The organism is Curtobacterium sp. YC1 (genome assembly GCF_016267665.1).
Lineage (GTDB): Bacteria > Actinomycetota > Actinomycetes > Actinomycetales > Microbacteriaceae > Curtobacterium.
The window spans coordinates 1-54,512 of record NZ_CP066342.1; the positions used below are offsets into that span (position 1 = coordinate 1).

A 54,512-nucleotide genomic window follows, 5' to 3' on the forward strand; every position below is an offset into this window, starting at 1 on the left:
GTTCTCGGGCCTGGTGATGTCACAGCTGAGCTGGCGGTGGCTGTTCATCATCATCTTGCCCCTGTCGGTCCTCGGCCTCCTCATCGGGGCGATCAAGATGCCGAACCTCACCACACCTCGACGCGTCAGCTTCGACGCCCTGTCGCTCGCGCTCTCCGTGGTCGGGTTCGGTGCCCTGGTCTACGGCCTGGCCAGTGCTGGCGAGGGCGGCGGGCACAACTCGGCAGCGACCTGGGTCGCGCTCCCGCTGGGTGTGCTCGGCATTGCCGCCTTCGTGTGGCGCCAGCTCCGGCTCCAACGCCGTGGGGCCGCCGTTCTCGACATGCGGATCTTCACTCACGCCTCCTTCGCCCGGCCCGTCATCGTGTTCGTGTTCCTCGTCATGGGCGCCTTCAGCCTTGTCACCGTCCTCCCCCTCATGCTCCAGCAATCCCTCGGGCTCGGCTCGCTCGAGACAGGGCTGCTCATGGTGCCCGGCGGCGCGACCATCGGCATCGTCTCCGTCCTGGTCGGGCGGTACTACGACCGCCTCGGCGCCCGCGGCCTCGCGATCCCCGGGATCGCCGTCCTCACGGCGGGGTGGTGGTTCATGACGACCTTCACGGAGGACACCTCCGTGTGGGTGATCCTGGCCACCTTCGTCATCATCTCCGCCGGACAGGCTTTCGCCTGGGTCGCGATCTTCACCATGTCGCTCGGCTCGCTCCCGAGCCACCTCACCGGACACGGCAGCGCCGCGCTCAACACCATCCAACAGCTCGGCGGTGCTGCCGGCCTCGCCGCACTCATCGGAGTCCTCAGCGCGACCGCCGGCGGCACCGACCCCGCCGACATCGCCGTCGGCGCCCGCGCCGCGTTCACCGTTGGCGCCGTCCTAGCCGTCATCGCCCTCGTGCTCGCCCTGTTCCTCCCCCGGCACAAAGAAGTCACTGAATGAACAGAAGCGCAGCGACGTGATCGCCACACCGGCGTAACCCGGAACTCCATGAAGCCAGCTCCGGCACGAACGACCCGGTACCCCGGCGCTGATTACGACCTCGGCCGAAACTTCGGTCTGAAACCACTCTCTCGAAACTCCGGTTTCGATACGGGACACCTTCGAGGTGGCCACTGCGGCATCAGCGCCAAGCGCTCCCGCAAACAATCGTTTCTGGCTGAACACGCACCCTAGAAAGGGCGCCCCTTACTGAGACGATCGCCGAACCAACCTATGTGAGACGCGCGGGGCGTACGACTGACCGGCAGGTACCTCATGCCCTGTGAGGGATCGTCTACTGCAACGACCCGAAGCGGTAAGTTCGCCGCATGGACGTAGCGAGCGCAAAGGTGCTCGGGTCGATCGCCCTCTTCTTCGGGGTCGTCTTCATCTCGACGTCGATCGTGCGTCTCACGCGTTCCGACGTCGACCTGCTGCTGGTGCTGCTCAATACCGCGCTGGGAGTCCTGTGGTTCGGAGCTGGGATCTGGTTGTGGCGTTTCGGACTCCGCAAGTCAAAGGACGACCGGTAGCGGATGGCTTGCCGGACGGCTCCGGTGCTTCGATGGGCGTTAGAAGGCGGGACGGGACTCGTACACCGACATGAGCATGGCCGCGGTGAGGCGAGCTGAGCGGGCTGGCTGCGCGGAGCGCTGCACGGCGGACTCGACCCGGGCGCCCTCGATCAGCAGCGACAAGCCCTGCGCGACGTGCGTGGGCATGCCACCTCGCTCGCAGACGAGCGTGAGGTGGCGTTCGACATCGAGGAAGTGCTCGCGGGCCAAGGCTGCGACGTCGGGGTCTTGCCGGCCGAGTTCGGCGTGGCCGTTGATGAACGCGCAGCCGCGCCAGCCTTCGTCCTCGAAGCACTCCTCGAGGTATCCGAAGATCCCGAGAACCTCGTCACGTGGGTCGTCCGACACGGTGGTGATGTGGTCGAGCGCGCGTCGCCATGCCCCGTGCCACCGCTGCAGAACCGCGACGACCAGCGCCTGCTTCGTCGGGTAGGCATCCAGCAGCTCGGCGAGGGGCAGCCCTGCGCGTTCGGCGACCTGCTCGAGGGTAACCGGGATGACGCCATGCTCGGTGAAGAGCGCGTCCGCGGCGCCGGACGCGGCGCGTTGCGCGGTCGTCTCGCGGCTGCTGGGGGTGAGGGTGAGAAGCGTCATAGACCTGGTGGTGTCGGTGTTGAGGCTACCGGTCGGGGTGGTGACCGGGGTGCCGGGTGAGCGCTGCCAGGGTCAGGCGGCGACGAAGAAGTCCGCGTAGGACGGTTCTGCGGTGTTCAGGCTGTTGTTGGTGTAGCGGTGCCCGAGGCGTTCGGTGACGAGCTGGTCGATCTCGTTCGGGGCGGTCATGCCGCGGCGGTGCCACTCGGTCGGGTTGAGGCGGAGCTCGGCGAGGATGTGGCGGTTACTCATGGATGCGGTCCTGTTCGGCGAGGAGCGTGGTCATGTCGATCGGCTGGGTCATCACGTCGTCGTACGTGAGCGTTGCGGCACTCATGCGGAGAGGGTAAGGACGATCGCGGCGGACGCGGCGACGGTGACGGAAAGGATCCCAGTGCTGACCGCGGCGACCTGGAGCATGTGCTGCCGACGGGCATCACGGACCTCGCTGAACGGGCTGCGGTGCGAGGACAGGGCGCGGCGCAGAAACACGGCGTCGTGTGCGGTGCGGGGTGCGACCTGGAAGTCCGTGGCGGTGATCGTGGTCATGGTGTCGTCCTCGTCTGCTGGCGCCGGAGCGGCGCCAGGCGATGATCCGACCGTAGAAGGCGCACGCACCGGGCTGCGAGCCGGACTGGCGGTTGTGTCGATTCCCGGATGTGGAAGCGTCGGCTGCGTGTCATCGGGCGGACAAGCGGGCTACGAGCGTCACTGGAAACGGTGCGGAGCGGCGGAGAAACGACGCCGCGCACTGATCGTGACGTTCCGTGGATACTGACCCGAATACAGGCAGGTGGTCGGGCATGCTGCTGCCGATCCCATGAACGACTCCCGGCCGACCCGAGTGCAGGAAGAAACGCAGAGCACCGACCTCGATGTCGCTCGCGACTTCCTCGCTGAGGCGTACGCAGGACAGCAGTGGAGCGCCGACCAGACCCGGCAGCCATTCTCGTTCCGCTACACGGCCGTCGGCGACGAGGCGATGACGCTCCGAACGATCCGGTTCGATGGGCACCTCGACGGTGTCATGACGCCGTCCGACGACTTCGTGGTCCAATGGACGAACAAGGGCCGCGGCACCATCACCACCGACAGCGCCGCGATCGAGATGGCGCACGGCCGGCCGCAACTCTGGCCCCAGGAAGGTGCCGCGTTCTCGTACGACGACTACGACCAACGCCTCGTGCAGATCGACCGAACCGCGCTCGAAACCGTCGCCGGTGAACGAGGCATCGAAGCCGGGAACCTGCAGCTGGACCACACGATTCGTCCCGACGACCGGGCACTGCAGGTGTGGCGCAGCAGCGTGCAGCTGATCTCCCACACCGTCATGGACCGACACTCCTCTCCACTGCTGCAGGCCGAAATGGGCAGGCTCGGCGCCCTCGCGCTGCTGGAGCTGTACCCGGTGGCGTCCGCAGCGCTGCCGGACGAGCTGCTGCTGCCCAAGAACAGCCATATCCGCCTCGCGGTCGAGTACATCCACGAACACGCACACCTGCCGATCACCAGCGACGACGTCGCCCAGGTCGCGAACCTCAGCCTGCGGGCGCTGCAGCACGCGTTCCGACGGCTATTCGCGGTCAGCCCGAACGCCTACATCCGGCGAGTGCGGCTCGACCGGGTCCGCGACGCCCTTCTCGCCGGAGACCCGGCCACCACCAACATCGGCGACGTCGCGAAGCACTGGGGCTTCGCGCACGCCGGCCGATTTTCCGCCGCCTACGCCGAACAGCACGGGGAATACCCGCGCGACACCCTCCGCCGCGCCTGACAGAACGACGCACGATGAACGACCACACCCCGAACGACGAAACCAACACGGAAGCGGAAACGATCGTCCGTTCCCGACTCGTCACCCGCACCCGCGATACCGCGGTCGCGCGGCATGCGATCCTGCACACCTTCCACGTCCGCGGCCTCGACGTCACCGGCAGCGCCGACTTCTCCTTCGAGGAGACCCTCACCGGCACCCCGCTCCTGACGTTGGAGTCCACGAGCTCCACCGGCACGATCCGCGGCGAGATCGACTCGACATCCGCGGTGATCATCGTGTGGCTGAAGGCAGGCCGCGCGGTCGTCGCCGGTCAGCAGCTTCCCATCGGCCGGCCGGTGCTCTACGACGGCCAGCAGCAGGTGCAGTGGGACCGGTTCCAGAAGGACGTCATGCGCATCGACCAGGGAATCGTCGAGACCGTCGCCGCCGAACGCGGCGGGTGGGAGCCCGGACCGTTGGAGTTCAAACCGAACCACGTCCCCGACGGCGCGCCCCTCGCCGCATGGTGGCTGATGGTCCGCACCATCGCGTCCGAGATCCTCAGCACCACCGGGGAGGTCTCCCTCGACCGGGAACGAAACCTCGCTGCGATGGCCGCCGAGGGACTGCTCACGGCGATCCCGCACTGGCCCGTCGGACGTCGATCCGAGCAGCCTCCCGAGTCGAACGTCGGCAAAGCCGAAGCGTTCATGCTCGACAGCATCGCCACCCCGATCACGGTGGACGACATCGCCGCAGCCGCCGGGATGAGCGTCCGCGGCCTGCAGAGCGCCTTCCAACGTGCGCACCAGACGAGTCCGTTGGGCTACCTCCGTGCCGTCCGCCTCCTGATGGCACGGCAACAACTCGAATCCGGCGCAGCAACCTCCGTCTCCGACGTCGCCCGCGCCGTCGGCATCGTCCACCTCGGCCGATTCGCCGGCGCCTACCGCGAAGCGTTCGGAGAACTGCCCGGCGAGACGCTGCGTGCCGCGAATGACACGAACTCCTGACCGGTTGTGGTGCGAGGGCGTCCGGTGCTCCGTCGGGTACTGAACGGACGCCCTCGCGCTACGACGCCGTCGGGTTCGACACGAACGGTCAGCCAGCCCGAGAACAGGGATTCGGGCTCTCGCGGCTAGGGTCCGCGGAGCAGCCCGGCCAACATTACGCAGCACAACGCGCGACCTCACAGGACGAAAATCTACGGACCACCCCGTGTTGCATCGTGTCCGATAGCCGGTCGGTGACCGGCCGCTCGTTAGGTCCCGGCTTTGATAGCGGGCGGCCGCAGGGCGACCTTCTGGCCGCATCCCCTGCACTCCATGACCACGCGGCCCTGACCGTCGCGCAGGTCCAGTTGCTTGAACGGTCGGCGCTCAACACAGGTCGGGCAGTTGCCCCAAGATGCGTAGTCGCCGGCCACGTTCCCGAGCGTAGGTACGAGCAGCGTTCGGCGCACGGTTGGTTCTTCACCGCCACCGGCTGTCTCGATAGCCGATCGGCTATCGGACCGTGGGCGGCACCACTTGCGGGACGCAGGATCAGGCGGTGAGGGCGATCTGGGTCGCGCGGGCGATGACGTCGAGCGGGTCAGCGGCGCCGGTGACAAAGATCGTTATCACCGTCGACCAGTGGACGCCGCCGAGTACCGCTACTGCTCCTGCGGTCGATCCGTTCACGAGAACGGTCCCCGCGGTGGTCCATCCATCCGGCACCGATGCGCGGAAGGATCTGGCAATCTCACGGCCGGCTTCTGAGAGGAGCACTTCTCGGTACGTGCTGTTCGCGCGCTCGTCGAGGAGATCACCCAGGAGCGCAGCGTTGATATCGCTGCAGGCCTGCCGGGCAGTCGTCGTGCGCGTGGTTGTCACGCGGTCGTTCAGAGCAGCGAGAGCAGCGGCAACGCTGCTGTCACCACCGAGTCGGCGGATCTGTGCGTCGACACCAGAGCGATCCTGCGCGACCGGCGGCACCGTCCCACTCGGGTCATTGCGGGTAGCGATCGCGGGAAGGATCGCTGCGAGAAGAGCGTCCGCGGGCATCTCGCTTTCGCTCTCGTAGGTCGAGACTGCGCCAGTCGCGCCACTCATCACGCAGGTGCTGACGGTTGCCTGCTCGGCCTGCTCCAACGCCGCCAACGCGCTCTCCATGGTCGTCGTCGGTCGGGCGCTCGACGACGGCGCTGCAAGGACCGGTGCTTCGTCAGTTGACGCAGCTGCACTCGGTTCTGCCGTCTTGCTCGGTGCAACCGCGACGGTGGTCGACGCCTGGGCGCAACCGCTCAAGATCAGGCCCGACACCGCGACGGCAAGCACCTGACTAATCACACGACGCAGGGACCCACGCGTGCAGACAGTCATTTGAGTCACCGTATCGTTGGCGGCTTCTCGATGGGCAGGACCTCTCCGTCATCGAGGAGCGCGTCCCGCCGGGTGGTCAGGAGGAGTGGCATGCCCACGTCAACGCTCGCCAGTTCTTCTACGTCCTGCACGGGACCGCGGTGATGCGGACCGATCACGGCGACGTGAAGCTCGAGGCTGGAACAGGCATGGAAGTTGCCCCTGGTGTTGGGCACCAGTTCACGAACCCCGGTTCCGAGGACGTCCGATTCCTCGTGGTCAGCACGCTCAACTCGCGTGGAGACCGCGCCTGACCCAGCCTACGGTCGCGTTTCGGTAGCCGATCGCGTTGGTGCTGGCGGCTGAGGAGGGACGCGAGCCAGTTCCCGCGGTGTGGTTCAGGACGGATGAAGGAGCGTCCGGGCTGATTCCGGTTTCCGAGCGCACTCCCATGACCTCGATGACGAGCAGCCGTCCCGATTCATCGGGACAGTGACCGCCTTGGGTCCAGACGCCGCTCCGCCGACTTGAGTGCTGTCCGCTAACCGATCGACTACGGGTCAGTTGTACGCGGTGAGCTCGATACCGTGAGCGGCCCCTTCGGTCGGCAGGAGGCCGCCGAGGAGCATGCAGTGTTTTCGGCAGTTGGTCGATGCTGGAGGCGATTGCGGGCTGTTTCAGGAGGCGGTCTTGGCCGGTTGGGTCACCGGTATCTGGGTGCTGCGGTCGACGACGCCCGCGGCGACCACCGAGATGGGTGCCCGGGTCGAGCGGGCGTGCTGACGAAGGAGCCGGAACGCGGCGTCCATGTCGAGCTGGTGGGTGTGCGCGAGTACGCCCTTCGCTTGCTCGATCACCACGCGACTGTTGAGCGCTCGTTGGAGCTGGTCTCGGATGACCGCGCTGTCCCGGATCGCACGCTCCTGGAGGACACTGATCGTGGCCACGTCGGAGAGGGCTTGCGCTGCGACAGCGTCTTCCTCGTTGAGGGCACCTTCGTGGTCGCGGAACAAGTTCAGGGACCCGATCGTCTCCCCTCGGAGGCGGAGCGGGATGGCGTGCACGGACAGGTAGTCCGTCGCGGCGACTTCCGCCGCGAATTCGGGCCACCGGTTGCGCATCTCTGCCATGTCGACGACGGACACCACCTGTCCGGAGCTGACCGCCTCCACACAGGGACCCTCGGCGGCGCGGATCTGCATCAGCCCGACGAGCCGGCTTTCCTCACTGGTGGACACGATCACCTCGAGGTGCTCCGCGTCGGGGCCGAGGATGATGCCGGACGCGGACGCGTCGAACAGCTCGGTCGCCTGATCGACCAGGTTCTGCAGCAGGTCGATGACGTCGTAGTCGGCGACCATGGAGTCCGCGAGTGTCACGAACGTCTGAACGAGGAGCGTTTCTCGTGTGGTGGACATGGTTCCTCAGTTCCCTTGATCGGTGCTGCTGGTGAAATCGAGTGTTCGGGCGATGACGTCGGCAGCGACGTCCCGGACGGGTCGATTGGTAGCGAATGCGTGGCCTTGGAGCACGACAAGAGCGTCATCTGCGGAGATGCCCATCTGCGCCAAGACCATGCCCGTCGCCTGGTACACCTCTCGTCGCGAGTAGGCACCCTCCCAGGGGGAATCATCCTCTCCGACGTGCTCGGCCGCGATGGTTGATCGGCGCACCACCTGTCGCGCCAGGATCATGGACAGCGCCGTCACCTCACGAACCTGCTGATTCGACAGAGCACGCACAGTGTCGGAGTACAAGGCGAGCGCTCCGACGTCGAGGCCAGCAGCGACGAGGGGGAATGCGAACACGGCCGCCACGCCTTCATCGCGGAGGGCCTGCCACGCCAAGGGCCACGACGCATTCGAACCCTGGGCCAGGTCAGGTGCAAGAACCGGCTCGTGGTCCGCGATCGCTTGCCAAGAAGGCCCCTCGCCGAGGTCCATCTGCATCTCACAGAGCCGAACGACCTCTGGTCCGGATGCGGACACCGTTTCGGAGCCGAACGGTCTCCCCAGAGTCGACACCGCAGCGCCCGAGACACCCAACATGCCGAGGAACGGACCCGTCAGGTCTGCGTCTGGAGCTGTTGCGTGCGACAGCGCCCAACAAGCGCCCGTGAACGTCGTGAACGAACTCATCAAGCCTCCAGACCAGCTTCCATCCAGCAACGATCGTTGCGGAGTGCTGGGTCTGGGCACCTACCGTTCGCTCAGCCTACGACAACCCGGTCCGTCAACCGGAACAGAGCCCTCCAGTGTCCGATAGCCGGTCGGCTACCGAGACGGTTCGCGCTCGATGTCGGGCCCGCGGAACCTCTGGCAACAGTGCGTCTCAGATAGGTCGTCCGAAATAGGTTCCGGTGACGGTGCCCTATGCGAGACTCCAAGCATGGAAACCGGATGGACACTCGGCTACGCCCGCGTCTCGACCGACGGCCAGGACCTCACCGCGCAAACCGACGCCCTGGTGGCGCTCGGCGTACCGGCGGAACGCGTGTTCACCGACAAGGGCATGACGGGAACGAAGCGCGATCGCCCGGGCCTGAAATCAGCGCTGGCGGCCTGCCGTCCAGGAGACACACTCGTCGTGACAAAGCTTGACCGGCTCGCACGATCGCTGAGGGACGCGACCGACATCGCCGACGAGCTGACCCGACGTGGCGTCCGCCTGAACCTCGGCGGGTCGGTGTACGACCCGACCGACCCCGTGGGCCGGCTGTTGTTCAACGTGCTCGGCATGGTCGCTGAGTTCGAATCTGACCTGATCCGGGCCCGGACCCGAGAGGGCATGGCCACCGCGAAGGTCCGCGGCAAGCTCAAGGGTCGAAAGCCGAAGCTCTCCCCCGCGCAGGAACGTCACCTCGTCGCGCTGCACCGCGCCGGCGACCACTCGATCGCTGAGCTCGTCGAGTTGTTCGGCATCGGCCGGGCAACTGTGTACCGAGCGCTCGACCGGCACCCGGTCGCCGAGGCTCCCGACCTCACGCTCCCCCGCGTCGAGGCTTAATCGATGAGCGCAGTTACGCCAGCGGCCTACTGTGCCCGGCTACTCAAACGCACTCGAGAAGACGTCGCCGCGGCCATTGTCGAAGCCGTGGAGCGTCGCGACGAAGGCGAGGACTCGTCCGGCCGTGGCCGGCTCATCCACTGGGTCGCCGGCATCGACGACCCAGATACCGCGGGATTCTTCCGGCTCATGGCCGACGAGTCGCTGGAAGACGCCACACGTCTCCTGACCGCGATCGACGAGCACGCGCATGCGATGCAGCTCGTCATGGAAGCCGGCGTGGCGTCGACGTCGCTCGTGACACTCCAGCGCGCGCTAATCGAGGCCGTTCTGACGCTTTGCTACGTCCATGATGCCGACGCCGCCCCGGCGCGCACCATGCTCCGAATCCTCGCCCGGCAGCTCGATGCCTTCGAAGGGTCAGAACGCAACTCCGCGGCATTCCCACGTTCGATCATCGGTCACCGTGCCGCCGAGATTCACGAGGGCGTCGAAGGCTTCCGCGCCATGCTCGTGAGGTACGGCGTCGAGCTCACGCCGCTCCACAAGGGGTCCACACCGTCGCTCGCTTACGACGGCCACCGCGAGAACGTCATGTTCAACGCCACCGACGCCGCCAAGCGCTACCTCAAAGCCGACGCGCACCACTGGAACATGGGAAGCGGCGGCACTCACTCAAAGGCGTGGTTCCTACCGAGCGTGTTGGACGGACTCACGGACGAGAAGCTGTCGAGCGAAGTGGAGCGGTTCGGCGCGCCAACGTTCGCGGTGCTCGCGTCGGCACGGGTACTGCTGGTGGCGGTCGCCGCGCACAGCGGGGTGTCCACAACACCTGCGCGCGAAGCGGTGTTCATGCGGGAGAAAGCGTTGATGGCCTTTGTGCAAGGCGACGACCTCAGCCCCCTATCCCTGACCGAGTTCGAGTCGCGACCGGCTGACTGGAAGCCGGATACACAAGACCTCTCGGCATTCCAGCGGCGACGGCCGGGTTGAAGGACGAACGCAACTCCGACAGCCGCAGTGCAGCGAAATCCAACAGCTCATAGGCGACCGAGGCGCCGCCACACTCTAGCTTTGAAGTTAGAAGTTAGAAGTTTGAGGCTTCAAACTCACTTGGGCAGCGCGTCGTCGTTGATACCCAGCGAAGCGCGCAGCTCGGCCTCGGTGGTGCCCTGCAGTCGCTCGCCGTTCACGATCAGAAGATCGATGGCGACGCGGATCAACGTGTTGTCGGTCAGCCGCTCCCCTGCTCGCCCGCGGAGCGCATTGAGCTCCTTGCGCTTGGCCTCAATCCAGTCGAGTTGATCGCGGCGCTGGCGCGTGGGCTTCGGCTCGAACGTGAGCCACTTTGGCACGTCCGAATCGGGCGTCGAGGACGCCGTCGTCGACTGCGCCGCTGGCTTCGTGGGCGCCTTCGTATCCGGCACCGGAACGGTCTCTACCTGCTTGCCGATGATGCCGGCGAGGTTCGCACGCGCCATGACTACTTCCCTTCGTTGGCCCAAATCGTGGTCAGCTCGAGGGCGGCTGACATGAAGTCATCGACGGCGAGGCTGGTGTTACGTGTCGACGCGTAGTTGCTGACGACCTCGCCGGTGCCCTGAGCGTCGGAGTGCGCGATGTACTCACGGATCCATGTGTTGAGGTGCGGGATCCCAGCGGAGTCGAGCGCCTTCAGCGTCTCGTCCTTCCGCGAGTAGGACGCCTCGTTGCGACCAACACGGCTGATGACGGCTCGGTAGGGAATGCTCCGCGGTTCTACGAGCGACTTGATCGTACGGAGCAGCGGGCGGATGCTCGCTGGCTGCGGTTCAAGCGGCAGGACTGCGAAGTCGGTTGAGTCGAGGACGATACCGATTCGTTCGGCCGCTGACGGCTCAAGATTGCCAGGCGTGTCCACGAAGATCGTGTCCCAGCTGTCCGCGGCTCGGAGCTGACGGAGTACCTCAGGGTCGTTCTCATCCGTGAAGTCAAAGGGCAGCGAGATCCCCTGCTCATCGGCGGTCTCGGCCCAGTCGGTGAGCGTGCGCTGCGAGGGGTCGAGATCGACGACAAGCACTCGAGAGTGCTTGGCCGCGACGGCCGCGAGGTTCATGACGACGGTGCTCTTCCCGACGCCGCCCTTCTGGTTGAGCACGGTGACGATACGCATCTGGTCCTCCAACTCGCAGTTGCAAGTTCGTAGTTGAGAGTTCTGAACTCCGAGCAACAAGTTAGCAGTTCAAACCTGGTAACTACCAACTCGTAGTTCGAAATTTTGAAGTACGCCTAGCATAGGTTAATACCTGTAAGTTTTCAACTACGAAGTAGTAGTTAGCAACTTGCAACTACTCCTAAGCGGCTAGCTCAAGATCACGAAGCTCCTGCAACGCCCCACCACGCACGAACCTCATCGCAGCTTGATGGTCGGCACGGCCGTCGCTCGAGCACGGGTACGCCGGATACGCCTCGGGACCGCCGTGGTCGTCGACGAATCGGAACATGACGACCTGGGTGGTGGGGGTACGGTCGCGGCCGCGTCGGCCGGCTTTGCGGATGAGGTGGTTCTGCCACCACGCCCAAAGGTCCCGTTCATCGGCGTACTGCTGTTCTCGGCGCCGGAGGATCCCGTCGACGCCGAGCTGCTTGGCCACGTGGGTTCGGAAGTCCTGGAGTCGTCGGCGCCAGCCGGTGGGTGTGGCGATCGCGAGTGTCCAGCGGCGCATGCGTGTGAGGGCTGCTCGTGCGCGACCACGGGGGAGTCCTGCCCGGTCAGCGACGACCTCGGGTGCGTGCTCGTCGGTGGTCAGGCTCTCGTAGACACGGCGAGCAGTGGGCCCCAACCCTGCGCGGGTGAAGACGTCGTGCCGTCCGGCATCGAGTCGGTCTTCCAGAGCTTCCAGAACGGTGACTCTCACGTCGAAGAGCTCGGCCGGGGGGCGGGCGGTCACATCGTGAAGTGGCCCGACGTGTACGGAAGGTGTGGAGAACCGGTCTGTTAGTCGCCAGACGGCGGCGTTGGGGCCGTCGGCCTGGCGCCGGCGGGTGATCCATCCGGCAGCGTGGAGGCGGCGGAGTGAGCGGTCGACGGTGCTCGAGGGGATCCCGGTGGCGATCGCCACGGACCGGAGTGCAGCGCCGACGTCGCGAGAGCCGGAGCGCAAGGAGACCCAGGCGAGGTAGGTCAGGACGGTGCTGTCGTGCAGGTCCGCCTCAGTGCGGGTCCAGCGGCCGGGGGAGGCGGTGAACGCCTGCAGCATGGCCTCGACGACGTCGACGATGCCGGTCAGCTGGATGAGGTCGCGTTGTTGACGTTCCTCGGGCGCGTACCGGTACAACACGGCCCGCTCCTGCGCCTTCGCCCACTGCCGCTCGAGGCGCGCGGCAGCCTCGGCCGCGGTACGGGGCTCCCGGCCGCCTGCAGGGCGGTTCCGGGTCCGGTAGTGCTCCATTCCGGGTGCGGTCTTCGCGGCGTGCTGAACGTCGGCGAGGGTCCACCCGGACACCGCGGCCGCGAGCAGGCACAGGTAGCCGGTGCGGGACGGGTCGCGGCCGCCAGCGACCGTGGCCATGTGCGCCTCGCCCCACGCAGGCAGGGACCGGTGCACCCGGTGGTGGGCGTCGACGGGACCGGTGGGGGAGGAGTCCGCGGGATCCACGGCCGGGCGGAGCGCACGGAACGCAGCCGTGACCCGGAGCAGGTCGCTGGCGGTGACGGTCGGGGTGCGGAGCACGTCGACGTCGTCGGCGCCGGCCATCACCTCGGACGCGCCACCTCGTGCGTGCGGGGTCAGCGGTGGACGGACGGCGCCCGTGCGGTCGTTGCAGAGCAGCCCGTGGTCAAGAGACGGCAGGACAGCGCGTGCGGCGCCGGCGAGCTGCACCATCGTGGCCTTGTCGACGCCTGCAAGGGGCACCCAGACGTGGAACCCGCCTGTGGGGCTCGAGCGGCACACCACGTGCGGCACCTGCGCGTCGCGGAGGATCCGCACCAGCACGCCGAGATCCTCAGCCGCCTGGTCGAAGTCCTCCGGAGTCTTCGCGTCAAGGTCGAACGCGGCGAACCAGAACCGGCCGTCAAGGTCGGTGAGATCGATCGTCCACGGCGTCGACGGGGAAGTGTGCCCTGCAGTCGGGAACTTCGACGGGTAGCTGTTCGACCGAATCGTCCCGTCCGCCTCCGCGATCATGCGGTTCACGTACCGACGAGGCGCGATCGAGCGCGTGAGATCCCAGGCGCTATCCGGTGAGGACACGCGGGCAGATTGATCTGTACCGGGCGCAGCAACGTGCGTTATGATGGCGACACCTCCTCCTCTCGGGGTGGCGGTACGACGAAGGCTCCCGGCTCCAACCGGGCTTCTTCTATCGGAAGCTCACGACCTGATCTGTTTGGCGACGTAGCAGGCAGTGAGAAACATGACTTGGGGCCTAGCCCCGAACCCCCGCCTCTGGCGGGGGTTTTGTCGTTAAGCGGCTGGGATCGGCAACTCCACTCGGTTAAGCCGACGGGGGTCCTCGACGAGCGGCATCGCGCCGTTTTCGGCGACGAGCGAGCGCGCTAGCGCGTCAAGGTAGTAGGCGACTGAGACGCCGCTCTCTTCAGCGGCGTCCTTGAACGCCTGGCGGGTCTCAGGAAGCACACGGCCCTGCAGAAGGACCGTAGGGGCGTTCTGCGCTCGACTAGCGCGTCGTCCAAAGTCGCTCATAGTCACACCTTGGCGGGAACATGCATGCGCGCGGTCGCCTGAGACGGCGTGTCGCGAGACTGCATGGATGTTCCTTCTCCTTGCGGGGTAGACGACTTGAGCGACTGGCGAGCACGACTCCATGGTGCTGAATGTTGCAGCCTGTCCGAAGCGCTAAGTACCACCAAGGTACCCTATTTGTGCACCGTAGATGCCGTGGATAGAGCCGCGTTCTGGGAGAGGAAGCGGGCGATCGAGCCGTGGAACAGCTGAGGCTCGCGGTTAAGTTCCATGCCGTGCGGGCAGGGCGCGATCTCCATGAGGGTGGCTGCCGCGCCAGGCGTGGCCGCGAATCGCCTGGAGACCTCGAGGGGGACGTCGCGGTCGCCGGAGCTGTGGATGAGGAGGATCGGCAGCTCATCTGGTGGTGTGGGACGCATCCAGCGCATGGGGATGGCTTTTCGGAGGCCGGCGAAGCGGGCGAGACCCGGGATCGTGAGCGTGAGGGCGCCCAGCGATCCGAGGAACCCCGGGAAGCCTGCCTTGGATGCGCCGGCGCGCAGGGCCGCGAACCAGTCGAGGGCTGGGCAGACCAGGATCATGGCGTCGATTCGGTTGCGGAGGGTGGAGCGCGCGGCCGCGTGGAGAGCGATTGTCGCGCCCATCGACCATCCGACGAGCACGAGACGCTCGGCTCCGTGGTCTACGGCGTAACACATCGCCGCGTCCAAGTCGTGCCACTCGTCTGTGCCGAACGTCGCGGGCAGGCCGCGGCCGTCTTCGACGTCGCCGCGGTATCCGATGACGAGGGAGCTCATGCCTGCAGAGAGGGTGTCGGGTACAGCGCGGAGGATGGCTTGCCGGCCCGAGTGGATCCCGTGCACGTGGATGGCCCAGGTGGTGGCGCCGTCGACGGGGAAGTACCACGCCTTCCGGGTGTCGCCGTCGGTGGTGATCGCAACCTCCTCAAAGGAGGACGACACGGCTGCTGGTGTGTCGAGGAGGTATCCGCTCCAGACGAGCGTGTCCTTCACTGCCGGGACGATCGCGGGGTCGCCCAGGATGGTCCGGCGGACGTGACGGCCGTCGTCGTCGAGCACGTCGCCGACGAGGATGCTGTGCTGGCCGTCGTGGAAGTACACGCGGTACTCACCAGGGCAGCGTGTCTGCTCATCCGAGGGGACGGTGATGCTGGCGGAGTCGACGGCGACGACGGCGACGGTTCGCTTCGGGCGTGGGTGAATCGCCTTCTTCGCGACCACAACGCCCGCGGCGGTCGCGGCCGCGATGGCCGTCAGGGTGGCTGCCCCTGCTACTACACCGATAGCGCCCATGCGGTGACTCCCTTCGCGAGCCGTTCGTCAACGCGTTGTAAGTAGCGCTGCTCTTGTTCTGTGACCTCGAGGCGGCCGGCGACGATCTTGTCGCGGAGCTCGATGTACCGCTGCGCGGCCACAACTTCAGCGCTGCCTCGGAGGCGCAACGACAGCCTGCCGTCGCTCTGGTCGCGGGCGGACATGACGAGCAGGCGGAGCGAGATCAACCGCCACCCGAGGACAGTGATGAGCCGGCGCAGGGTCCGCCATCCGTGTGCGACACCAATGGCGACGATGCCGGGGTAGAAGAGGCTGTTGAACACGACGAGCATCGCCCGCGAGAAGGGGGTTTGCTGTCCGTCAATGAACACTCTGGTGACGTCGACGAGCTCGGCGATGATCGCGAGCACCACGAGCGCAAAGCCGATGATGAACAGGATGTTCACACCGCGGGGCTGGGGCAGAAGCACGCCGATGGAGTCAGCGGCGAACCAGCCCATCGCGACCATGTAGATGACGATGTGGACCCACGCTGCCGGGTATTGCAGGTGCTCGTGGATGTAGGTCGTCGGTTCCCCCTTGTGATCGGGGATCGCGCTGAAGGTGACCGTCTCCGCGATGAGCACGGCGATCAGGATGGGCAGGCGCGATCGGGATTCCGAGCCAGCGTGAGCGCGTGTGGCGTCCCGCAGGAACCAGAACGCTGCAGTTGCCGCGAGTACCTGAATCAGATCGATCGCGTTGACGTCACCCAAGAGCGCATCGATGTGCTCGACGGGCCAGACGACGCCCACCGTGGCAATCCCGACGACGGCCAGCGCTGCAGCGAGGAACGCCGGACGTCGCGCTGCGTTACCGATCGCATTGACGCGGAGGAGCAGGAGTCCAACGGCAGCCCAGAACGCAGCTGGGATCACGCGAAGGCTTCCTCGCTTGCAGACAGCGTGGACTTCTGGAGGCGTTCGAGCAGCAGCATCGCTCCACGCTCCGCCACGAGCTCCTCGACGTCGACAGCGCCCGCGTCATCGAACGAGGTCCGCACGGGAACGCGTGCGCGCGCCGCGGTGATCTCCGCGGTCACGCCGGCATAGCCCCGCTCCATCACTTCGACGGGCACGTGGCACCCTCCGTGTCCGGCGGCAATATGCATGAACTCATGCAGGATTACGAACAGCTGGTAGAGGCGGGGATCGTCCGGGTGGAAGTACACCCGTCCGGCGTCCGCAGTGTCGAGGTACAAGCCCGTCACGCTCGCGGGGTGGTCACGCGGAGGGAGTGAGTTCAGCGGGTCGATGATGAGCGGCTTACCGAGCCAGGTGGCCACGGCCGTTCGCAGCGTCTCAAAGGTGAGCGGGTCAGCGGGCAGGGACAGCCTGGCGATGGCGTCCTCAGCAAGCTGGGTGGTGAGTCGTTGCGTTCGGATCTTCTTCATTCAGTACCTCCCCGCTCGTTCGGCGCCGCGGCGCGGATCGCTTCGGCAATCGCCAGGAGCTCGGCCGGCGATGCTGCGTTGACCGAGCGCGCGGCGATCCCCACACCAGTCTCTGCCAAGGCAATCTCCACTTCCAGCCGCGCGTCGACGAGATCGACGACACCGGGGAGTGCGACCCGCAGCAGGTATTCCGAGGGCACATCGAAGAAGTCCGCGATCGCCCGGAGGTCGTCACTGGTCACGTCGGTGGGCTCGCCGGCGAGGAGATGTTCCCAGTCGGCGCCAGCCAGGAGCCGTCCGCGCTTCGCCAGCGCAGCGCGCACCGCACGGTCAACCGGGGGAGCAGGGGTGCGAGCGACGTGGAGGGCGACAAGCTTCCGCAGCCGGTAGCCGAGCAGTGCGGGCTCCAGGCGCTCGTCCCGGGGAGCGTGCAGCCGCTCCATCTCGGTGATGGCCGGCTCCAAGAGCTCGCCCACTGAGACGCCGAGCGCTTCCGCGATCGTCTGCACGTCGTTCGTGTTGAACGAGGTCTCGCCGCGGGTGCGCTTGTAGTAGTAGCCGCGGCTGAATCCAGCCTGCGCGATCAGAGCTGGCGTCGTGATCCCGCGCTGGATCCGCAGGTCATCGACCGCATCGACGAACGCCCTCGAGAACTCGTTCGGTTCGCCGCTGCCCTGTCTGCCCACGCGATGACCCTATTGGCGTACTGAGGGAACTCTAGAAGCCTCAAAAAGAGCACGCAGCAACACGCACGGCTCTAAATAGGGCATACTGAGACGGAAGTTCTACCCCCGGAGGAGGGGCGGGCCGACGAGATGGGGCAGCAAGCGCCGAGAGGGGATCGCGATGGTTCAGCACACGGGCTCCCGACGGCGAAAGCAGTTTGCTGCTCCGAACGTGGCCGCGGACTGTCTTCGTGCTTCGTGGGGGCAGGGATGACGCGCGAGCGCCTGACGGGTCCCCAGCTCCAGCAAGTGACGGAGGCGACTCGTGCGTACCGCCGGGCACGGGCGATCCGGGATGAGGCGATCGCCGAGGCAGCGGTGATCCACGGCGGGGATGACACGGCGTTCTACGCCGGACTGAGCCCGACGCGGGTCCGACAGATCGTTCGGGAGCTACGTCGACAGGGATGGACGTCGACCGGGGGATCCGAGAGCGAGGCGCCGCGATGACCGGGGCGATGACAGCAGACCGTCAGCGCCGCCACGACCCTCGCGGCGTGGCAGCACCGCACCTGAACCGCGGGCGTCCGGTAACGCTGCTGCGTTGGCGGCACACGGCTGATGGCTGGGTGTACGACACGCGTGTTGGTGTGTACCTCGGGTCGACCCCGGAGGTCCTGCGACTTGAGGTTGACGGGGACGAGCAGTCCTTCAATCGGGACCAGTGGATGGTGGTGTCCCGGTGAGCGAGCAGGGCGGCGGAGCCGGTGGCATCGTTGCCGTCGGCCTGGCCCTGGTGCTCCTGCTGCCCGTTGGGGTCGTGACGCTCCTCGGTGGCGGCGATGACTGCACCGTCTCGAGCAGCAGCGTCGCCCAGACGGTTGCGAAGGGATCGATCCCGGAGAAGCCGATCGAGGGCTACGGCAAGGAGCAGCTGACGAACGCGGCCGCGATCATGAACGCCGCGACGGCGCTGCACCTCGACAGCAAGGCGCAGCTGGTCGGCGTCATGACGGCGATGGGCGAGTCGGGGCTCCGGGTGCTGGACCGCGGCGACGCGGCAGGCCCGGACAGCCGTGGCCTGTTCCAGCAGCGCGCCAACGGGGCGTGGGGGTCCTACGAGGACCGCATGAACCCGAAGACCAGCGCGACGAACTTCTTCAAGAAGCTGCAGACCATCCCCGGATGGGAGCAGATGACGCCCTCCCGCGCCGCGAACAAGGTGCAGATCAACTCCGATCCCGACTACTACACGAAGTACGTCGCGGCCGCGACGAAGGTCGTCAACGCTCTCGCCGGCGTCGAGGTGGCCACGACCACCGCCGCGTGCGTCAAGGACGCTGCAGGCAACTACGCCCCAGCGAACGGCACCAAGCCGGGCAAGTGGGGCGGGTACGACAACGGCAAGATCCCGCAGAGCCAGCTGCAGATCATCCCGTGGACCAAGGACCAGTCCTGGATCGGGTCGATGTACCTGCGACCGGACGCCGCGCAGGCCCTGATCAAGATGAGCGCCGCGTTCAAGGATGAGTTCGGCTACGAGCTGCCCCTGAACGACGCCTACCGCAGCTTCGCGCGGCAGGAGGAGGCCAAACAGCAGTACGGCGGCAACGCAGCGACCCCGGGAACGTCCAACCACGGGTGGGCGCTCGCGGTCGACTTCGGCACGCAGTCACACCACACGATCGCCTACGACGACGCCACCTACGCCTGGCTGAAGAAGCACGCCGGCACCTACGGATGGGTCCACCCGGCATGGGCAGAACCCGGCGGGGTCGGCCCGCACGAGGCATGGCACTGGGAGTTCCAGGGAGTGAAGAACGCATGAGCGACCAGAGCATCGAACCCGACATGTTCGACCCGACCACAGTGCCCCCGTTCCCCGTCATCACGCTCCACCGTGATGAGGAGAACCGCATCGTGGTCAACGGCCGCGCTGTCGGCGTAGAGCCGGGCGAGAACTGGCACGCAGCCGGCGTCGAAGCAGTCGCGAAGCTCGCCGCAGACGATGGGCTGCCCGCAGTCCGAGTGCGCGCGATCGACACCCCGGAAGAGGGCTCAGACGTCGGCGAGGAACACCGACTCATCGTCACGGCCGACGGGCACGCCTACCCGGTTGATGAGGAGGTCGAAGCCCCCGAGAAGCGCCACCTGCTGACCCGGAAGACGCTCACGGCTGCCATAGCCGGCGGAGCCGTCGTGGCGATCGCCCTCGCGGGAGCACTGACCTTCAAGTTGACCCACCAGCCGGAGCCCGTGGCCACGCCCTGGTCCGCGCCGCGTCAGGGGGCGAACATCCCGGTGCCGGTCCCCGAGGGATACGCGCAGTCGGCGGCGTGGGCGCGGCTCGTCGACGACCGGAGTGCGGCCGTGGCCACGGGACCGCACGAGGTCGTCGTGACCGCCGCCGGCGGGAAGAACCTCCTCGGCATCGACACTCGCACCGGTCGCACCGTCTGGCGCGGCAAGGGCACCCCCTCGGGGTCAGCGGACCTCCACCCCACGACAATCGACGGCAGCACTGTGCTCGCCACCTCGAGCAGCACGGCCGTCACCGCCTGGATCCTCAACGGTCCCGCCGGCACCGCCGCGAAAGCACAAGAGGTCGCGCTGCCGACCGGATCTGACGTCACATTCGACGGGTCGACACCGCTGATCGACCTCGGCGACCAGACCGCAGCGACGATCACCGCGAAGGGGAAGCTGCACCAGGTCGACGTGCCCGTGGGCGCGACGCCCGTGCTCGCGACGAACACCGCGGTGATCGCGTCCGACGGCGACGCATGGTGGCGCATCGATCGGGACAACACCCGGACGAAGAAGGAGCTCCCGCGGCCGCCGCGTGCAAAGGGCGCGGCGTCGCAGGTGTACGGGATCGATGACGCGCACCTGCTCGCAGTCTGGAAGGCGGACCGTTCCGGCGGGAACGGCCGCGTCGCCGTCATCGACCTGCAGCGCAACCGAGTGGTCGGCGCAGCTCCCATCGACCCGTCCGCTGTGCCGTCCTCGGCCGACGTGCTGCACACCGTCAGCGGCCGCACGGTCGCCGTCGGCGACGTCGTCGTGCAGCTGTTCGACGACCGCGTGCACGTTGCGGCCACGGACGACTTCACACCCGACGTCGTCAGCGACACCGCCGTGTACGGCACCGCGCAGTCGGCACCCGTCGCGGCCGCCCTGACCAGCAAGGACACCCTGCGCGGCGAGCCGTTCCCCGGCGCACTCACCGGCACCGGCACAACGAGCGGGACACCGGTCCTGCCTGCAGTCGTGAACGCCGACGGCGCCTTCGTCGTCGCGACGAAGGTCACCGCCACCTACCTCTACAAGGCCCCGAACACTGGAGCGTCCGAATGAGAACCCTTCCCGACCCCCGGGTCACGATCAGCACCACCGGCAGCGGGTCGGTGACCATCGACGGCACCGAGAGTGCCCTGCAGGCGGCAACACCTGGCGCCGCACGCGACGCCGCGATCCTCGCTCTCCTGGGCCAGTCACGCCGCGTCGGGCGCCCGGTGCTTGCTGGTGTCCTCGACCCGGCGATGGACCCGCCAGTTGAGGCGTGGGGGGAGCTGAGCATCCTCGTCGACCCGGACGGCACCGTCCGCGTCGGAGAGCACGGCGCCGCTCCCCAGGTCCCTGCCGAGCCGTGGCTTGGCAGCGACGAGCCGATCGAGGCCGACCAGGTCGCCGACGAACCGATGGCACCAGCCGTCGACGACAGCGCGTGGTCGACCGTGCTACGGACGCCGGCGCCGCCGCGGCAGGTGGTGCTGCTCGAGGTGGATGGCAGCGAACCGGTCGTCGTCACCGGAACGGCGATCTGCGGCCGCCACCCCCTCCGAGCGTCACTGGAGGACTCCGCGGCGCTGCAGGTACTCGAGGACCCGAGCCTGTCGCTGTCGAAGACACACCTGCGGATCGAGTGGGTCGGGTCGGAACCGACCGTCACGGACCTGCACTCCGGTAACGGCACCACCCTCACCCGGCCGGGGATCTCCAGCGCCGTGCTCCGGCCCGGGATGCCAACAGACATCGCGGACGGCGACGTCCTGACCGTGTGCGACTGGTCCGCAACGGTCCGGCTGCCCCGCTGACCAACCGAATCGAAAGGAACGAACGATGAGTGCAGCAACACACCTTCCCGTGGCGTACAAGTGCGGGCACACCGAGGACCGGGACCTGTCCGACAAGCCTGCGGGCGAGCGAGCTCGTAGCGCACGCTGGTACGGGGAGCACCTGGTGTGCTCCCGCTGCTTCAAGAAGCAGCAGGGCACCGACAGCGGCGACCGGGCAGCTCGCGAAGCGAAGGAGCTCGCGGAGGCCACCGAGGTCGCTGAACGCGACGGACTGCCGCCGGCACTGATCGGCACCGAGAAGCAAGCAGCGTGGGCGCTGCAGGTCCGGCACCGGATGATCCGAAACGCCTACGCGGAGCTCGTCGAAGCCGGCACCCTCGATGACGCCGACTTCCAGGCGACCGTGCTCGAGCCCGCAGCCCGCATCGACCGGGCCCGGTGGTGGATCGACAACCGCGACCAGCCCGCGACGGACCTGCCCGACCTCCTCGCCGACCCCGGCACCATCGACGCCGGCGCATCGACCGAGAACGTGGCGTAGCGCGATGGTCAACCGATTCGTGCAAGCCACCGGCGAGGCCGTCGCGCCCGTCGACGAGGCGCTGGGCGGAGAACCCGACGCCCTGTTCGGCGTCGACGCCGACGCCCTCTCGTTGCGCGGGCCAGCCATCCCGACCGGGGAACAGGTGCCGATCGCAGCCGACAGCACTCAGCGGCCGTTCGTGGAGATCACGTCGGCGCCAGACCTGGTCGTCGTCGGACTCCACGGGGGCGCCGGCACGTCGACGCTGGTGCGGCTTCTCACCGAAGCCGGCGACGGATCGGTGCTGGACGCCGGGACGCAGTGGCCGGTGTTCGCCGGATGGCAGCGACCGGCCCCGACTATCCCGGTGGTCGCTGTCGCTCGCACCCACTACGCCGGCCTCGATGAGGTCACCCGGCTCGCTGGCCAGTGGACGAGCGAAGCCCTCCCCGGCGGTCAGCTGATCGGCGTCGTCCTCGTCGACGACGCCCCGAAACTCGCCACCGCGCAGCAGACCGCTGCACGGCGTGCGCTGCGCATGACACCCCACGGGTGGCATGTGCCCTGGCAGGAGACGTGGCGGCTTGCCGCACCTGCCCTGCCCTCGCTCCCACGCCGGGTCCGAGACATCATCCGCGACGTCCGCCGCCAGGCGGAGCGCATCACCGAAGGAGCATCCGCATGAACGTCCTGTACACCCTCACCGTCCTCGCCGCGAACTTCGACACCTCCGGGGAACAGCCCCCGGGCGTCGACGGGATCAGCACCGTCATCCGCTGGATCGCATGGGGCGTGGCCGGCGCCTGCGTCATCGGCGTGCTGTTCGGCCTCGGCTACCTCGGCAACCAGCGCCGCCGTGGTGAGACCCCTGAACACCTGCAGGGCATCATCATCTCGATGATCGCCGCCGGATCCACGGCAGCGGTCGGCGGCCTCATCGGCGCCCTGGCTGGGTGACCGGCATGGCTCAGAAGGATGACAACACCGTTCCGGAGACCGCGGGCGGCAACTCCAGCCCGTTCACCCCCTGGTGGTTCATCGCCGCCGGCTTCGTGCTCCTCGTCATCATCGGCCTCGTCGTCGCGCTGTTCCTGCCGCGCCAGACCCGAGAGACAGCGCCGGCAACAACGACGGAGTCGGCGTCCGCCGGCGACAGGGCGCCCTCGAGCGCACCCGTCGCCGGCGGGACCGGCGAACCCCCCAGCGACACGTGCAAGGTGCCGGTGAAGGACACCTCTATTCCGACGGAGGGGCCCAAGGCGGAGTGGGTACCGGACGGGTACGTGCTCGTCCCGACGTCGAAGACGTACGGGCCAGTCGCGAACGGCTCCAAGTGGGGCTGCTTCGCGCACTCGCCGGCCGGCGCGTTGTTCGCTGCGGCGAACTTCATCGATGGTGTCTCCGGTGGGGACTACGCCGCCTTCGCGAAGGAAGCCGCCGTCGACAACACCGCCCGCGATGCGTGGATCGCGGGCGAGGACCCGGACCTGCACACCCAGACGGGCGGCGACGTCGCACAGTTCTCCGGCTTCCAGTTCATCGGCACCGATGAGGACGCCGTGACCGTGCGGATCTCTGCGCAGCAGGGCAGCACAGTCGGAGCGTGGACCGTCGCGCTGGTGTGGGACACCAGCGCGCAGAACTGGAAAGCGGACCTCGGCACGAGCGACCTGACCGTGGCAGAAGTGACCAACCCGCAGGCGTTCACCACGTGGTCAATGGACGACGGGGGAGGCGATCGGTAGTGGCTGACAAGTGCCATTTCTGGCAGGTCGGCTGCAAGCTGCAGAACGCGGCCGATGACCAGATCACCCAGTGGGTGAAGAGCCTCGCGGAAGCGGGCCTCGACTTCCTCAAGGTGATGAACACGTTCTGGCTCAACGCACCGTCACCGACGGTCCAGGACAACACCGTCATCGACACCTTGCAGAACAACCTCCACTGGTTCACAGCTGGTTTCGCCGTCATCGGGCTCCTCTTCGCGCTCGGGAGGATCGGCTTCACGAGGCAGATCCGCTCCGGCGGCCGCGGGCTGAAGATGGTCGTGCACCTGGTCCTTGTGCAGGGTGTCTCCGCGGCACTTGTGACGACGCTGATCAAGGCGAGCGATGACTTCTCACCGTGGATCGTCAACAAAGTCACGGGGCAGGATCTCGACCTGTCCCAAGTGCTGTCGGTGCAGCTGATCATGCAGCCTGGGATCGGGCCGGGCATGATGATGGCGCTGTTCGGCTTCGTCGGCGCGATCGCCAACCTCATGTTGATGATCCTGCGCACGGTGGTCATCTCCCTGATCTTCGTGTTCCTGCCCTCGCTGGCAGCTGCATCCGAGAGCGAAATGGGCGACCAGGCATATCGGAAAGTGCAGGGGTGGCTGTGGGCGTTCCTGCTCTACAAGCCGGTCGCCGCCGTCATCTACGCATTCGGGTTGCTCTCACTGCAGGGTGAGCCGGTCAAGGACCTCAGCACGGCCGGTTCTGCGCTGATGACGACGACACAAGGAGTCACGACGCTCGCGCTGGCGGGTCTTGCACTCCCAGCGATCATCAAAGCGATCGTTCCGATGGCGGCCCAGGGTGTGTCCGGGATGTTCTCCGGCGGCGCGATCCTCGCGGGCGCTGCGGCGACCGGCGCCGCGATCGTGACCCTTGGTGGCTCTGCCGCGGCCGGCGGCGCGGCCGCGGCAGGGGGCGCCGCATCTGGTGCCGCTGGCGCGGCCGGTTCCGCGGGCTCTGCGGGCTCCGCTGCGGCCGCCGGGGCGACCCCTTCACCCGCTGCAGCTGCTGGTTCCGCGGGTTCTTCGAGTGGTGGCGGTGCAGCCGCTGGAAGCAGCTCTGCCGCATCGGCAGGTTCCGGCAGCCAGCCGGCCGCCGGCACCGGCGGCGGCTCCCAGCCGGCGCAAGGCGGGACCGCTGGCGGAGGCCAGGGGGCATCGACGTCGAACGGCTCCGCCGGTGTCGCCGGCCCCTCCGGCTCGGCTGGGAAAGACGGTTCGCCGAGTGGCGGCGGTCCGGATTTGGCCTCGATCGCAAAGGGAGCGAACGGGGCGGCAGGCGCAGTGAACGGCGCCGTGGAAGGAGAAGACCAATGAGCGACCAGAGCTACCAGGCGCCGACGTACGGCAACATCACCCCGCCCGGAAAGCAGGGGTTCTGGGGTCTGTCGTTGGGCGTTCTCGGCATCGCCGGGTTCCTGCTGTTCATGGTGATGATCGCGACGATCGTCACCCAGTACATCGCCGCCGGCGTCCTCGCCCTGCTCGCGATCGCCGTGGTGATTGCGTCGGTGTTCAAGGACAAGAGCGACCGCACGATCTACCAGAGAGGCGTCATCCGCATGTTCTTCCGCAGCCGCGAACGCCGCGGCGACACCGTCCTCGTCCAGGGCCCTGCGGGTCGGGCGCCCGATGGCCGTACCCGGCTGCCCGGGCTACTCGCGCCGAGCGAGCTCAGCGAGCACGTCGACAGCTACGGTCATCGGTTCGGCCTCATCCGGCTCCGAGGAGTGAAGCACTACACCGTGGTGCTCGAGGTGTTCCCCGACGGCGACGCCCTCGTCGACGCAGAACGGGTGGACTCGATGGTGGCCCACTGGGGTGCGTGGCTGGCGGCGCTCGGCGAGAGCGGCGACATCGTCGGTGCGTCCGTCAGCGTCGAGACCTCCGAGGAGACCGGCCAGCGCCTCGAGCGGATGGTGAACGGCAAACTCGATGAGACCGCATCCGACTACGCCCGCGACATCGCAAAGTCGTTGCCGGAGGAAATCCGCGCGAACACCCCGATGGTGTCGACGCGCATCGCGATCACCTTCAGCGGCCGTGGCTTCGACAAGGAGGGTTCCGACCAGGGCCTGCAGGCGATGGCGGCGGAGATCAGTGCTCGTCTTCCGATCCTGATGGTCGACCTGGGTTCGACCGGCGCCGGTAGCGGCGTTCGTGCCTGCACCGCGCAGGACATCGTCGATCACGCTCGAGCCGCGTACGACCCGATCGTGGCGCCGGCGATTGAACAGGCACGCGCAGACGGCGGTACCGGCCTGACGTGGGCGGATGCCGGGCCGGTGTTCCAGCGGGAACACATCGACCGGTACTACCACGACCGTGCCGTGTCGAAGACGTGGGAGATGCACGTGCCCCCGACGGGCACGTTCCGCTCGAGCTCGCTCGGCGCGGTCCTCCGCCCCGTCTCGGGCGTCCTCCGCAAGCGGGTGACGCTGCTGTACCGGCCGGTGTGGGACAAGGACGCCGTCGACGCCGTCGGCAAGGAAGGCAGCAACGCGGAGATGGTCAACAGCGCCAAGTCCACCGCGGCGCAGCGGCGCCGGCTCCGTGCCGCCCGGCAGAGCGAGGAGGAGCTGCAGGACGGCGCCGGCCTGCTCCTGTTCGGGCTGCTCGTGACTGCGACCACCATCAACACTGCCGAGTTCGCCCGGCTCGACAAGGTCATCCCGGGGCTGACCTCCCGTGCCGGCCGGCTGCGGATGCGAGAGGCGCTGGGTAACCAGGCCGTCGCATTCCAGGCAGGTCTCCCACTGGGCGTCGTACCGATGGCCCACGCCCCGCTCGGCCAGTTCATTCAGGAGTGGATCTAATGCCCACACGTACCGCGCTCGGCCTCCGAGCGACAGAACAGGACCTGCAGGACGGAATGCAGCTGACGCGCCGCGAGGCACGCCGGCTGGACCGGCAGGTGCGCCGCATGTCAGCAAGCGTCACCGGTGTCGCCTCCGAGAAGCGATCGCTGCGCGACCGGTTCATCGGTGAGGCCAAGGACCAACAATCCACGTCCGCCACCCCCGGCCCGAAGGGTTGGATCGTGCCGGGCGCCGGCCGGGTGAACCACATCGAACCGCAGCCGGAAGGGTTCGGCACGAGCGTGCACGTCTGCGGACTGTGGCCGTTCGCGCTCGGTGCGGGTGCGCCGATTGTCGGTGTCCCGCTCGGGCGGCACCTACTCAACAACTCCACAGTGTGCGCGGATCCGATCTCGTGGTTCCTCACCAAGCGGATCAACAACCCGTCCTGCTTCATCATCGGTCGCCCCCACCTGGGCAAGAGCGCCCTGACGAAGCGGATCATCACGGTGCTGCGCGCATGGGGTGTGCTGCCGATGGTGCTCTCCGACACCAAGGGCGAGTACTCCGGCCTCATCAAGGAGCTCGCCGGCCAGGTGATCCGGCTCGGCCGCGGCCAGTCCGCCGTCAACCCGCTCGACTTCGTCGACATCATGGCCGAGCTCCGGCAGATCGGCGAAGGCATCGAAGACCCTGCAGCCCGTGCGCAGGCGATCAAGCGTCGTGACGAGGCGCTCGAGGAGATGCGTGGCCGTCGGATGACGACGTTCATGGGGCTGCTCTCGATCGCCCGGAACGGTCGACTGGAGAACCATGAGTCGAACGTCATCGCCGCAGCGCTCGCGATGCTCGATGACCGTTTCACTGAGACGGCGCCGCTGATCGAGGACGTTGCCGCGCTCATCCGGTCGCGGCCAGAGCGCCTGTCCGAGATCGTGCAGGACCGCGGTGTCGAGGAACGGTACCGGGACCGCACGGAAGCACTCCTCGACACCCTCGGCACCCTCACGGGCACCGGCACGTTCGGAGGCATGTTCGCTCGCCCCACCACCGAGCGGGTGGAGATGGGGCAGGCGTTCTCGTTCGACCTGTCTGCGATCCCCGAGTCTGAAGTGGAGCTCCTGGGCGCGGTGCAGTCCGTGTGCTGGAACTACGGCTCCGCACTGGTGTCCGCGCAGAAGCACCTCTCCGAAGCGGGCCTGCGCCGTTCGCAGCACTACTTCCTCGTCATGGACGAGCTGTGGTTGGCGCTGCGGGCCTCGAACGCGATCGTCTACTACCTCGACTCCCTCACTCGGCTGAACCGTCAGCGGGGCATCGGGCAGGCGATGATCACCCACACGATGGACGATCTGCGGCTCTCCACCGACGAGCTGACGAAGATCGCGTGGGGGTTCGTCAGCCGGTCCGCGATGGTGTTCCTCGGTGGGTTGTCCGAAGGGGAGATGGGCAACCTCGCCACCGTGTTCAGCATGACCAAGCGGGAACGGGGCATGATCACCGACTGGTCCGGCGAGGGCTCGGACACCGGCCCCGACGGGGTCACCGCGGAACCGCCCGGCCGTGGGAAGTTCCTACTGAAGATCGGCAAGAGGCCCGGAACCCCGTTCAAGCTGCACCTCACCGCCCGGGAGATGGGCACGAACGACACCAACGGCAGCTGGAGAGACGACCACGAGGCCGGCTACGACACGGTGGGAGCGGCAGCATGAGCGTCAGCACGCGGCAACCGAACCGGCGCCCGCAGCCGGGCAACGAGATGGGGCCGACCATCGGGCTTGCCTGCGCCGCCGGCGGGACGGTCGGTCTCGGGCTGATCGCGTGGGCGGGATCGCTGGTGAACCCGTCGGTTCAGGCGATGCCGAACCACGGACCGTCGCAGGTGCTGACCGGGTACCTCGGCGGGGATCTCGACGTGACGGTGCCGCAGGTGCTCGTGACCGGGATCCTTCTTGGCGCCGGCGCCGGCATCGTCGGCTACAGCGTGTGGATGTTCCGCGGGTTCACCAAGCAGGGCACCCGGATCGACGGAAAGGCACAGTACATGGCGGGCCGGGACGAGGCGATCGAGTTCTACGAGGCGGCCGCGACCGTCGACAGTGAACGACTCCGCGCGACCGGCGCCGGGATCGGCGTCACGCTCGGCACGCACGTGAACACGAAGGAGAAGCTGTACGCGTCGTGGGAGTGGGTGCAGATCTGGCTCATGGGACCGCGAGCGGGAAAGACGAGCTGCGTGTGTGTTCCGCAGATCCTCGAAACCCGCGGGCCCGTGATCGCGACGAGCAACAAGCGGGACATCGTCGACATCACCCGCGGACCTCGGTCCGAGACCGGCGTGGTGTGGGTGCACGACGTGCAGGACATCATCGGCGAAGCGCCCTCGTGGTGGTGGAACCCGCTCACGTTCGTGCGGGACATCCAGACCGCGGAGAAGCTGGCGGACATCTTCATCACCTCGTCGACGTCGGCCGGTGCGAAGCAGGACGCCTACTTCGAGTCCGCCGGCAAGGAGACGCTGTCCCGGCTGCTGCTCGCTGCTGCTCTCGATGAGCGGCCGATCACGGACGTGTTCAAGTGGGCGAACAACCCCGACGACGAGGACGATCCCGCGCTGCTCCTGATCGAGCACGGGGAAGCCCACCTCGGGGAAGCACTCGGGAGCACGCAGGGGCTCACACCGAAGCAACGCGACGGCGTCTACGGCACCCTGCGCCCGTGGATCGGCGTGCTCGGGATGCGCAGCGTGGCCCGGTGGATCACCGACAACGGCACCGACCGGCCACACCTCAACACCGAAGCATTCGTGACGTCGACCGACACCATCTACCTGATCTCGAAGGAGGGCGGCGGGTCCGCTCGAGCGATCACCGGCGCACTGACGATGGCGCTGCTCGAGGCGGCCGAGCGAGTGGGCTCCCGGCAGGTCGGTGGACGCTTGACCACACCGCTGATGGCGGTCCTCGACGAGGTCGCGAACGTCTGCCGGTGGCGCGAGCTCCCCGACGTGTACTCGCACTACGGCTCCCGCGGCATCATCATGTCCGCGTTCTTCCAGTCCCGCCAGCAGGGCGTCGAGGCATTCGGGGAGACCGGGATGGGCAAACTCTGGTCAGCCGCGAACGTGCGCGTCGTGGGCTCTGGTCTGTCGGAGGACTTCCTGGAGTTCGTGTCGACGTCGATCGGTGACTACGACGTGGTCTCCACGTCCCGCAGCACCCAGATCGGCGGGACGTCGACAACCAGGTCCCTCCATCGCGAGCGGATCCTCGACAAGGCCGACCTGACCGCGATGCCCAAGGGCCGCGCGGTCATGCTCGCGTCGCAGACACCGCCGGTGTTGCTGCAGCTCGACCACATCTCGCAGCGGCCCTACGCAGCCGACGCGAAGGCATCCCAGGACTACTACGAAGCCCGCGCTGCCAAGCAGGGCAAGCCCGTCCGTCGGAACGCCGGCGCGAGCGTCACGAGCAGGAAGTAGGTGCACTCATGGAGGGATTCGACGAGAACGAGCCCGAAGCAGCCGACGCGACGCCGAGCCTGGCGATCGAGCCGGTGTACGAGAACGTGTACGAGTTCGTCGACGGGTTCGTGCGACCGATGTTCCGCCGGAACCCGAAGCAGTACCTGTGGGCGGAGAACTGGTTCGACTACCCGGAAGTGCTCGACCGGTTCGAAGCCATGTGGCGGGCATGGGAGTGGGACCGTCTCCCGGACCAAGCAGGAATGACGGCGATGGCCGCGTTCTGGAAGGACACATTCGATCCACTCATGGACGTCATCACCGGCGAGGACGGTCCCTTCTGGCGACTCGCAGCCGATAAATACAAGAGCTCACAGGCCGACGTACCCGAGATGTTCCCAGCGCAGCGCCCTGACGACGAGTAACCGCGACCATCGACACTCGTCGTCAGGACACTCGCGACGCAGGAGCCCGAGCCTCGATACTCAGAGGTTGGATGGCGTTCCGGTGCTGACGCCGACGCTGCGAAGTTCATTCGACAGACGATCGGACACTCAGGCCGCCGGGATTTCTAGAGGTTCTTTACCTGAAGATACATTAAGCCCATCGCGGTACTACCCGTCCTCATCAGGGGTTTCCTGTCTACCCCCAAACGTGTAGGGGAAGAACGTGTCCCGAATCCTCATATGCTCCAGAAGCTGAGAGCAATTGGTGCGGTCACTTTGGAACTGGGGGGTTCGTGCGCATATTTCTGCACGCTCCGCGTGTGAGGAGGCGCAGCCTTGCTGCTGCCACGCTCGGCGCGCTCGCACTTGTTGGATCATTACTCGTCGCCACGCCGGCGCAGGCGATCAACGACACCGGTACCGGCGGCGTGTTCGTACCCGCGTCCGGCCGTGTCCTAGACACCAAGGTCGGTACCGGCGGGTTTGGCACGCCGATGGAGGCCGGTAAGTACCGGACGATCAAGATCGCCGGCGTCGCCGGGATCCCCGACGACGGCACCGTGGGCGCCGTGTCGCTCAACGCGACCGTCAGCAGCACTCCGTCTGCCGGCACGCTGTTCGGCCGTCCGGACGCTGACACGTCGCGCACGACGATGCTGATCTACAACGCCAACGCTGGCGAGTACGTCTCCAACACCGCCATCGTCGCCGTGAGCGCGGACGGGACCATCCAGGTGTCGACCGAGACAGCCGCGCGCCTGATCCTCGACGTGCAGGGCTACTACACCGCCAACACCGACGGCACCGCCGCCGGCGGCCAAGGGGAAACTTTCAAAGACTGCGAAGTTGGAATTCTGGGGAGGAGTACTTGGGGGCGACCCGACGTACTACCCTAACGAAAAGGTAGATGCCCCCGGAAACGGCCCCTTCTATGGCAAGCTCAGTTCTTGGCACTACTCCGTGAATAAGCTTACCGCTAAAAACAATAAGGGGAAGAGGGTGCAGCAGGTGCGATCCTGGTGTTATAAAGACGATATTTTCTGCCAGGGGCCCGGGGTCTCCCTAGACGTGCATAACTCCTATCAGAATGCCGCCACAGCAAAAAAGATGGAGAAATGGTTGAGGCAATTCGGATGAAGTCACGTGATTCTCGGAGAATACAAGAAGGGCGATTTTCCCGCGCGGACTCATTTGTTATTTGGATTCTCTTCGCGGTGGGAGTAGTTGGAGTGCTCTTCTCCGCCGGATACGTGTTCAATGAGAATCTCTACGCCTACGGGCTCTGCTGGGCCGGTCCGCGCACAGGTTGCGGCGACGGGCCCTGGTTCAGCAGCATGGGGCTGTCCTTCTTTGGCGGCATTGCCGTGGTTGCCGTTGGCGCAGTTTTGGGTCTTCGTCGCCATCGGAGAGGCCTTATCGGCCTTTGGTTCCCTCTCGCCGCGATCGGCGCGGTGGCTGCTTTGACAGGATTGTCACTCGTCATTCTCAGAGTCACGACTCCGTTGTAGCCGCATGGCGGCGGGTGACTGAGTCATTCGCGCCCGGGTCGGACCGGGGGCCGGTCGTCTCGTCTTTTCGTAGACCATGTGCGCGCCGCGCGGCGGCTCCACCTAGGTTTCGTATTACCTGGCGCACTTCAACGATTCTTCGGGACCGCAGACCATGCATCGAAAAAGCGTCCGCATCTCGACATAGTCCACACAAATGCGATCGCAAGCGGATCCAAGCCGGGAGGGAGTCGACCAAGCCCGAGCGCCGGGCAGGGCACAACCTGGGGCGCGGGCGGGCGGCCGCATCCTCGAGGTGGCGTTTCTGCAGCCATCGAAGGCACGCGTGCGCACCGCGGGGCCATAAGCACGAAGGCCGCGGGCTGCACGTCACTCATCTAGCCGAAGGCACTCCAGTGAATCTGACATAAGATACATTATCGGCTTGAGTAGACGCTCGTCATGTTACTCATCACGCTCGCGGCGAACGTGGGCCAGCGGCTGCGCCTCGACCGGCACACTGATATCCCGGTACGAGTGAGCGCACCACAGACGGGGAAGGACCACCGAATGACCGACGTGTCGAACCAAGCAGAGCCGGACGACAGCGAGAACGAGTCAGAAGCCGAGAGCGCGTCAGCGGCGGGAGCTGAAGCCCTCGATGCTGTGCAGGAGAGCACAGCTGCGCTGACGGCAGCGGTAACTGCAGCGACGGTCCCGAACCTGCAGCAGGTGTCGATCACACAGACGATGCGGTCCATCCAGTCCGCGATTACTGCCGTACAGCCCTACGCAGCGCAGGCAGCGGCGTGGCGCGAGCAGATGGTCCAGCAGCTCGCACCGACGTTGCAGATCATCCGGGATGCCGCACCCGCGGCGCAGGCCATCGCGCAGATGAACCGTTCGGCTGCGCAGGCGATCGCTCCTGCGTTCCAGAGCGTACGGCAGTTCGACCTGAACTACGGCGCGGAGCTGCAGCGCACGATCCGGCTCATGCAACCGGCCATTACCGCGTACGCGGTGCAGCAGCAGACTCTTCGGCAGCTCCGGTTTGACAGCATCGTGGCGCCCTCGCTCGATGTCGCGGTTGCCGGGTACCAGGGCCGGAGTGCGACACGCCTCGACGGTCTCGGCACCATGTACGCACCGGTCGCGAAGTCACCGAGCCTGCTGCAGGCGACCGAGAACCTCGCGGACGCATTGGTAACAACAGGCCCATTGGGCGTGGACTACGCCCGTGTCCGGGCAGCTGCTGATGACTTCAAGGCCGCATATGACGCCGCCCCCGAGCCGGTTCGCCGCGAACTCGAGGCGAGCCTCCCGGCGGCGCAGGACCAGTTAGGTGTCTCGGATGACCTGGTCGATCAGACCCTCAGCTTCGCTGGCTTGCGCAGCTACCTCGAGCTGTGGGCCGGCGCCGCGCGGACGCCGTTGGCGGTCGGCGTGGGAGTCGCCGCCGGCGCCGGCTGGATGCTGACGAGCCTCGGTTCGCTGGGCGAGGGGATCCTCGTCGGCGTCGACACGTTCCGCTCCGTCCGGACATACCTCAGCCGCTTCGACCGCGACGACGAACCCGAGTAGCGGGATGCCGTCGCCGGGGGTGGGAGCGGTGCCGGGCGGTGCGTTAGCTCGCGGAGATCAGCCAAGGGTTCCGCTGCGGCACATCGTCCCCCTGGACAGGCGTGTCCGCACCTTCCTATGCGGCGATTGCCGCGGATCTCTTCGGCGTACAGGCCGCCATCCACGGCATCGTCTTGACGAGGGGGCTTACCTAGGGACGGACGCGACTGCGGCGCACGGCACGTCGATTCCGGACGATTCGGCGCAGATCCTGTACCTGGGCCAAGAAAGTCGGTGGGTCAGTCCCCGCAAGTCGGCGCGCGGCCCGGAAGCGCTGATGACGGTACCCGAGGACCGTCCCAGAGAACGCCAGCACGACTCCGCTGATGAGGAAGACGATGGAGAGGGTCACGCTCTGCTCTTCTCCCGGGTACAGCAGGGGAAGGTATCCGCCGAAGACGGTCACGAACAAGCCCTCCACGAACAGCATCGTGCGGACGAACGATCCCCAGATCGACTCCCGCTGACGCATTGCGTACACGGCAGCATTTTGTCGCACCACGCCGATGAGCTCCCGACGAACCGTTGTGAGGCCCTCTCCCACGTTGAGCGCCTTCGGTTCGCCATCGAGTTCATCAACCGCGTCTAGCTGGCGGAGTAGCTGCACGGCATCGTCAGCGCGCTGCGCCGGGCGACGCTCGCTGTTCGCGCGCGCTGCCCCGACGGCAGTCAGGATCGACAGAATCAGAGTGGCGATCCCGAGCACAATCGTCGCCACACCCCCGACATCGGTCATGACTCCGCACCTTCGTAAGGAATTTGTTTAGTACCGCCCACAACCACCGGAAGCCGACGGAAGTCTCCGGCCGGGAAACTTCGATGGCGGGGCGGCGCTGTCGAGGGTTTCTCGTCAGCGGACCCGGGCGGCTTCGCGCTGGCGGTTGCGTGGCGTTGCCGCCGTCCTCTGCGGCTTCACCTGGCCGGTGCCCGCGGCCGACGCCAGCGACTCCCGGACGGTCATCGGGTAGCTGGCATCCACCGTCGCGCGCGCCTGCTGCGTGGCCGTGAGCGACCCCGTGACGCCCGAAGTTGCCATCGCAGCGCTGGCAGGCGTGTCCGGCGCCGCAGGCGCTCCACCGGGCGCCTGCGCGGCGGTGGATGCGGCTGACTGGTCGGTAGGGATCGCCGCGGTCGCCGTGGCGTCCGCACCTGCCTGCAGCGCGTTCGCGTCCTGTGACTCGACGTCCGCCGACGTGAGCGCCTGCTCGCTGCCGTCAACGAGATCCGCGTGCTTCTCCGGACTGGCGACGACGGCTGCTTCCGAGGCGAGGTCATCGGCGGTGCCGGCGTCTGCGTCGGCAGACTGCTTCCGCGCTGCAACGGCATCGTCGACCGCGTCGATCAGCGCCCGCCGCCGTCCGCTTGCGTCGCCGGCGTGAGTCGTGCGGAGCTCGTCCAGGTCAATCCCGTAGCGGCGCTCGAGGTTGCCGCGGATGGTGTCGTACATGTTCTGCCCGTGCGGGGCGTCCGGGCCGGCAGCGACGATGACGTCGACGGTGTTGGCAACACGCTCACCGTTCGCGGCTGCCCAGAAGTCGGGGCTGCGCACGGCCTCGTGCAGCTCGCCCATTCGCTGCTGCAGGAGGCGCCGCTGCTCGTCGTACTGCGTACGGGTCGCTGCGTCCCGTTCGGCCTGCTTCCGCGACGCGTGCTCGCGAAGTTGTCCGAGGGCCATCGAGGCCGCTCGGATCACTCGATCGACTTCCTGACCGATCTCCTCTTCCGACATAACTACTCACCCTTCCCCTGCTGTTCGGTGTTACTGGTCTTAGCGACCCTGGCCACGATCGGTGCCTCGGCCGCGACGCGGTGCACGCGTCTGCGACTGCGGCTGAACCGGCGCCGGCCCCTGCCGGACCGCGTCGTTCCAGCCCATCGACTGCGCCCACCGCTCCCATGCGGCGTTCGCTTCCGTCGTGGACGCGGCAAGGCGCTGCGCCTCGACGAGGGCTGCACGCTCGCGGCGTGCGACGGCGACAGCACCCGCGGTGCGGGATGCCTGTCGGAACACTGCCGTCCACCCGGTTCTCGAGCTCGTCGACGTCGCCCGGTTCGCGAGCCTGGCGGAGTAGGCGGCGTCACCGCGCTGCACCCTCGGCTGCCCGCGACGGCCCCGCCGCGGCGGCTGCGCCTCCTGCGCCAACTCGTTCGACGTCTCCGCCAGCGGCCCGTGCACGGCGCGCTCCGTCAGCATCGACAGACGCGCGTAGAACGCTGACGCTTCCGCCGGCGACATCGACGCAGCCTGCGGTGCTCCCGAGAAGTCCGGCAGCACCGTCTCGCCGTACTTCTCGTTCAGCTGCCGGATCTCGTCCGACGTGGGCCGCTTACCGAGCGACGACGGCATGTCTTCGAGCTGCTTCTCGACGCGTCCGCGCCGTTTCCAGAACACCACGGCGTCCCCTTCCGTTCGAGGGTCAGACTGCCACTGTTCGCGCAGTTGCCCCAGACCCAGATTCCGGTCGAGCTTCGACCCGGCGAACCAGATCGGCGCCTGCCGAACGCCGTCGATGACTTCGGGGACGATCGCTGCCGAGTAGCCCACGACACGGTCGCGGTTGTCCTTATCGAACCGCGGACGCACCAGCACGCGGTGCTGGCGGCACTGGTCGATGAAAGACACCTCGTCGGTCGCGACCGCCAGCGAGGAACGCAGCCGACGGCGCAGCTCGTCACGCTGCGTGACGCGGTCACCGTCGCGACGTGCGCGCTCAAGCTCTGCAGGCGTCACACCCCGCAGCGTGGACTTGTCCTGCTCACGGGAGGCAAGCACCGTCAGGCCGTACTTGTGCTCCAGCTCGTTCGTGAGTCGCTGCGCACGACGGAAGTCATCGTGCACGCGAGCCTTCTCACCATCCTCACGCACCAGCGTCACCGCGATGTGGATGTGATCGTTCCCGCCGGCGGACTCGCCATGCCGGATCGCAACCCACCGGCACGAACCGGCACCGTCGGGATCGGTGAAGCCCATCCCGTCGACGAAGTCGCGCGCGATGTCACCCCACTTCGCATCTGACAGTGGACCCTCGCCGGCCTTGATCGACAGCGACGCGTGCCACACGTGTGCGTCTCGTTCGCCGACCTTCACCTTCTTGCCGGCGGCGGCGTCCCACTCCTTCACCGGTACCGTCACCCGCGTCCCGTAGATGCGACGCGGCATGTCCAGCTGGTTCGCGATGTCGAGCGCGTCGTCCATCGTGAGCTCGCCAGCCGGCGCATCGTGCACGATCGCGTCGTGGCCAGCCACGACGTGCGGGTTGGTGTGCGCGTTGGAGTGGTGATGCGCCTCCCGCGTCGACTGCCCCACCAGGTACGCCAGCAGCCCGGACGCACGATCACCGCGGGTGATGTTCGGCATCATCGGGCGTACTCCTCAACAAGGATCCGGTCGATCCGATCGCACAACGTCCGGATCGCACGCAGCGTGTGCGGCAGCTCGCCCGCGATGCCCTCACCGGCGTTGGCCAGGCGCGCGATCTGATTGAGGTTGTTCGAGTTCGCCGACAGCAGCCGCCGGATGGTCAACAAGTCAGCGACGCGATCGCGGCGCTCGGTCGACGACGTGCCCGACGGCTCGGCCAACGCACTCTCCAGCAGCAACCGCGGAATCGTGATCCCGCCGGCAGCATGCGCCCGACCGACCAGCGCCGCCTCTTCCTCCGCGTTCACCATCACCTTGTGCGGGATGTTCCGCGGACCAGCACTGGTGTTCGCTCGCCGGCGCCTGGAACGCGCCCGAGCCGAAGGCACTGCCTCTGCCATCAACGCCCTCCAGCCCAGTGCAACGAACCCGCCCCAAGCGGGGACCGGTAGGCCCAGCCTGCCGCATCTGCCTCCGGAACGGAAGCAGATCAAGCCACTTACGGAACGTAAATGTATAGCTTGCTCCGCACCAGCACGGCGCCTAGCGCCTTCACGTGCGCAGCACGGCCGGGTTTCAGCAGGGACGGCACGAGCATCGCGAGTCCGATGTTCGGCGCACGTCGAAAGTGTGTGACCTTGCGCGCGTGAGCCCGTCTTTCACTGGATGCATGGCAACCAGATACAACCTCGACGAAATCACCCGCCGCGCTGAAGAAGCGCACCAGCAGCGCCTCGCAGCGCTCCGCGACACCGTCACCGCAGCCGACGCAGTGGCCGACGCCGAAGCGCAGCTCGCGCAGCTCCGCTCAGACCTCGACACCGCCGTCGCTCTCGCCGTCGACGCGGGATGGAACGAAGCCGAGCTCGCCAGCTTCGGACTGCCGACGGCGTCGCCGAAGCCGGCGAAGAAGCGCACCAGCACCACCCGGCGACGCAACTCCAGCGGCAGCGCGGCAACCACCCCGGCGCGCGAGATCCCTCGAGCAGAAGCCGCGGACACATCCGATCCAGAAGCAGACCAGGCCGCCGCGTAGCGGTCGGACCACAGACGAAGGAGGAGCACCATGTCGGACCCGCAACCCCGCACCGGATTCCTTGCCCGGTTCCGTCGACAGAACCGCACACCCATCACCACGCCCGCGCAGGACGACCGGGCGGCCGAACAGGCGTCCTCGCTCGCCGACCTCGCACGCTCAAGCGTGGACCTCGGCCGGAGCGCCACCGAACGCACCCGCGACGACCTCGCCGCAGGCAGGACATCGGAGGATCAGGTCACCGCGGCCGCGGTCGAGCGCGCAGCCGCGCTCGACGACGCGATGCACAACCTGACCGTGAAGAACGCATCACCGACAACGACCGTCCGGGTCGCAGCTGAGGCGTACGGCGAATGGCAGCGCACCTCGCCCGCGGTTGCAGAACGGGCGGTGAACCTGTTCACCGCAGCACACGAAGATGCCGGCGTCGCAGCCGCGGCGCCCCTCGGCGAGATCGCCGCGGCAGCCGACACCGACCGGTTCCACGACCAGGCCGTCCGCGGCGTCGAGTTCGGGCTGCGCAACTCAGCAGCAACGCAAGACGACCTCGCTTCCGGAGTCGTCGAGACGGCCGACCTCGACGGGTATGCCGATGGCGTGCGGGACCACGTCAACGACGCAATCGACCACCTCGAACACGACCCCGGCAGCGCCGCAAGCGCCGTCGAGCTCGCAGCGAACGCGTACGCCGAGTTCGGCTCCGCGACCAACGCGGAAGCCCTCTACGCGACCCGCTCGGTGGAACGCTCCGGAGAGGTTCGCAGAAGACGCCGGCGCACCCGGTGGCCACGTCACCGCGTGGGAGTGGCTGTGACGCCCGAGCGGTACGGGAGACTGCAGCCGTGACCGTGAATCCGACCGTGATCATGAGGTGCGACCACCCCGGGTGCACCGCGACGCTCGTGCCGGCCTACGACGGCGAAGACATCGAAGGGCTCCGACTCATCGCCCGTGAGCAGTCCTGGTTACCCGCGAACAGCGCTGAGGGCCGGCGACGTGGATTCGTTGACCTCTGCCCCGCCCACAGCAGCTCCACGGCGCTGTGGAATGAGACGGGCACCCGTTAGACGTCGTCTGGTTCGTCCCAGTGCAGGAGTCGGGTCGCGGCGCCCTGGTAACGGCCCTTGTTCGCATGGATGGCGCAGTCGTGGTTGTCGTGGTCATATGCAGCCCGGTAGTACCGGTCGGCGTCGAAGTCCGCAGCGTTATACGCGTTCCACGCGGCGTCGACCTCGGCTTGCCGAGACTCGTACCCCCACCGTTGCCCCTGACGGAAGATTGCCCACTCCCTCGCGGTGAACTCCCCCATCGGGATCTCCGCGTTGCCTCGGTCCGCTGGCGGCGCTGCGAGCTCGTCGAGGTTCGCCGGCGCTGAGAACGCATCGACAAGTGGCTCACCGCTGCGTGCAGGAGTCCCTGCGTCGCGTGCGAACTGGAATCGCCGTTGGCCCGTCATGGTCTGTCTTCCGTGGGAGTGCTCGTCGTAATCTCCTCGAACACCCTCCAACCCGCCCTCATCGCAGCAGCGCCACGACGTCGTCAACCCGCGATTGCCCGGTGCTCATAAGAACGCCTGCACCAGCACCGCGAACGGTGGGAGGAACACCACGGCGGCCACGACGAACAAGACTGTTGCCGTGGCAGGGACCGGGGCGCGTAGTGCACGCCCTTCCTCGTCCGCTCGGCGGGCGAGGAGCGCGGCGACACCGCCGAGCACAAGCAGCACCGAGGCGACGAGGAACACCCAGACGGGCACCTCGAACCCAGCTCCTCCCACAGTCGACGTGAAGCTCGCTGCTGTGGTCATCGGTCCAGTGTCCCCGATCACGCGCGGGCGCCGGCGTACTGGGGGAACATGCGGTCCATCGTCGCTTCGTGGCGGGCGGCGCGGTCGTCTTCGCCGCGGGTCCGGGAGATCTCCGCGAACGTGGGGCGGTCCGGCTCGGCGGGGGCGGGTCGGCGGCACATCTCGGCGTAGTACCGGTCTGCGTCGTGCTCGGCCTGCTCGAGGCGGGACCGCAGCTCGAGGACCTCGGCCATGAGCGCCGGGGCGGCCATCTGGAACCCGACCATGTAGCCGGCCTCCCACACCTGCCGCTGCTCGTCGCTGAGTTCCCACTCGTGGACGTGCTCGGTTGGGTCCGCGGTGGCGGCGTCGATGGCGCGGAACGCGGCCACAGTGTCGCCGGCGTAGAGCTCGTCGACGGCGTCGCGGGTGGGCTGCTGCACGGCGTCGGGGCGGACGGTGGTCGGACGCTCGAGGGTCATCGTCATCACGCGGCCGCGCTCGAGGCGAGTTCGCCGATCTTGTCGGGGCGGAACCCGCTCCACGAGCCGGTCTCCGTGTCGGTAACGACGATCGGCGCGTTCATGCCGAGGGTGGTCTTCCACTCCTCGATCTGCGCCTGGTCGACGTCGTCGAGGACCACCTCGGTGTACTCGATGCCGGCGGAGTCGAGGGCACGCTCGGTGGCCATGCACATGCCGCAGAAACCAGACTTGGTGTAAACCGTGACGCTCATCGAAATCACCTTCCAGAAGATTGTGATGCGGTGGGGGCCCTCCCCCGTTGCATGCTTCTATCCTATAACGCGCGGCCCTAAATAGGTACCCTTTTCCGCACATTCTTTGACCCTTTTCTGCAGGTCGGCACACCTGTTGACAACCTATGCACCTGCATTGTTTGGCACCAGAGCATGACGTTTACGAACGTACGGCTGGGGCATCCATAACAACGGCAGGGCTGAGAATCCCCAGGAGCATTAACGCCGTGCTGCTATTACCGTCACCCGATAGCAATAGCAGGTCGCGCATTCCTAAACGGTGTCGTCCCGGCGCTTTTCACCATGTCGGAGACAGCCGCCGCCGTCCGCGGCTCAGCCCGTGACGGGGTGCTGGGTGCTCGTCGCGGTGGTGGCCACGGTGACGTCGTCGTGGTCGCACTCCCAGAACACGGAGCGGATCTCGTCGGCGATCGCGTCGGGCAGCTGCTCGTTCGTCCATGCCGTCGACGGGAACGAGACGGTGACGGTGACCGTGGTCATGGGTTCGGTGGAGGACGGGCCGTGCCCGGCCCCGCCCCACTCGTACTGCCAGGCGAACGCGACTGCGCCGGTGGGTCCGCCGCCGTGGACGTCGAATGCGGCGCGGTGTTCGTCGTCGGTGTGGTTCGGGCGGCGGGTGCAGTGCCATTCGAGGCCGCCGACGTCGTACGTCGTCGCTGCGCACTCGGCGCCGGTCGGGTCGAGGTCCGCGGCGGGTGCTTCCGGGTCGATCTGCTCGCCGATGGTGGCGGGGCGTTCGTAGGTGATGTGCATGCGGGGCGTTCCTCTCTAGGCTTCGTGGCCGGGTGCCCGCTTGGTCGGCGGTTGCACCCTGTGGGTAAGGGGGCCGCGTCGCCGTCGCTATCGGCGGCGCGGCCCGTCCGGCTACTGGCGGGCCGGGGTGGGGGTGAGATCGACGCGTTCGAGAACGAACCGGACCGTTTCCCAGGCCGACAGGTTCGGGTACGGCCAGGCGCGGCCGCCGGCGTTGAACTCCGCCGCCTGACCGTCGGTGAGGTCACGGTGGCGATCGTTGAGGGCGCCGTGCTCGTCGCAGAGGACCAGGTGCCGCATGTTGCTGTCCTCGCGGATCACGCGCTGTGCAGCCAGGTGGCCCGTGGCGGTGTAGTTGCGGGTGATGATGATGCCGTCACAGGAGTAGCGGACCTCGGTCGGCAGCTCGTCGGCGGATCCCGCAACCAGGGTCGAGCCGTTGTCGTCGTAGCTGTCGGTCTGGCCGTTGAACGAACGGCCCTCGAACCGGCCCGTGATGGCCTGCACCTGCTGATGGGTGGGGCCGTCGTCGTAGGAGACGTTGATCCACGCGGACGCCGTGCCGGTCGCGCAGCGGACGGAGAACTTCACGCCCGGGAACCGGCTGCGGAGCTCCTTGCGGAGCAGCGCGGCGACGTCCTTGGTCGAGATGATGGTGCTGGTCATGGGGTGCCCTTCGGTGGGTGCGATCGGTGATGATGGGTAAAGCGGGAGGGGGCGATTACGGTTCGTCCCCTCCCGCGTCTGGTCACTCGTCGGTGCGGACGAAGGTGTCGACGAAGGTCGTGAACTGCAGCCCCGGGATCGTTGCCGAGCTGATGAGCACGTAACCCATCCGCGTGCGGCCCTTTATGTCGTCTTCCCGCTCGCCGAGCTTCCGCAACTGCCGCTGCTTCTCGTCCTCCCCGACGACCGGGACGAACGTGGTGAGCGTGTCGATGTGCTGCATTTGTTCTTCCTCTCCCTCTCGTTTTTTTGCCGTGATGGCGGTTTCACCGCCAAGCGACCGGAGGGCGTCGTGCAACCCGAAGGGCGGAGGGGGAGAGAATCTCGGCGCGAAATAAGGGAGCGCAGCGACCGCGTGCCGAGAATCTCGGAGGAGCCGGCCGCGCAGCGGCTTGCGGGACGTCTGGAGGTTGCTACGAGGGAGCTTTAGCGACCGAGAATGCCGCAGGCATCACGGCGAAAAAACAGGGCCGAAGGCCCCACAGCGCCGGCGGAGCCGGTTCCACCCGGAGTGAAGCGACTCCCGGCCTCCGGCCGGAAGCTCTGGACGCACCTGGCTCCGGCGGGTCCGGTAGGGCGTGGCCGGATGCTGCTGGCAGCATCCGGGGCATGAGATCTCGCCGCGGCGCCCGGAAGGGCCGGCCCAGGAACCAGGGCAACCCGATCGACGTCCTGCTCGAGCAGAACGACACCACTCCCCCGGCCTCCGAGCCCGCCGACGTCGACGCCGGCGTTGTTCGGACGATCGAGGTGCTGCACTCGTTCTGGGTGCAGCCCGCGGACCTGGTGGCCTGCGACGTCGACGGGTGCACCGATCCGGCGGAACCGGAAGCATGGGAACCGGTCGACCTCGACACGGGCGACGAGCTGCCGGGCCGGTTCTGCGACGAGCATCAGCTCGCCTGGATCACCCGCCCGCGTGCGATGACGTCAACCACGGGGGATCTCGTCTCCCCCTGAGCGCTCTTGATCGCGGCGCCGCTCTGCGGCGCCGCCGCGCTGCGAGCTCCGTCGAGCAGCGCCGGGGTCGGGGAGGGGGCGGAGCCCCTTGCCGCGGCGGCGCAGCCGTCGCACGGCCCACGGACTCCAGGACGGTCCGATGGGACATGTTCGGGCCGTGGTGGGACACGAACCGGTGCCGGGTGGGCGTGGGGGCCGCTGGTTGCGGCCCCCACGCCGGTTCACCTACTCGGCAGCCGCATCCTGGTCGGTCGGCTCGGGCTGGATGCCTGCGGCGATCTTCTCGACCTGGCTGAGCGGGTAGCCCCACGCGGCCAACTGGCCCAGGTAGCCGCGGGAGTCGGCATCCGGGGTGCGCCACCACTCACGGTTCGCCGTGTTCTCGAACCCGGCGAACACCACCGCGAGGGCCATGTGCAGTCCCTTCGTGGGGTGCTGCTCGACCCACTGGGAGAGCGTGTCGCCGTCCCACCCGCTCGACTCGATGCCGAGCAGACCGCGGGCGCTCACCACGCCGGAGGCGTACCGGGTGTTGGCGTGGCGCGTGAGCGCGACAGCCAGGAACCGGGCGGCGTCCTTCGGCGCGTTCTTCCGCTGCAACAGGCCCGCGATCCACTCGCGGCGCACGTCGTCGGCCGCGTCCCAAGCCTTGTTGTTGGCAACCAGGAGCCGACGTGCGGCCTTGCGTTCCTCGGCCTCGGCTTCGGCGTCCGCGTCGGACGTCGGCTCAGCCGGGGCCGACGTCGGGACGCCGATGCGCCCGACGCGGAGCGTGTGGGCGTTCGGTGTCGCGCACACGGGAACGGCGACGACCTCGCCGTACTGTCGCACCTCGTACGCCGCGCCGGGGCACTCGGCGTGCTCGTCCTCGGTGATCGGGGTTCGGTCGTCGTAGGCGATCACGTCGTCACTGGCGTTGGTGAACCGGGACAGCGGCGCGTAGTCGTCGTCATCGGTCACAACCCGCTTGCCCGCTGCGGTCAGTTCCGCGGTGAGCGCGTCCACCGCGGCGGCACGCTCCCGGTCACGGCGGAGGCGCGCAGCAACGTGGGCCAGTTCGTCATCGTCGTAGCCTTCTGCAATCCACTCCGTCAGTTCGGTGACCGCTTCGTCGTCGCCGTCGAACTCGGCCAGCAGCAGCGCCTGGGTGAACGTCGCCTGCCCGGACGCGACGGCCGTGGCCGCCACGTCCGACTTCGCGACGGTCAGGGTCTGCTTCACGGCGTCACGCTTCGTGCCTGTCTCGCGGGCGATCGCGGTGACCGACAGGCCCTCGATTTCCAACTGGCGGTACGCCGCCAGGCGGTCGCCGTCCGTCAGGGCGGTGCGGCGCTCGTTGGCGACCAACTGCTCCGCGATCCGCGCGGCCTTGCTGTCCCCTCGGGCCGTGACGAACACCGGGACGGTGGTCCCGGCCTCGCGGGCGGCGAGGACGCGCATCTGGCCGTCACGGACCACCACGGCCCCGTCGGTGTTCCGGTAGCCGATGGTCGGCAGCAGCACCCCGTGACGCTTCACGGAGGCCAGGAACGCGGGGTCGAGGTCGGCCGCGGTGCGGACGTTGTCCTCGATCACCACGTCGGCCACGGGAACCTCCACCAGGGCCACCCCGGCCGCGGCCGGTGCAGCCTCGATGGTCGGTGCGTCAGGCTGGGGCTGGTCGGTCAAGTGGGTGACGGTGATGTTCTCGGTCATAGTCATTTCGTTTGCTACGCTTTCCGGTAGTGACCGGGTGCGGGTCCTGGCAATTACGAGTTGTCAGGAATTCCGCACCCGGTCTGTTTTGTGTGGGTGGGACTGCTGGGTGGTACTACTGGCGGAACACTGCGGTCAGCGCTTCCGCCCGGGTGAGCGCCGCGCGCGCCTTCTGGAAGGCGCGCATGACGGCGGTGTACTGATCCGGCGACAGCGACCGGGTAGCCCCGGCTTCGTCGTAGGTCAGGAACAGGACCGTCCCGTACAGCGGAGCCGCCGCCCGGGAACGCCCGAGAGCAACCGCCGCCACGGTGGCGAGGTCGTTGCGCTCTCCCGCGTACTTGCCCTCGTCATCGATCCACGCATCGATCCGGCCGTCGAGGCGGACCACGTCCACCAGGCGGCACCCGATCTGCTCCCGCGTGCCCTGCAGAGTGGACTGCGCCGCGTTCACGACGACGCCTTCAACCGCACCATCTGCGGTCGCTCGAATACCCATCAACTTCATTTCCTTCTTCCTCTCCCTTTCGTTGTTTGCCCGGGAAGGCACGTAGTGCCGATAGGACGAGGAGCCGGGGTGCAAGCCCAAAGCGGCGACGCTCCGAGAAGTTTCGACCGGCGCCGTCCATTGACGAAGGAGATGAGCACGACGGCGCCGGTCGAAAGTTCTCGCGTGCGGCGGTGGCGACGGCTTGCGGCCCGGAACCTCGTCCGTACAATCGCCGAAGGCTTCCCGGGCAAACAACGAACCCCCTTGGGTTCGACTAGCACTGGCCGGCTTGCCGGCTCCCTTCAGACAAGATCAGCCCGCCGAAGGCGGCCCGCTCAGACCAGAACAGGCCGCCGCCGGCGGTCCGCTGAGATCCTGCGTGCTCGAGGAACTCGCCGGCGCGCAGAGGCCGGCAACGTGAAGCGGCCCCGGCCTGTTGGGGGGAACAGACCGGGGCCGGCTGCAGCTCGAGCGAATTGGGGGGGCTGCTCGAGCTGCGGGCGCCCGAAGCCACTGGGGGGAATGGTCCGGGCGCAGACCTTCACGGTACGCGTGACCGCCGACACCAACAACTCGGCCGGCTATGACGTCGCTGAGATCTCCGTGCGGTGCTTCACAGCGGCCCGCCACACCCATGCCGCGGTCGCGGCCTGGCCACTCCCCCACTCGACCAGGACGGCCTCACTGGTCGCGGCGATTGCCTTCGCTTCCACGCGGCGATCGACACCGCGGTAGGTGCGGATCCACGCGTGCACGGGCGCCGGCGGCCTGACGTCGCCCACGGGGCCGCCACGGGCGTCTGCGGGCAGCGACACGGCTTCCTCGGGCACCCAGCGGCCACGCCGACGTTGGGCCATCAGGGGCACCCCTGCGGTTTCAGAGCACGCTTCTTGATCCGGTCGATGGGCAGCCACACGTGGTGCACGAAGCCCATGTGCACGAGCTGCACGTAGACGACGTCGCCGTCCGCCTGCTCAACGAAGCCGGGGCACGTCTGTAGGCCAGACCGGGTGAACTCGACCCGCACCCACACCGCCGGGTAGCCGGACACTCGATCCGGCGCCGGCGGGGCGGCGATGCCGAGCGGCTGGTCCTCGGGCGGATCGGGGTGGCTCGGTGGCGCCCACCGGTGTTCGGGCATGCCACCGATGATGACCGCGGCCGCCGACACCGCAGGTGTCGGATCGCGCTGCGAGGATGGATCCATGACCACCGTCCGCGGCACCATCAGCTCCACGAACACCATCACCGCTGACGGGCACGCAGACGACCAGAGCACCGCCCGGGCCCGCGCCGTCGACGGCCTAGAGCTCAGCGGGTACGACGTCGTGCAGACGAACACGCTGAGCTCGACCGCGGCCGGGAACATCACCGTCCGCGCCGTTGCCCGGTCGACCGAGATCCGACCGCACGAAGCATCCGGGCCGAACTACGACGCCGCCCTGGCGGCGTACCTGCAGTCGGTCCCCGACGGGTGGATCAGCCTCGGCATCACCGTCGACGCCTGACGCCGGCGGTCACTGCCGGCGACGCTCATCCTGCACCAGTCCGATCAGCGCGAGGGTGCGCTGCAGCGCAGCCTCGGACTCCCCAAAGTCGGCCGCGGAACTGTTGAGGAGGTTCAGCTGCTTGATCGCACGCCGGCGTGCAGCCGCGAGCTCGTCGACGGTGAGCCACTGCAACGCCTCGAGCTCATCTGTCACGCCGCGGAGCGTACCCGTGCCTCAGCTGCCCTCTTCACCAGCCGGCCACCTCGAGCAAACCAGTCGACGTCGACCACCTGACCATGACCCGTCCGATGGCCTGCGCAGCGCAGCGGAGACAGGGCGCCGCGCGTAGCGCGTACCCGCGTGCCCTCTGCCGGTCCCCCGAACTACGGTGGCCGCATGGACACCGACTACGCAGCGCCCCGCGATGGACTGCGGATCCTCGTCGAGACCGCCAGTGAGTACGAAGGCATCCGCGCAGCACGACTCTTCAACCCAGACGATGACGAGCCGTTCGACCCCGGCCACCGATGGGGCAGGATCCTCGCCTACACATGGCCCATCGACCCTGACCTCACCCTATTCTCCGGGGTGTCCTACATGGCCGGCGTGCGCGCAGAGTGTGACCGGTTGCAGCTCCGCCCGCCTGCTTGGAATGACGTCGTCGGCCACTTGGCTATGGCAATCGATTCGAAGCGTTACCCCGAGATCGTCCTCGCCGACGTCGATCGGTTCGTCCGAGGACAGGTGCCGCACCTCTATGGAGCCTGGATCTGACGTTGAGCCGTTCCCGCACAGCGTCTCGGTAGCCAATTCGTCGACGGACGTTCAGCTAGGGACCTGCTGGAAGCGTGAGCGGAAGAAGTACACGAGGCGTCCGAGAGCGGTCACGACGTAGACCTTGCGCGTGGCGTCTTCCGGGTCAGTTTCACGAACGACCAGGTTTGCGTCCGCAAGTTGAGTCACGGCGGATCCGTACTGCTGCTGCGTCGTGAAGTCGAAGGAAAGCCAGTCAGAGGCATTCGCGCGGCCACCTGCGTCGCAGAGGTCCGAGAAGAACCGCCAGTTGCGGGGCTGCACACGGCTGGCGTCTTCGTAGGCACTGTTTGCTCGCTCGAAGAGCCACACTTCGAGGAGCTGGTCAAGCTCGGAGGAGTCTGGGATCGCCGCGCCCTTCACGACGTACTCCTGGTGAACCCACTGCGCGAACTCCTGCGAGGTCGACAGAGCCTCTCGGAGGTTCGAGTTCAACGCCGCGTAAAGGAACGTGAAGCCATTCGGCGTGACAGGCGGGTGGGACGCGTCGCTACCGAAAACTGTGATCCGCCGCTGGATGGCCTCAACGGTTGATGCATCCTCGAGCGGCTTCAGTCGCATCGGTGCTTGGAAGATGCCGCTGAGTCGCTCCGTCCGAGCTCGCGAGACGATGCCTCGTGAGCCGGTCAGCACCCATCGCACGTTCGGGAGGTTAAACACTCGGTCTCGTAGGCGGTCGAGCGTCGTGCGGGCGGCGCCGACGGTTTCGACGAGCTCGAGGTTGTCAAGGATGCACACGATGCCACCGCGCTGCTCGCCAAAGGCGCTGGTGAGCAGGTTGCGGATCGCTGTTGGGAAACCCGACTTGGTGTACCCCTCGCCGGTGTTCCCTTCCTCCCCTCCCCCCGAAGAGGCCTCGAACCCAAATGCTCCTCCGCCCCCTTGCCAGCTGCTGTACTTGGAGGCATTTAGCCACTTGTTCAGCTCTGTGACGTTGGGGCGAAACAGGCCAGCGTCCTCGAAATCGGAGGCGTATCGGATCAGTGTCTGAGCGATCACCCGGTAGATCTCCGCTTCCAGAGCGTCAAGGTCAGACGCGGGCTGAAACCGAGCAACTGCCGGGATGTAGAGCTCCCCCTGCTTCGCAGCGAGGCAAGCCTTTCGCATGCGGTATGCCGTCACCTCGAGCAGACTGCTCTTGCCAACACCGATGGGACCCTCGAGTGTGGGGAACGAGCCCTCTGTGCCGATCAGGCGCTGCAGCTCGTAGGACTCGCCGTCCCGCCCGACGAGCAACTGGTCGCCCGTCTCGTCGGCACCGAGCGTGTCCTGGCTATAGGGGTTCGCCGAGAAGCCGAACGCCGGCCAGATACTGAAGAGCGACATACCGTCACCTTAAACGTCGGTGCTCTGCTCCCACCGCGATTCGACGACCCAAAGTGGCACAGTGCTTGTCTCGATAGCCGATCGGCTACCGATCACGGTCGGGCGGTCCTCCGACGTGTCGACCCCGGATGACGGTCGCTCACCCTAAAGTGATTCCAGGGGGGAACCATCCCCTCTTGGAGGGAAGAACTTATGCGAACCAGAAGCGCACGCGTACTCGCTGCATCGATGGGCGTCGTCCTCGCCGCTGGCCTGGGGATCGGCGGGGCTACTGCCGCGAACGCCGCTCCGACCGGGAGCGCCACCCCGTACAGCCTTGATGGGATCAAGGTGCAGGGGCTGCCGAAGCTGCAGAGCGAGGAAGCCCTGCTGGACTACGTCGCCACCAACCCGGTGCAGACCACAGTGAGCGCGAAGACGGGTGAAGTCATCTCGGTCGCGCCCGTCGGCAATGGCGGCATGCAGACCAAGATCTCTGAGCGCAACGTCTGCAAGTCAGGCGACGCCTACTGGGCGGCAGCGGCCACCCCGTACACCAACAACTGCTTCTACGGCAGCGCGGGCACGTACAAGTTCCCGAACGGTGGCACGCACTCGAACAAGTTCCACATGGGCAAGTACACCGCCCGTGGCGGATGGAAGTACAACGGCAAGCAGCTGTACACCCCGAAGCAGGGACCCGGCTCCGTCGCAGGGCTCGACGAGACCGTCCAGGTCAACCTCGGTCAGATCTTCTGACCAACCGTGAGGCCCCCGTCGGCAAGCCGACGGGGGCCTCACCATGCCCGGCGAAGCAAAGCGGATAGACCGCAAACCTTCTCCCCCAACGCGGCACAACCAGCCCGGTAACCGATCGCTTGCCGCACCGCCTTCACGAGCCCACTGGGCTGTGTGGACAGGCCGGAGGAGCTTCGTCTCAACTCCGGCCCGCGCAGGAGCTGGTGAGACCCCTGCGCGTGACCGTAACCCGGGGGACGCGACAGCATCAGCGAGAGTCCGGGATGCGCGCGCCCGATGCCGGGCGCCGGCGGTTAGATCTTCGCGAGGGCGCCAGCCGTTGTAGCTGCCGCGTCCCAGTCGATGGTCGCGTCAGCAGCAGGGGCGTGGAACTTCACCCGACCACGCACCGCGGCTTCTGTCGCCGTGTAGAGCGGGTTGTCGAACCCAGCGATGAGCGCCGCGACAGTGTCCTGCAGGCCCCGGTACGCGTCGACGTCGTGCGCGTCGACGCCGGCGGTGAGCTTGCTCGCGGCAGCGGCCGCGGTCTTCCGCGCATCAGCGGTCGCTTCGCCAGCGTGCTCGATCGCCCACGCGTGCAGCGCAGCGAGGAGCATGGCGGCCTGGTCGTGCGCGGGGCCCGAGAGGCTGGCAACCCGGGTGTACCGGTTCGCGGCCATCTCCACGAGACCCTCGGACTCGAGCCGGGCGATCGCTTCCCGCACCGGAGTACGCGAGACACCGAGCCAACTCGTGAGCTCCTCATCGCTCAGCCGCTCCCCCGCCTCGAGCGTGCCGTTCTCGATCGCCTCAAGCATCTGCTCGTAGACGACGTCACGGAGGAGACGGCGAGGACCTTGGCTGGCCGGAGACTTCGGAACAGGCATGCCAGCACTGTATCCCGGATATCAGTCCTTAGTTTGCGCAAGCCACGGGCCAATGGCCGGCTGAGACGCGTTCTGGGGACTGTTCCTGATCAGCCATACTCACCGTCGTAGGGTGGAGGGATCGGACCGCATTTGCGGTCTCGTCGTCATGATGGTCTCCGCGGTATGCGGAGCGCTGACACAGCGAGACGGTCCGGCAGCGATGAGGCGTACAAAGCCTCACGGAAGGCCGGTCACCCATGACCGCCGTGACTCTCTTCTTGCCATCCGCACTCACACACGATGGCACCCCACGAACACCAGCCATCGTTCAGCTCAACAGCATGCTCACTCGGAGCCCTCGCACCTCGCTCAAGGGAATGCGATGACCCTCGTGCAACGCGAGAAGCCGGTACGTCCCCTCGTTGCCGTCGGGCGCTGCTCGCTCGGCATGTGTCCTCGTGGGGCGCCGTTCCAGGCTGCGGATCGGATCGACGCAGGTCGAGAGGCCGATTCGACAGCCGACCGTTACCCAGACGTCTTCCCACACCGTCCTGCGACTGGCTCGCTCTCGCGATGTCTCCTCACACGGCTGCGCGCGAGGATCGCGCGGGCTGCAGCATGACTGCTGAGGGCACGGCGGTGTGCCCTCAGCAGCCAGCGCACGGCTCTTGTCTCAGCTGGAGACGTAGTAGTCGTTGACGCCTCCGAGGTTGCAGCCCACGATGCGCTTCGTACTGGCCGTCGACCCGTACTTCATCGTCTTCTTGTTCCAGGTGTTGAACGCGTCGGTGTTGCACGTCCAGTGGAAGACGACGGTGCCGGTGCATGTTCCCACCAGCTCGCCGGCCTGCTTGCCGAAGTAGCTACAGCTGCCCGCAGCGGAGGCCGAAGTAGCCCCACCAAGTGTCAGGCCCGCCACCACGAAGGCGGTCGCAGCCCCAGCTGCGAGGAACCGCTTGAGAGTTCGCATCATTGCTTTCCCCTTTGGTGCACCCGGACGGGTGCTCACCGGCAGCCCACCACAAAATCCATAGCCCGTCCATAGCCGGCTCATTGGGACGGTGTCTCGATAGCCGATCCTCAACCGGGCAAGTTCAAGAGGGGTACCCGAGGGCTGACCAGACGAGTTGTACTTCCACCGTAAGAATCATTCCAATTAAAGCCGTACGTCTTGTAGTTGGTGTTCGAGCACTTGGTGCTGGCGGCGGCAATGCTCATCGTCGGCGCGCCAGTTGGGGCGTGGCCCGTTACGTTCTCAAGGTAGGTCGTCGCCGTCGGAGTACCTGACAGGTCCTCTCCGACCTCAACGGCGAGGTCGCCGTTGGCCGCCCGTGCAACAGTCACCTCCGGCTGCTCCGGGAATCCATCAGCGGTCACGGCCGAGAGAGTGACGGACTTGTCGACATCCGGGATCGGGAACTTCCTGCCGTCGGCGAGCTGGACCTTGCTGTCCGGGTACGAGCAGTCCCCAGAGACTGCATCGAGGTTGTCGAGTGAGACGACCGCCGGCGCGTCACACGGTTCGGTGGCGGCGGAAGCAGCGATCGGTGTCATCGCCCCCATGAGCACCAGGCTTCCTACGGCGGCCGCGGCCGCGAGCATCTTCTTCACTACTGGTTCTCCTACTGTCAAAAGAGGGATTTGACCAGTAGCTCGTACAGGGTGGTCGAACCCGCCATGTCCACAGTGCCCCCGTCGCGACACTCTGATGTGCCTTCGGCGCAAGCGCCCGAGTTCGTCGCGGTAAGCGGCAACGGGACGAACAGAATTAGAGCCAGCACCACCGCGATGGCCGCCATGATGACGAGCGGACGCGTCCGCCTCGTCGAATCGCCCTCGGCCATCTGGTACCCCCCCATCCGTGCTACTGCGGAACACATTGACACAACCCTGTGCATCCACTCAACAACATAAGTGGTCACGACTCGGCATCGGTTTCGCAACGGTGATCGCCGCAGTCGGGCCTACCTTCTCCTGAGCATCGGCCGTCTCGATAGCCGATCGGCTACCGCACTCTCGCCGTTAGCACCTGCACCCGCCGTATCCAAATATCACGGTGTCGCTATAGACCCGCCCGGTGATGTGTGCGGTGACGGGGCCCTCTGTGAGACACAGCAGGGCGGCCGGAAATGACCCGACGGTGACAACGCCGGAGGGGAACGGTCTACGGGAGCAGGCGTTCGAAGTGGATGCAGAGGCCGGCAGCGTCGGCAGCGGCCTGGAACCCGGAAGCGCCCTTCACGATCTGGTAGGTGCTACTTGCCTTCGTGATCGTTACGGCCACCGGGAGCATCTCATGTGGGTCGAACGTGAAGTTCTGCCCCGGGTGTTGTGACGACTGGTAGGAGAGTTCCTTGAGCAGCGGAGCGTTGAGGAACACGATGGTGGACTTGTTGGTCGGGTAGAGCTCACCCCATCGCGCTTCAGCGACGGTCCATGCGGTCCGCGCGAATTCGATGTCTTGGTGGGGATCAGTGCTGGAGAGTTTCGCTGTTGCCCGCCAGCCGGTGAAGAGGGCGGTCACTTCCGCGGCCGTCATACCGTAGGCCCGTAGGCCGGCTCGTACTTCTGGGCCGCAGAGGAGCTCGGTTCCGTCGTCGATGGGACGAACGTGCTTGATGAGGAAGTCGATTGCGATTCCCATGGTGTGTCCTTCTGTGCAAGGGGGCGGTGGTGGTCTGTCGAAGTGGTTCGTTCAGGTGGTCAGGGTGATGACCGCCGGCCGAACGGCGGCGACGAGTGCGTCGAGTTTTCCCGTCAACTGGAGCAGCTGGTCGAGGTTCATCTGCACGGTGACGCTGTCGATGGTGAGGCTGCTGCCCTCGATCGTTGCCGGACGGCTGGGATAGCCCGAGAGGCGGGCGGGGTGGGCACTGTGTGGGTAGGTCAGGGACGCGGCGACGAGGCTGATCTGGCAGGTCGGGCCGGTTATCTCGGCGACCGCGATGACCGCGATCCCGCCAGTGCCGGCGAGACTGTGCGCATCCCAGTGCTGCAGGCCAGCCCCACTCAACGCGGCCAGCTTGTTGACCAGCCCGCCGAGGGCTGAGATCACGGACGAGCTCGTGGTCGACTCGAATCGGTTCCGGATGCTCTGCCAGGGCACTCCCATGCCCTTCGCTGATGCCTCTGCAGCGCTCAGGAGGGGCGCTGTGACGGTGGTGGTCGCGGTGGCGGTCCAGCCGAGTTGGTTCATCACGTTGACGTAGTTGGGGAACCAGGTGGGGAGGGTCGCGGGAGTGGGGACCGGGTTGCCGGCATACAGGAGGCAGTCGATGATCGCGTCGGTGACACCAGAAACGGTCTCCGGCGTCTGCGTCTGCGTCGGCTGGTCCGGATCCAGGTAGAAGACGGTGTTGTCGATCAGGTAGCCGGTCGCCACCGGGACCCCCTCGAGGGGGGTTCCCGACGGGGTCCCGGTGGCGCCGCTCATGCCGGCTTCAGAGGCGGCAGGCCGGCGATGTACCCGGCGGAGAGGGCCTGCATCTGGCTGGTGACGGTGTCGCCCACGCCCGGGCTGTTCCAGAGGTTGTCGTTCAGAGTAAGCGTGGTGTCGGCGTACTGGATGCTGAGGCTGGTGGAGGAGTAGCTCGCCCACAGGAACTTGTCGGTCTCTTCCGCCCCTGTCATCTGGAAGGCGGAGATCTTAAGCGCGACCTGGCCGTTTGTTTCGTTCGCGGTCCCGAGCGAGAAGGTGCCCTGGTTGGTGCTCTGCGAGTGGCTGGAGAAAATGGTCCACGGCGCTCCCCCGCTGTCTGCGGAGTCTTCGAGCGCCTTGACCGCGGACGTCGCGACCGCCAGGGCGTCCGCGGTGAGAAGCCCCCCGAGGACCTGGAGAACAACCTGATCCAGCTGCACGGTCGCGGTCGCCAGGGAGAAATCGGAGAAGGCGTATCCCTGGCCGACGAAACCGATGTTGGTCAGCATGTTCTGGACGTACTTGAAGTAGTCCAGCGGGTCTTTGAGCGGGTCGAAACCGCCCGTCTGCACGGCGTGCAACTGGGCAAAGCCGACCGCGTACTGCAGCTCCGTGGCATGCGTCGGGGAGACCTCGGAGGTGAAGGACACCAGCGAGTTGCCGACCGTCGCAGCGCTGCCGCTGGGCTGCGGAGCCGGCGCGAGCGCAGGGGCGGCGGGGTCGTCCAACGCGGCGAGGCCACCAGGCCGGACGGGGGGCTGGAGGCGGGGAAGGG

General features: G+C 67.1%; 62 protein-coding genes (1 of these 62 running past the window's edge). 27 read left to right on the forward strand and 35 right to left on the reverse strand.

Annotated elements, in window-relative coordinates; translation table 11 throughout:
- Window positions 1-16: 16 nt before the first annotated feature.
- Both I8920_RS16240 and I8920_RS15695 read left to right on the forward strand, forming a co-directional pair.
- Window positions 17-937 carry an MFS transporter gene (locus I8920_RS16240; RefSeq protein WP_232832917.1) on the forward strand — a complete coding sequence of 307 codons (921 nt, stop codon included), beginning with the start codon at window positions 17-19 and terminating at the stop codon, window positions 935-937.
- Window positions 938-1,305: 368 nt separating this feature from the next.
- The gene (locus I8920_RS15695) at window positions 1,306-1,509 is read left to right on the forward strand and encodes a hypothetical protein (protein ID WP_198658849.1); all 204 of its coding nucleotides are present in this window, start codon (window positions 1,306-1,308) and stop codon (window positions 1,507-1,509) included.
- Window positions 1,510-1,548: 39 nt separating this feature from the next.
- Here I8920_RS15695 and I8920_RS15700 read toward each other — a convergent pair whose 3' ends face one another.
- From I8920_RS15700 to I8920_RS15710, 3 genes are all read right to left on the reverse strand, one after another.
- Complete coding sequence (locus I8920_RS15700; RefSeq protein WP_198658850.1) at window positions 1,549-2,145, reverse strand: TetR/AcrR family transcriptional regulator; 597 nt, start codon at window positions 2,143-2,145, stop codon at window positions 1,549-1,551.
- Between the two features lie 72 nt (window positions 2,146-2,217).
- Window positions 2,218-2,397 (reverse strand): hypothetical protein, encoded by a 180-nt coding sequence (locus I8920_RS15705; RefSeq protein ID WP_198658851.1) that lies wholly within the window; start codon window positions 2,395-2,397, stop codon window positions 2,218-2,220.
- Between the two features lie 81 nt (window positions 2,398-2,478).
- The gene (locus I8920_RS15710) at window positions 2,479-2,694 is read right to left on the reverse strand and encodes a hypothetical protein (RefSeq protein ID WP_198658852.1); all 216 of its coding nucleotides are present in this window, start codon (window positions 2,692-2,694) and stop codon (window positions 2,479-2,481) included.
- A gap of 271 nt (window positions 2,695-2,965) precedes the next feature.
- Between I8920_RS15710 and I8920_RS15715 the strand changes: the two genes are divergently transcribed.
- Window positions 2,966-3,919, forward strand: coding sequence for a helix-turn-helix transcriptional regulator (locus I8920_RS15715; protein WP_198658853.1), 954 nt, complete (start codon window positions 2,966-2,968; stop codon window positions 3,917-3,919).
- A 14-nt stretch (window positions 3,920-3,933) separates the two neighbouring features.
- Entirely contained in the window at window positions 3,934-4,914 is a 981-nt protein-coding gene (locus tag I8920_RS15720; protein WP_198658854.1) for a helix-turn-helix transcriptional regulator, read from the forward strand.
- A gap of 531 nt (window positions 4,915-5,445) precedes the next feature.
- Here I8920_RS15720 and I8920_RS15725 read toward each other — a convergent pair.
- Window positions 5,446-6,264, reverse strand: coding sequence for a hypothetical protein (locus I8920_RS15725; protein WP_198658855.1), 819 nt, complete (start codon window positions 6,262-6,264; stop codon window positions 5,446-5,448).
- Window positions 6,265-6,314: 50 nt separating this feature from the next.
- Between I8920_RS15725 and I8920_RS15730 the strand changes: the two genes are divergently transcribed.
- Window positions 6,315-6,557: a cupin domain-containing protein gene (locus I8920_RS15730; RefSeq protein WP_198658885.1), complete on the forward strand. Its 243-nt coding sequence runs from the start codon at window positions 6,315-6,317 to the stop codon at window positions 6,555-6,557.
- A gap of 363 nt (window positions 6,558-6,920) precedes the next feature.
- Here I8920_RS15730 and I8920_RS15735 read toward each other — a convergent pair whose 3' ends face one another.
- The gene (locus tag I8920_RS15735; RefSeq protein ID WP_198658856.1) at window positions 6,921-7,661 is read right to left on the reverse strand and encodes a GAF and ANTAR domain-containing protein; all 741 of its coding nucleotides are present in this window, start codon (window positions 7,659-7,661) and stop codon (window positions 6,921-6,923) included.
- A 6-nt stretch (window positions 7,662-7,667) separates the two neighbouring features.
- Window positions 7,668-8,381, reverse strand: coding sequence for a GAF and ANTAR domain-containing protein (locus I8920_RS15740; RefSeq protein ID WP_198658857.1), 714 nt, complete (start codon window positions 8,379-8,381; stop codon window positions 7,668-7,670).
- 250 nt (window positions 8,382-8,631) lie between these two features.
- Here I8920_RS15740 and I8920_RS15745 point away from each other — a divergent pair, with 250 nt between their 5' ends.
- Both I8920_RS15745 and I8920_RS15750 read left to right on the forward strand, forming a co-directional pair.
- Complete coding sequence (locus I8920_RS15745) at window positions 8,632-9,249, forward strand: recombinase family protein (protein WP_198658858.1); 618 nt, start codon at window positions 8,632-8,634, stop codon at window positions 9,247-9,249.
- 3 nt (window positions 9,250-9,252) lie between these two features.
- Window positions 9,253-10,242, forward strand: coding sequence for a hypothetical protein (locus tag I8920_RS15750; protein ID WP_198658859.1), 990 nt, complete (start codon window positions 9,253-9,255; stop codon window positions 10,240-10,242).
- Between the two features lie 116 nt (window positions 10,243-10,358).
- Here I8920_RS15750 and I8920_RS15755 read toward each other — a convergent pair whose 3' ends face one another.
- From I8920_RS15755 to I8920_RS15785, 7 genes are all read right to left on the reverse strand, one after another.
- A complete protein-coding gene (locus tag I8920_RS15755; protein WP_232832919.1) occupies window positions 10,359-10,730 on the reverse strand; it encodes a hypothetical protein in 372 nt (123 codons plus the stop codon).
- A gap of 2 nt (window positions 10,731-10,732) precedes the next feature.
- A complete protein-coding gene (locus I8920_RS15760; protein WP_198658860.1) occupies window positions 10,733-11,401 on the reverse strand; it encodes a ParA family protein in 669 nt (222 codons plus the stop codon).
- A gap of 181 nt (window positions 11,402-11,582) precedes the next feature.
- The gene (locus I8920_RS15765) at window positions 11,583-13,418 is read right to left on the reverse strand and encodes a hypothetical protein (protein ID WP_198658861.1); all 1,836 of its coding nucleotides are present in this window, start codon (window positions 13,416-13,418) and stop codon (window positions 11,583-11,585) included.
- Between the two features lie 692 nt (window positions 13,419-14,110).
- Window positions 14,111-15,250 (reverse strand): alpha/beta hydrolase, encoded by a 1,140-nt coding sequence (locus I8920_RS15770; RefSeq protein ID WP_198658862.1) that lies wholly within the window; start codon window positions 15,248-15,250, stop codon window positions 14,111-14,113.
- Window positions 15,232-16,149: a hypothetical protein gene (locus I8920_RS15775; RefSeq protein ID WP_198658863.1), complete on the reverse strand. Its 918-nt coding sequence runs from the start codon at window positions 16,147-16,149 to the stop codon at window positions 15,232-15,234. Before I8920_RS15775 ends, I8920_RS15770 begins: the two co-directional genes overlap by 19 nt.
- Window positions 16,146-16,664 carry a hypothetical protein gene (locus I8920_RS15780; RefSeq protein WP_198658864.1) on the reverse strand — a complete coding sequence of 173 codons (519 nt, stop codon included), beginning with the start codon at window positions 16,662-16,664 and terminating at the stop codon, window positions 16,146-16,148. Before I8920_RS15780 ends, I8920_RS15775 begins: the two co-directional genes overlap by 4 nt.
- On the reverse strand, window positions 16,661-17,350 hold the full coding sequence (locus I8920_RS15785; RefSeq protein WP_198658865.1) for a helix-turn-helix domain-containing protein: 690 nt from the start codon (window positions 17,348-17,350) through the stop codon (window positions 16,661-16,663). The genes I8920_RS15780 and I8920_RS15785 overlap by 4 nt, the downstream gene beginning before the upstream one ends.
- Before the next feature lie 721 nt (window positions 17,351-18,071).
- Between I8920_RS15785 and I8920_RS15790 the strand changes: the two genes are divergently transcribed.
- The 14 genes from I8920_RS15790 to I8920_RS15855 all read left to right on the forward strand — a co-directional run bounded on the left by I8920_RS15790 (window position 18,072) and on the right by I8920_RS15855 (window position 33,480).
- The gene (locus I8920_RS15790; protein WP_198658866.1) at window positions 18,072-19,157 is read left to right on the forward strand and encodes a M15 family metallopeptidase; all 1,086 of its coding nucleotides are present in this window, start codon (window positions 18,072-18,074) and stop codon (window positions 19,155-19,157) included.
- Window positions 19,154-20,686 carry a hypothetical protein gene (locus tag I8920_RS15795; protein WP_198658867.1) on the forward strand — a complete coding sequence of 511 codons (1,533 nt, stop codon included), beginning with the start codon at window positions 19,154-19,156 and terminating at the stop codon, window positions 20,684-20,686. Before I8920_RS15790 ends, I8920_RS15795 begins: the two co-directional genes overlap by 4 nt.
- Window positions 20,683-21,426 (forward strand): FHA domain-containing protein, encoded by a 744-nt coding sequence (locus I8920_RS15800; RefSeq protein ID WP_198658868.1) that lies wholly within the window; start codon window positions 20,683-20,685, stop codon window positions 21,424-21,426. Before I8920_RS15795 ends, I8920_RS15800 begins: the two co-directional genes overlap by 4 nt.
- A gap of 25 nt (window positions 21,427-21,451) precedes the next feature.
- Window positions 21,452-21,949 carry a hypothetical protein gene (locus tag I8920_RS15805; RefSeq protein WP_198658869.1) on the forward strand — a complete coding sequence of 166 codons (498 nt, stop codon included), beginning with the start codon at window positions 21,452-21,454 and terminating at the stop codon, window positions 21,947-21,949.
- 4 nt (window positions 21,950-21,953) lie between these two features.
- Window positions 21,954-22,616: a DUF6668 family protein gene (locus tag I8920_RS15810; protein ID WP_198658870.1), complete on the forward strand. Its 663-nt coding sequence runs from the start codon at window positions 21,954-21,956 to the stop codon at window positions 22,614-22,616.
- Window positions 22,613-22,888: a hypothetical protein gene (locus tag I8920_RS15815; protein ID WP_111055442.1), complete on the forward strand. Its 276-nt coding sequence runs from the start codon at window positions 22,613-22,615 to the stop codon at window positions 22,886-22,888. The genes I8920_RS15810 and I8920_RS15815 overlap by 4 nt, the downstream gene beginning before the upstream one ends.
- A gap of 5 nt (window positions 22,889-22,893) precedes the next feature.
- Window positions 22,894-23,676, forward strand: coding sequence for a hypothetical protein (locus I8920_RS15820; protein WP_198658871.1), 783 nt, complete (start codon window positions 22,894-22,896; stop codon window positions 23,674-23,676).
- Window positions 23,676-25,022 (forward strand): hypothetical protein, encoded by a 1,347-nt coding sequence (locus I8920_RS15825; RefSeq protein WP_198658872.1) that lies wholly within the window; start codon window positions 23,676-23,678, stop codon window positions 25,020-25,022. The genes I8920_RS15820 and I8920_RS15825 overlap by 1 nt, the downstream gene beginning before the upstream one ends.
- On the forward strand, window positions 25,019-26,521 hold the full coding sequence (locus I8920_RS15830) for an SCO6880 family protein (protein WP_198658873.1): 1,503 nt from the start codon (window positions 25,019-25,021) through the stop codon (window positions 26,519-26,521). The genes I8920_RS15825 and I8920_RS15830 overlap by 4 nt, the downstream gene beginning before the upstream one ends.
- The gene (locus I8920_RS15835) at window positions 26,521-28,215 is read left to right on the forward strand and encodes a hypothetical protein (RefSeq protein WP_198658874.1); all 1,695 of its coding nucleotides are present in this window, start codon (window positions 26,521-26,523) and stop codon (window positions 28,213-28,215) included. Before I8920_RS15830 ends, I8920_RS15835 begins: the two co-directional genes overlap by 1 nt.
- On the forward strand, window positions 28,212-29,984 hold the full coding sequence (locus I8920_RS15840; protein ID WP_198658875.1) for a type IV secretory system conjugative DNA transfer family protein: 1,773 nt from the start codon (window positions 28,212-28,214) through the stop codon (window positions 29,982-29,984). Before I8920_RS15835 ends, I8920_RS15840 begins: the two co-directional genes overlap by 4 nt.
- A gap of 8 nt (window positions 29,985-29,992) precedes the next feature.
- On the forward strand, window positions 29,993-30,391 hold the full coding sequence (locus I8920_RS15845; RefSeq protein ID WP_198658876.1) for a DUF4913 domain-containing protein: 399 nt from the start codon (window positions 29,993-29,995) through the stop codon (window positions 30,389-30,391).
- Window positions 30,392-30,732: 341 nt separating this feature from the next.
- Entirely contained in the window at window positions 30,733-31,308 is a 576-nt protein-coding gene (locus tag I8920_RS15850; RefSeq protein ID WP_198658877.1) for a hypothetical protein, read from the forward strand.
- Between the two features lie 1,053 nt (window positions 31,309-32,361).
- Window positions 32,362-33,480, forward strand: a complete 1,119-nt coding sequence (locus I8920_RS15855; protein WP_198658878.1) for a hypothetical protein — start codon at window positions 32,362-32,364, stop codon at window positions 33,478-33,480.
- Between the two features lie 190 nt (window positions 33,481-33,670).
- Here the strand turns inward: I8920_RS15855 and I8920_RS15860 are convergent, their stop codons facing one another.
- From I8920_RS15860 to mobC, 4 genes are all read right to left on the reverse strand, one after another.
- A complete protein-coding gene (locus I8920_RS15860) occupies window positions 33,671-34,255 on the reverse strand; it encodes a hypothetical protein (RefSeq protein WP_198658879.1) in 585 nt (194 codons plus the stop codon).
- Between the two features lie 114 nt (window positions 34,256-34,369).
- Entirely contained in the window at window positions 34,370-35,248 is an 879-nt protein-coding gene (locus I8920_RS15865; protein WP_198658880.1) for a hypothetical protein, read from the reverse strand.
- A gap of 39 nt (window positions 35,249-35,287) precedes the next feature.
- Window positions 35,288-36,880 (reverse strand): relaxase/mobilization nuclease domain-containing protein, encoded by a 1,593-nt coding sequence (locus I8920_RS15870; RefSeq protein WP_198658881.1) that lies wholly within the window; start codon window positions 36,878-36,880, stop codon window positions 35,288-35,290.
- Window positions 36,877-37,188 (reverse strand): plasmid mobilization relaxosome protein MobC, encoded by a 312-nt coding sequence (gene mobC, locus I8920_RS15875; RefSeq protein ID WP_198658882.1) that lies wholly within the window; start codon window positions 37,186-37,188, stop codon window positions 36,877-36,879. The genes I8920_RS15870 and mobC overlap by 4 nt, the downstream gene beginning before the upstream one ends.
- A 362-nt stretch (window positions 37,189-37,550) precedes the next feature.
- Here mobC and I8920_RS15880 point away from each other — a divergent pair, with 362 nt between their 5' ends.
- Window positions 37,551-37,916 carry a hypothetical protein gene (locus I8920_RS15880; RefSeq protein WP_198658883.1) on the forward strand — a complete coding sequence of 122 codons (366 nt, stop codon included), beginning with the start codon at window positions 37,551-37,553 and terminating at the stop codon, window positions 37,914-37,916.
- A gap of 165 nt (window positions 37,917-38,081) precedes the next feature.
- The gene (locus tag I8920_RS15885) at window positions 38,082-38,762 is read left to right on the forward strand and encodes a hypothetical protein (protein ID WP_198658884.1); all 681 of its coding nucleotides are present in this window, start codon (window positions 38,082-38,084) and stop codon (window positions 38,760-38,762) included.
- Window positions 38,763-38,979: 217 nt separating this feature from the next.
- Here I8920_RS15885 and I8920_RS15890 read toward each other — a convergent pair whose 3' ends face one another.
- The 7 genes from I8920_RS15890 to I8920_RS15920 all read right to left on the reverse strand — a co-directional run bounded on the left by I8920_RS15890 (window position 38,980) and on the right by I8920_RS15920 (window position 42,182).
- On the reverse strand, window positions 38,980-39,225 hold the full coding sequence (locus I8920_RS15890) for a hypothetical protein (protein ID WP_198658805.1): 246 nt from the start codon (window positions 39,223-39,225) through the stop codon (window positions 38,980-38,982).
- Window positions 39,226-39,477: 252 nt separating this feature from the next.
- Window positions 39,478-39,723 (reverse strand): hypothetical protein, encoded by a 246-nt coding sequence (locus I8920_RS15895; RefSeq protein WP_198658806.1) that lies wholly within the window; start codon window positions 39,721-39,723, stop codon window positions 39,478-39,480.
- A gap of 17 nt (window positions 39,724-39,740) precedes the next feature.
- Window positions 39,741-40,190, reverse strand: coding sequence for a hypothetical protein (locus I8920_RS15900; RefSeq protein ID WP_198658807.1), 450 nt, complete (start codon window positions 40,188-40,190; stop codon window positions 39,741-39,743).
- A complete protein-coding gene (locus I8920_RS15905) occupies window positions 40,190-40,438 on the reverse strand; it encodes a glutaredoxin domain-containing protein (RefSeq protein WP_198658808.1) in 249 nt (82 codons plus the stop codon). The genes I8920_RS15900 and I8920_RS15905 overlap by 1 nt, the downstream gene beginning before the upstream one ends.
- Window positions 40,439-40,792: 354 nt before the next feature.
- Complete coding sequence (locus I8920_RS15910; RefSeq protein WP_198658809.1) at window positions 40,793-41,233, reverse strand: hypothetical protein; 441 nt, start codon at window positions 41,231-41,233, stop codon at window positions 40,793-40,795.
- Window positions 41,234-41,344: 111 nt separating this feature from the next.
- Window positions 41,345-41,899, reverse strand: a complete 555-nt coding sequence (locus I8920_RS15915; protein WP_198658810.1) for an LPD29 domain-containing protein — start codon at window positions 41,897-41,899, stop codon at window positions 41,345-41,347.
- A gap of 82 nt (window positions 41,900-41,981) precedes the next feature.
- Entirely contained in the window at window positions 41,982-42,182 is a 201-nt protein-coding gene (locus tag I8920_RS15920; protein WP_198658811.1) for a hypothetical protein, read from the reverse strand.
- A 386-nt stretch (window positions 42,183-42,568) separates the two neighbouring features.
- On the opposite strand from I8920_RS15920, the gene I8920_RS15925 reads away from it, so the two are divergent.
- Window positions 42,569-42,919, forward strand: coding sequence for a hypothetical protein (locus I8920_RS15925; protein ID WP_198658812.1), 351 nt, complete (start codon window positions 42,569-42,571; stop codon window positions 42,917-42,919).
- Window positions 42,920-43,144: 225 nt separating this feature from the next.
- On the opposite strand, the gene I8920_RS15930 is transcribed toward I8920_RS15925, so the two are convergent.
- The 3 genes from I8920_RS15930 to I8920_RS15940 all read right to left on the reverse strand — a co-directional run bounded on the left by I8920_RS15930 (window position 43,145) and on the right by I8920_RS15940 (window position 46,245).
- Entirely contained in the window at window positions 43,145-44,614 is a 1,470-nt protein-coding gene (locus I8920_RS15930; protein ID WP_198658813.1) for a ParB/RepB/Spo0J family partition protein, read from the reverse strand.
- 115 nt (window positions 44,615-44,729) lie between these two features.
- On the reverse strand, window positions 44,730-45,122 hold the full coding sequence (locus I8920_RS15935) for a DUF3846 domain-containing protein (protein ID WP_198658814.1): 393 nt from the start codon (window positions 45,120-45,122) through the stop codon (window positions 44,730-44,732).
- Window positions 45,123-45,960: 838 nt separating this feature from the next.
- Window positions 45,961-46,245: a hypothetical protein gene (locus I8920_RS15940; RefSeq protein ID WP_198658815.1), complete on the reverse strand. Its 285-nt coding sequence runs from the start codon at window positions 46,243-46,245 to the stop codon at window positions 45,961-45,963.
- A gap of 64 nt (window positions 46,246-46,309) precedes the next feature.
- Between I8920_RS15940 and I8920_RS15945 the strand changes: the two genes are divergently transcribed.
- Entirely contained in the window at window positions 46,310-46,612 is a 303-nt protein-coding gene (locus tag I8920_RS15945) for a hypothetical protein (RefSeq protein ID WP_198658816.1), read from the forward strand.
- 9 nt (window positions 46,613-46,621) lie between these two features.
- Here the strand turns inward: I8920_RS15945 and I8920_RS15950 are convergent, their stop codons facing one another.
- Entirely contained in the window at window positions 46,622-46,807 is a 186-nt protein-coding gene (locus I8920_RS15950; RefSeq protein ID WP_198658817.1) for a hypothetical protein, read from the reverse strand.
- A 183-nt stretch (window positions 46,808-46,990) separates the two neighbouring features.
- Between I8920_RS15950 and I8920_RS15955 the strand changes: the two genes are divergently transcribed.
- Window positions 46,991-47,368: a hypothetical protein gene (locus I8920_RS15955; protein WP_198658818.1), complete on the forward strand. Its 378-nt coding sequence runs from the start codon at window positions 46,991-46,993 to the stop codon at window positions 47,366-47,368.
- A 51-nt stretch (window positions 47,369-47,419) separates the two neighbouring features.
- Here I8920_RS15955 and I8920_RS15960 read toward each other — a convergent pair whose 3' ends face one another.
- Window positions 47,420-48,733 (reverse strand): hypothetical protein, encoded by a 1,314-nt coding sequence (locus tag I8920_RS15960; RefSeq protein ID WP_198658819.1) that lies wholly within the window; start codon window positions 48,731-48,733, stop codon window positions 47,420-47,422.
- Between the two features lie 228 nt (window positions 48,734-48,961).
- Here I8920_RS15960 and I8920_RS15965 point away from each other — a divergent pair, with 228 nt between their 5' ends.
- Entirely contained in the window at window positions 48,962-49,471 is a 510-nt protein-coding gene (locus tag I8920_RS15965) for a hypothetical protein (protein WP_198658820.1), read from the forward strand.
- Window positions 49,472-49,764: 293 nt separating this feature from the next.
- Here I8920_RS15965 and I8920_RS15970 read toward each other — a convergent pair whose 3' ends face one another.
- The 6 genes from I8920_RS15970 to I8920_RS15995 all read right to left on the reverse strand — a co-directional run.
- Entirely contained in the window at window positions 49,765-50,337 is a 573-nt protein-coding gene (locus tag I8920_RS15970; protein WP_198658821.1) for a GntR family transcriptional regulator, read from the reverse strand.
- Between the two features lie 655 nt (window positions 50,338-50,992).
- Window positions 50,993-51,292 (reverse strand): hypothetical protein, encoded by a 300-nt coding sequence (locus tag I8920_RS15975; RefSeq protein WP_198658822.1) that lies wholly within the window; start codon window positions 51,290-51,292, stop codon window positions 50,993-50,995.
- Window positions 51,293-51,399: 107 nt separating this feature from the next.
- Window positions 51,400-51,930: a hypothetical protein gene (locus I8920_RS15980; protein WP_198658823.1), complete on the reverse strand. Its 531-nt coding sequence runs from the start codon at window positions 51,928-51,930 to the stop codon at window positions 51,400-51,402.
- A 553-nt stretch (window positions 51,931-52,483) separates the two neighbouring features.
- The gene (locus I8920_RS15985; protein ID WP_198658824.1) at window positions 52,484-52,963 is read right to left on the reverse strand and encodes a hypothetical protein; all 480 of its coding nucleotides are present in this window, start codon (window positions 52,961-52,963) and stop codon (window positions 52,484-52,486) included.
- Window positions 52,964-53,014: 51 nt separating this feature from the next.
- Window positions 53,015-53,701: a hypothetical protein gene (locus tag I8920_RS15990; protein ID WP_198658825.1), complete on the reverse strand. Its 687-nt coding sequence runs from the start codon at window positions 53,699-53,701 to the stop codon at window positions 53,015-53,017.
- 47 nt (window positions 53,702-53,748) lie between these two features.
- A protein-coding gene (locus I8920_RS15995) for a hypothetical protein (protein WP_198658826.1) crosses the window boundary here: on the reverse strand, window positions 53,749-54,512 show its 3' portion. It continues 40 nt past the right edge of the window; the window shows 764 of its 804 coding nt (coding positions 41-804); its start codon lies beyond the right edge, outside the window; it ends in the stop codon at window positions 53,749-53,751.

What these genes read in the sequence shown, in the direction of transcription:
- I8920_RS15740 (WP_198658857.1), bottom strand. Translation starts at nt 8,381, where the DNA reads ATGAGTTCGTTCACGACGTTCACGGGCGCTTGTTGGGCGCTGTCGCAC.
- I8920_RS15795 (WP_198658867.1), top strand. Translation starts at nt 19,154, where the DNA reads ATGAGCGACCAGAGCATCGAACCCGACATGTTCGACCCGACCACAGTG.
- I8920_RS15880 (WP_198658883.1), top strand. Translation starts at nt 37,551, where the DNA reads ATGGCAACCAGATACAACCTCGACGAAATCACCCGCCGCGCTGAAGAA.
- I8920_RS15985 (WP_198658824.1), bottom strand. Translation starts at nt 52,963, where the DNA reads ATGGGAATCGCAATCGACTTCCTCATCAAGCACGTTCGTCCCATCGAC.
- I8920_RS15895 (WP_198658806.1), bottom strand. Translation starts at nt 39,723, where the DNA reads ATGACCACAGCAGCGAGCTTCACGTCGACTGTGGGAGGAGCTGGGTTC.
- I8920_RS15830 (WP_198658873.1), top strand. Translation starts at nt 25,019, where the DNA reads ATGAGCGACCAGAGCTACCAGGCGCCGACGTACGGCAACATCACCCCG.
- I8920_RS15960 (WP_198658819.1), bottom strand. Translation starts at nt 48,733, where the DNA reads ATGTCGCTCTTCAGTATCTGGCCGGCGTTCGGCTTCTCGGCGAACCCC.
- I8920_RS15760 (WP_198658860.1), bottom strand. Translation starts at nt 11,401, where the DNA reads ATGCGTATCGTCACCGTGCTCAACCAGAAGGGCGGCGTCGGGAAGAGC.
- I8920_RS16240 (WP_232832917.1), top strand. Translation starts at nt 17, where the DNA reads ATGTCACAGCTGAGCTGGCGGTGGCTGTTCATCATCATCTTGCCCCTG.
- I8920_RS15750 (WP_198658859.1), top strand. Translation starts at nt 9,253, where the DNA reads ATGAGCGCAGTTACGCCAGCGGCCTACTGTGCCCGGCTACTCAAACGC.
- I8920_RS15890 (WP_198658805.1), bottom strand. Translation starts at nt 39,225, where the DNA reads ATGGGGGAGTTCACCGCGAGGGAGTGGGCAATCTTCCGTCAGGGGCAA.
- I8920_RS15855 (WP_198658878.1), top strand. Translation starts at nt 32,362, where the DNA reads ATGTTACTCATCACGCTCGCGGCGAACGTGGGCCAGCGGCTGCGCCTC.
- I8920_RS15800 (WP_198658868.1), top strand. Translation starts at nt 20,683, where the DNA reads ATGAGAACCCTTCCCGACCCCCGGGTCACGATCAGCACCACCGGCAGC.
- I8920_RS15705 (WP_198658851.1), bottom strand. Translation starts at nt 2,397, where the DNA reads ATGAGTAACCGCCACATCCTCGCCGAGCTCCGCCTCAACCCGACCGAG.
- I8920_RS15845 (WP_198658876.1), top strand. Translation starts at nt 29,993, where the DNA reads ATGGAGGGATTCGACGAGAACGAGCCCGAAGCAGCCGACGCGACGCCG.
- I8920_RS15815 (WP_111055442.1), top strand. Translation starts at nt 22,613, where the DNA reads ATGAACGTCCTGTACACCCTCACCGTCCTCGCCGCGAACTTCGACACC.
- I8920_RS15765 (WP_198658861.1), bottom strand. Translation starts at nt 13,418, where the DNA reads ATGATCGCGGAGGCGGACGGGACGATTCGGTCGAACAGCTACCCGTCG.
- I8920_RS15725 (WP_198658855.1), bottom strand. Translation starts at nt 6,264, where the DNA reads ATGACTGTCTGCACGCGTGGGTCCCTGCGTCGTGTGATTAGTCAGGTG.
- I8920_RS15715 (WP_198658853.1), top strand. Translation starts at nt 2,966, where the DNA reads ATGAACGACTCCCGGCCGACCCGAGTGCAGGAAGAAACGCAGAGCACC.
- I8920_RS15915 (WP_198658810.1), bottom strand. Translation starts at nt 41,899, where the DNA reads ATGACCAGCACCATCATCTCGACCAAGGACGTCGCCGCGCTGCTCCGC.
- I8920_RS15900 (WP_198658807.1), bottom strand. Translation starts at nt 40,190, where the DNA reads ATGACGATGACCCTCGAGCGTCCGACCACCGTCCGCCCCGACGCCGTG.
- I8920_RS15720 (WP_198658854.1), top strand. Translation starts at nt 3,934, where the DNA reads ATGAACGACCACACCCCGAACGACGAAACCAACACGGAAGCGGAAACG.
- I8920_RS15780 (WP_198658864.1), bottom strand. Translation starts at nt 16,664, where the DNA reads ATGAAGAAGATCCGAACGCAACGACTCACCACCCAGCTTGCTGAGGAC.
- I8920_RS15940 (WP_198658815.1), bottom strand. Translation starts at nt 46,245, where the DNA reads ATGCCCGAACACCGGTGGGCGCCACCGAGCCACCCCGATCCGCCCGAG.
- I8920_RS15810 (WP_198658870.1), top strand. Translation starts at nt 21,954, where the DNA reads ATGGTCAACCGATTCGTGCAAGCCACCGGCGAGGCCGTCGCGCCCGTC.
- I8920_RS15920 (WP_198658811.1), bottom strand. Translation starts at nt 42,182, where the DNA reads ATGCAGCACATCGACACGCTCACCACGTTCGTCCCGGTCGTCGGGGAG.
- I8920_RS15735 (WP_198658856.1), bottom strand. Translation starts at nt 7,661, where the DNA reads ATGTCCACCACACGAGAAACGCTCCTCGTTCAGACGTTCGTGACACTC.
- I8920_RS15755 (WP_232832919.1), bottom strand. Translation starts at nt 10,730, where the DNA reads ATGGCGCGTGCGAACCTCGCCGGCATCATCGGCAAGCAGGTAGAGACC.
- I8920_RS15970 (WP_198658821.1), bottom strand. Translation starts at nt 50,337, where the DNA reads ATGCCTGTTCCGAAGTCTCCGGCCAGCCAAGGTCCTCGCCGTCTCCTC.
- I8920_RS15945 (WP_198658816.1), top strand. Translation starts at nt 46,310, where the DNA reads ATGACCACCGTCCGCGGCACCATCAGCTCCACGAACACCATCACCGCT.
- I8920_RS15820 (WP_198658871.1), top strand. Translation starts at nt 22,894, where the DNA reads ATGGCTCAGAAGGATGACAACACCGTTCCGGAGACCGCGGGCGGCAAC.
- I8920_RS15925 (WP_198658812.1), top strand. Translation starts at nt 42,569, where the DNA reads ATGAGATCTCGCCGCGGCGCCCGGAAGGGCCGGCCCAGGAACCAGGGC.
- I8920_RS15910 (WP_198658809.1), bottom strand. Translation starts at nt 41,233, where the DNA reads ATGCACATCACCTACGAACGCCCCGCCACCATCGGCGAGCAGATCGAC.
- I8920_RS15700 (WP_198658850.1), bottom strand. Translation starts at nt 2,145, where the DNA reads ATGACGCTTCTCACCCTCACCCCCAGCAGCCGCGAGACGACCGCGCAA.
- I8920_RS15955 (WP_198658818.1), top strand. Translation starts at nt 46,991, where the DNA reads ATGGACACCGACTACGCAGCGCCCCGCGATGGACTGCGGATCCTCGTC.
- I8920_RS15745 (WP_198658858.1), top strand. Translation starts at nt 8,632, where the DNA reads ATGGAAACCGGATGGACACTCGGCTACGCCCGCGTCTCGACCGACGGC.
- I8920_RS15770 (WP_198658862.1), bottom strand. Translation starts at nt 15,250, where the DNA reads ATGGGCGCTATCGGTGTAGTAGCAGGGGCAGCCACCCTGACGGCCATC.
- I8920_RS15965 (WP_198658820.1), top strand. Translation starts at nt 48,962, where the DNA reads ATGGGCGTCGTCCTCGCCGCTGGCCTGGGGATCGGCGGGGCTACTGCC.
- I8920_RS15860 (WP_198658879.1), bottom strand. Translation starts at nt 34,255, where the DNA reads ATGACCGATGTCGGGGGTGTGGCGACGATTGTGCTCGGGATCGCCACT.
- I8920_RS15935 (WP_198658814.1), bottom strand. Translation starts at nt 45,122, where the DNA reads ATGAAGTTGATGGGTATTCGAGCGACCGCAGATGGTGCGGTTGAAGGC.
- I8920_RS15710 (WP_198658852.1), bottom strand. Translation starts at nt 2,694, where the DNA reads ATGACCACGATCACCGCCACGGACTTCCAGGTCGCACCCCGCACCGCA.
- I8920_RS15840 (WP_198658875.1), top strand. Translation starts at nt 28,212, where the DNA reads ATGAGCGTCAGCACGCGGCAACCGAACCGGCGCCCGCAGCCGGGCAAC.
- I8920_RS15930 (WP_198658813.1), bottom strand. Translation starts at nt 44,614, where the DNA reads ATGACCGAGAACATCACCGTCACCCACTTGACCGACCAGCCCCAGCCT.
- I8920_RS15835 (WP_198658874.1), top strand. Translation starts at nt 26,521, where the DNA reads ATGCCCACACGTACCGCGCTCGGCCTCCGAGCGACAGAACAGGACCTG.
- I8920_RS15695 (WP_198658849.1), top strand. Translation starts at nt 1,306, where the DNA reads ATGGACGTAGCGAGCGCAAAGGTGCTCGGGTCGATCGCCCTCTTCTTC.
- I8920_RS15975 (WP_198658822.1), bottom strand. Translation starts at nt 51,292, where the DNA reads ATGATGCGAACTCTCAAGCGGTTCCTCGCAGCTGGGGCTGCGACCGCC.
- I8920_RS15805 (WP_198658869.1), top strand. Translation starts at nt 21,452, where the DNA reads ATGAGTGCAGCAACACACCTTCCCGTGGCGTACAAGTGCGGGCACACC.
- I8920_RS15870 (WP_198658881.1), bottom strand. Translation starts at nt 36,880, where the DNA reads ATGATGCCGAACATCACCCGCGGTGATCGTGCGTCCGGGCTGCTGGCG.
- I8920_RS15905 (WP_198658808.1), bottom strand. Translation starts at nt 40,438, where the DNA reads ATGAGCGTCACGGTTTACACCAAGTCTGGTTTCTGCGGCATGTGCATG.
- I8920_RS15865 (WP_198658880.1), bottom strand. Translation starts at nt 35,248, where the DNA reads ATGTCGGAAGAGGAGATCGGTCAGGAAGTCGATCGAGTGATCCGAGCG.